Source organism: Streptomyces sp. NPDC042002 (assembly GCF_055588305.1).
Genome location: NZ_JBVJCT010000053.1, coordinates 1 through 45,025 on the forward strand (window position 1 = coordinate 1; position 45,025 = coordinate 45,025).

At 70.5% G+C, this 45,025-nt stretch carries 40 protein-coding genes and 3 pseudogenes; 19 read left to right on the forward strand and 24 right to left on the reverse strand.

Going from position 1 to position 45,025, the window contains the following annotated elements; genetic code table 11:
• Positions 1-560: 560 nt before the first annotated feature.
• The 7 genes from pheT to infC all read right to left on the reverse strand — a co-directional run bounded on the left by pheT (position 561) and on the right by infC (position 8,135).
• On the reverse strand, positions 561-3,065 hold the full coding sequence (gene pheT / locus ACZ6KY_RS39075) for a phenylalanine--tRNA ligase subunit beta (RefSeq protein ID WP_469315016.1): 2,505 nt from the start codon (positions 3,063-3,065) through the stop codon (positions 561-563).
• The gene (gene pheS / locus ACZ6KY_RS39080; RefSeq protein ID WP_469315017.1) at positions 3,065-4,192 is read right to left on the reverse strand and encodes a phenylalanine--tRNA ligase subunit alpha; all 1,128 of its coding nucleotides are present in this window, start codon (positions 4,190-4,192) and stop codon (positions 3,065-3,067) included. Before pheS ends, pheT begins: the two co-directional genes overlap by 1 nt.
• A 182-nt stretch (positions 4,193-4,374) precedes the next feature.
• Positions 4,375-5,547: a sensor histidine kinase gene (locus ACZ6KY_RS39085; protein ID WP_469315018.1), complete on the reverse strand. Its 1,173-nt coding sequence runs from the start codon at positions 5,545-5,547 to the stop codon at positions 4,375-4,377.
• Between the two features lie 53 nt (positions 5,548-5,600).
• Entirely contained in the window at positions 5,601-6,461 is an 861-nt protein-coding gene (locus ACZ6KY_RS39090) for a TrmH family RNA methyltransferase (RefSeq protein WP_469315019.1), read from the reverse strand.
• A 134-nt stretch (positions 6,462-6,595) separates the two neighbouring features.
• Entirely contained in the window at positions 6,596-6,979 is a 384-nt protein-coding gene (rplT, locus tag ACZ6KY_RS39095; protein WP_469315020.1) for a 50S ribosomal protein L20, read from the reverse strand.
• A gap of 93 nt (positions 6,980-7,072) precedes the next feature.
• Positions 7,073-7,267: a 50S ribosomal protein L35 gene (gene rpmI / locus ACZ6KY_RS39100; protein ID WP_006374321.1), complete on the reverse strand. Its 195-nt coding sequence runs from the start codon at positions 7,265-7,267 to the stop codon at positions 7,073-7,075.
• A 106-nt stretch (positions 7,268-7,373) separates the two neighbouring features.
• Positions 7,374-8,135: a translation initiation factor IF-3 gene (gene infC / locus ACZ6KY_RS39105; protein ID WP_469315052.1), complete on the reverse strand. Its 762-nt coding sequence runs from the start codon at positions 8,133-8,135 to the stop codon at positions 7,374-7,376.
• Between the two features lie 437 nt (positions 8,136-8,572).
• On the opposite strand from infC, the gene ACZ6KY_RS39110 reads away from it, so the two are divergent.
• The gene (locus ACZ6KY_RS39110) at positions 8,573-8,929 is read left to right on the forward strand and encodes a DUF1844 domain-containing protein (protein WP_261702877.1); all 357 of its coding nucleotides are present in this window, start codon (positions 8,573-8,575) and stop codon (positions 8,927-8,929) included.
• 54 nt (positions 8,930-8,983) lie between these two features.
• Here the strand turns inward: ACZ6KY_RS39110 and ACZ6KY_RS39115 are convergent, their stop codons facing one another.
• A complete protein-coding gene (locus ACZ6KY_RS39115) occupies positions 8,984-9,715 on the reverse strand; it encodes an SseB family protein (RefSeq protein WP_469315021.1) in 732 nt (243 codons plus the stop codon).
• Positions 9,716-9,864: 149 nt separating this feature from the next.
• Here ACZ6KY_RS39115 and ACZ6KY_RS39120 point away from each other — a divergent pair, with 149 nt between their 5' ends.
• The gene (locus ACZ6KY_RS39120; protein WP_469315022.1) at positions 9,865-10,839 is read left to right on the forward strand and encodes a serine hydrolase; all 975 of its coding nucleotides are present in this window, start codon (positions 9,865-9,867) and stop codon (positions 10,837-10,839) included.
• Between the two features lie 98 nt (positions 10,840-10,937).
• Here ACZ6KY_RS39120 and mycP read toward each other — a convergent pair whose 3' ends face one another.
• The gene (mycP, locus tag ACZ6KY_RS39125) at positions 10,938-12,386 is read right to left on the reverse strand and encodes a type VII secretion-associated serine protease mycosin (protein ID WP_469315023.1); all 1,449 of its coding nucleotides are present in this window, start codon (positions 12,384-12,386) and stop codon (positions 10,938-10,940) included.
• Entirely contained in the window at positions 12,383-13,201 is an 819-nt protein-coding gene (locus ACZ6KY_RS39130; protein WP_469315053.1) for a hypothetical protein, read from the reverse strand. The genes mycP and ACZ6KY_RS39130 overlap by 4 nt, the downstream gene beginning before the upstream one ends.
• Before the next feature lie 697 nt (positions 13,202-13,898).
• Between ACZ6KY_RS39130 and ACZ6KY_RS39135 the strand changes: the two genes are divergently transcribed.
• Both ACZ6KY_RS39135 and ACZ6KY_RS39140 read left to right on the forward strand, forming a co-directional pair.
• On the forward strand, positions 13,899-15,071 hold the full coding sequence (locus tag ACZ6KY_RS39135; protein ID WP_469315024.1) for a hypothetical protein: 1,173 nt from the start codon (positions 13,899-13,901) through the stop codon (positions 15,069-15,071).
• A 437-nt stretch (positions 15,072-15,508) separates the two neighbouring features.
• On the forward strand, positions 15,509-16,711 hold the full coding sequence (locus tag ACZ6KY_RS39140; RefSeq protein ID WP_469315025.1) for an amino acid deaminase/aldolase: 1,203 nt from the start codon (positions 15,509-15,511) through the stop codon (positions 16,709-16,711).
• A 78-nt stretch (positions 16,712-16,789) separates the two neighbouring features.
• Here the strand turns inward: ACZ6KY_RS39140 and ACZ6KY_RS39145 are convergent, their stop codons facing one another.
• The 4 genes from ACZ6KY_RS39145 to ACZ6KY_RS39160 form a co-directional block, all read right to left on the reverse strand.
• Positions 16,790-17,692 carry a DUF2510 domain-containing protein gene (locus ACZ6KY_RS39145; protein WP_469315026.1) on the reverse strand — a complete coding sequence of 301 codons (903 nt, stop codon included), beginning with the start codon at positions 17,690-17,692 and terminating at the stop codon, positions 16,790-16,792.
• 97 nt (positions 17,693-17,789) lie between these two features.
• Entirely contained in the window at positions 17,790-18,581 is a 792-nt protein-coding gene (locus ACZ6KY_RS39150; protein ID WP_469315027.1) for a 3-oxoacyl-ACP reductase, read from the reverse strand.
• A complete protein-coding gene (locus ACZ6KY_RS39155; RefSeq protein WP_469315028.1) occupies positions 18,578-19,993 on the reverse strand; it encodes an aldehyde dehydrogenase family protein in 1,416 nt (471 codons plus the stop codon). Before ACZ6KY_RS39155 ends, ACZ6KY_RS39150 begins: the two co-directional genes overlap by 4 nt.
• Positions 19,994-20,001: 8 nt before the next feature.
• Positions 20,002-21,372, reverse strand: coding sequence for a glutamine synthetase family protein (locus ACZ6KY_RS39160; protein WP_469315029.1), 1,371 nt, complete (start codon positions 21,370-21,372; stop codon positions 20,002-20,004).
• A gap of 77 nt (positions 21,373-21,449) precedes the next feature.
• Between ACZ6KY_RS39160 and ACZ6KY_RS39165 the strand changes: the two genes are divergently transcribed.
• Complete coding sequence (locus ACZ6KY_RS39165) at positions 21,450-22,187, forward strand: FadR/GntR family transcriptional regulator (protein ID WP_469315030.1); 738 nt, start codon at positions 21,450-21,452, stop codon at positions 22,185-22,187.
• 148 nt (positions 22,188-22,335) lie between these two features.
• Entirely contained in the window at positions 22,336-23,016 is a 681-nt protein-coding gene (locus ACZ6KY_RS39170; protein WP_469315031.1) for a gamma-glutamyl-gamma-aminobutyrate hydrolase family protein, read from the forward strand.
• A 183-nt stretch (positions 23,017-23,199) separates the two neighbouring features.
• Here ACZ6KY_RS39170 and ACZ6KY_RS39175 read toward each other — a convergent pair whose 3' ends face one another.
• Positions 23,200-24,126, reverse strand: a complete 927-nt coding sequence (locus tag ACZ6KY_RS39175; RefSeq protein WP_469315032.1) for a LysR family transcriptional regulator — start codon at positions 24,124-24,126, stop codon at positions 23,200-23,202.
• A gap of 96 nt (positions 24,127-24,222) precedes the next feature.
• Between ACZ6KY_RS39175 and ACZ6KY_RS39180 the strand changes: the two genes are divergently transcribed.
• The 5 genes and pseudogenes from ACZ6KY_RS39180 (at position 24,223) to ACZ6KY_RS39200 (ending at position 29,844) form a co-directional block, all read left to right on the forward strand.
• Positions 24,223-25,374, forward strand: a complete 1,152-nt coding sequence (locus ACZ6KY_RS39180) for a TDT family transporter (RefSeq protein WP_469315033.1) — start codon at positions 24,223-24,225, stop codon at positions 25,372-25,374.
• Positions 25,375-26,030: 656 nt separating this feature from the next.
• On the forward strand, positions 26,031-26,909 hold the full coding sequence (locus ACZ6KY_RS39185) for a lysostaphin resistance A-like protein (RefSeq protein ID WP_469315034.1): 879 nt from the start codon (positions 26,031-26,033) through the stop codon (positions 26,907-26,909).
• Between the two features lie 28 nt (positions 26,910-26,937).
• The gene (locus tag ACZ6KY_RS39190; RefSeq protein ID WP_469315035.1) at positions 26,938-28,167 is read left to right on the forward strand and encodes a sensor histidine kinase; all 1,230 of its coding nucleotides are present in this window, start codon (positions 26,938-26,940) and stop codon (positions 28,165-28,167) included.
• A gap of 4 nt (positions 28,168-28,171) precedes the next feature.
• Positions 28,172-28,864 (forward strand): response regulator, encoded by a 693-nt coding sequence (locus tag ACZ6KY_RS39195; protein ID WP_469315036.1) that lies wholly within the window; start codon positions 28,172-28,174, stop codon positions 28,862-28,864.
• A 554-nt stretch (positions 28,865-29,418) separates the two neighbouring features.
• A pseudogene (locus ACZ6KY_RS39200) lies at positions 29,419-29,844 on the forward strand (DUF4291 family protein).
• Positions 29,845-29,967: 123 nt separating this feature from the next.
• Here the strand turns inward: ACZ6KY_RS39200 and ACZ6KY_RS39205 are convergent.
• From ACZ6KY_RS39205 to ACZ6KY_RS39225, 5 genes are all read right to left on the reverse strand, one after another.
• Complete coding sequence (locus ACZ6KY_RS39205; protein WP_469315037.1) at positions 29,968-30,372, reverse strand: Imm50 family immunity protein; 405 nt, start codon at positions 30,370-30,372, stop codon at positions 29,968-29,970.
• Complete coding sequence (locus ACZ6KY_RS39210; protein WP_469315038.1) at positions 30,362-30,859, reverse strand: Imm50 family immunity protein; 498 nt, start codon at positions 30,857-30,859, stop codon at positions 30,362-30,364. The genes ACZ6KY_RS39205 and ACZ6KY_RS39210 overlap by 11 nt, the downstream gene beginning before the upstream one ends.
• A complete protein-coding gene (locus ACZ6KY_RS39215; RefSeq protein ID WP_469315039.1) occupies positions 30,849-35,213 on the reverse strand; it encodes a DUF6531 domain-containing protein in 4,365 nt (1,454 codons plus the stop codon). The genes ACZ6KY_RS39210 and ACZ6KY_RS39215 overlap by 11 nt, the downstream gene beginning before the upstream one ends.
• Before the next feature lie 13 nt (positions 35,214-35,226).
• Positions 35,227-35,538, reverse strand: coding sequence for a hypothetical protein (locus tag ACZ6KY_RS39220; protein ID WP_469315040.1), 312 nt, complete (start codon positions 35,536-35,538; stop codon positions 35,227-35,229).
• 245 nt (positions 35,539-35,783) lie between these two features.
• Complete coding sequence (locus tag ACZ6KY_RS39225) at positions 35,784-36,377, reverse strand: DUF4291 domain-containing protein (RefSeq protein WP_469315041.1); 594 nt, start codon at positions 36,375-36,377, stop codon at positions 35,784-35,786.
• Positions 36,378-36,502: 125 nt separating this feature from the next.
• Between ACZ6KY_RS39225 and ACZ6KY_RS39230 the strand changes: the two genes are divergently transcribed.
• From ACZ6KY_RS39230 to ACZ6KY_RS39245, 4 genes are all read left to right on the forward strand, one after another.
• Positions 36,503-36,841 (forward strand): hypothetical protein, encoded by a 339-nt coding sequence (locus tag ACZ6KY_RS39230; RefSeq protein WP_469315042.1) that lies wholly within the window; start codon positions 36,503-36,505, stop codon positions 36,839-36,841.
• A 285-nt stretch (positions 36,842-37,126) separates the two neighbouring features.
• Positions 37,127-37,786 (forward strand): hypothetical protein, encoded by a 660-nt coding sequence (locus ACZ6KY_RS39235; protein WP_469315043.1) that lies wholly within the window; start codon positions 37,127-37,129, stop codon positions 37,784-37,786.
• A gap of 17 nt (positions 37,787-37,803) precedes the next feature.
• Complete coding sequence (locus ACZ6KY_RS39240) at positions 37,804-38,289, forward strand: hypothetical protein (RefSeq protein ID WP_469315044.1); 486 nt, start codon at positions 37,804-37,806, stop codon at positions 38,287-38,289.
• 176 nt (positions 38,290-38,465) lie between these two features.
• Complete coding sequence (locus ACZ6KY_RS39245) at positions 38,466-39,245, forward strand: hypothetical protein (protein ID WP_469315045.1); 780 nt, start codon at positions 38,466-38,468, stop codon at positions 39,243-39,245.
• Positions 39,246-39,559: 314 nt separating this feature from the next.
• On the opposite strand, the pseudogene ACZ6KY_RS39250 reads toward ACZ6KY_RS39245, so the two are convergent.
• Positions 39,560-39,873: pseudogene (locus ACZ6KY_RS39250) on the reverse strand (integrase core domain-containing protein); the annotation flags it as partial.
• 162 nt (positions 39,874-40,035) lie between these two features.
• Between ACZ6KY_RS39250 and ACZ6KY_RS39255 the strand changes: the two are divergent.
• Together ACZ6KY_RS39255 and ACZ6KY_RS39260 are read left to right on the forward strand one after the other, a co-directional pair.
• The gene (locus tag ACZ6KY_RS39255) at positions 40,036-40,620 is read left to right on the forward strand and encodes a DinB family protein (protein WP_469315046.1); all 585 of its coding nucleotides are present in this window, start codon (positions 40,036-40,038) and stop codon (positions 40,618-40,620) included.
• Positions 40,621-40,666: 46 nt separating this feature from the next.
• A protein-coding gene (locus ACZ6KY_RS39260) for an IS5 family transposase (protein WP_469315047.1) occupies positions 40,667-41,484 on the forward strand; the annotation gives its coding sequence in 2 pieces (ribosomal slippage) (positions 40,667-41,006 and positions 41,006-41,484; 819 coding nt in all).
• Between the two features lie 181 nt (positions 41,485-41,665).
• On the opposite strand, the gene ACZ6KY_RS39265 is transcribed toward ACZ6KY_RS39260, so the two are convergent.
• Positions 41,666-42,310, reverse strand: coding sequence for a TetR/AcrR family transcriptional regulator (locus tag ACZ6KY_RS39265; RefSeq protein WP_469315048.1), 645 nt, complete (start codon positions 42,308-42,310; stop codon positions 41,666-41,668).
• Positions 42,311-42,475: 165 nt separating this feature from the next.
• Here ACZ6KY_RS39265 and ACZ6KY_RS39270 point away from each other — a divergent pair, with 165 nt between their 5' ends.
• Complete coding sequence (locus ACZ6KY_RS39270; RefSeq protein WP_469315049.1) at positions 42,476-43,438, forward strand: zinc-dependent alcohol dehydrogenase family protein; 963 nt, start codon at positions 42,476-42,478, stop codon at positions 43,436-43,438.
• Position 43,439: 1 nt separating this feature from the next.
• On the opposite strand, the pseudogene ACZ6KY_RS39275 reads toward ACZ6KY_RS39270, so the two are convergent.
• Positions 43,440-43,595: pseudogene (locus ACZ6KY_RS39275) on the reverse strand (IS5/IS1182 family transposase); the annotation flags it as partial.
• 494 nt (positions 43,596-44,089) lie between these two features.
• On the opposite strand from ACZ6KY_RS39275, the gene ACZ6KY_RS39280 reads away from it, so the two are divergent.
• Complete coding sequence (locus tag ACZ6KY_RS39280; RefSeq protein ID WP_469315050.1) at positions 44,090-44,374, forward strand: hypothetical protein; 285 nt, start codon at positions 44,090-44,092, stop codon at positions 44,372-44,374.
• Between the two features lie 216 nt (positions 44,375-44,590).
• On the opposite strand, the gene ACZ6KY_RS39285 is transcribed toward ACZ6KY_RS39280, so the two are convergent.
• Positions 44,591-44,884, reverse strand: a complete 294-nt coding sequence (locus ACZ6KY_RS39285; protein WP_469315051.1) for a hypothetical protein — start codon at positions 44,882-44,884, stop codon at positions 44,591-44,593.
• Positions 44,885-45,025 lie beyond the last annotated feature (141 nt).

A 45,025-nucleotide genomic window follows, 5' to 3' on the forward strand; every position in this document is an offset into this window, starting at 1 on the left:
CCCCCCCCCCCCCCCCCCCCCCCCCCCCCCCCCCCCCCCCCCCCCCCCCCCCCCCCCCCCCCCCCCCCCCCCCCCCCCCCCCCCCCCCCCCCCGGACCCGGTGGCCGAGGCCGCCGCGTATGCCGCCTCCGCACCCCTCACGGGTGAACCCGATACGGGGTCTGCGACCGCGCACCGCGCGGGCGAATCCGGCCCTCAGCCGGTCACGCCGACGCCGCGGCCCGAGGACCGCCCTGGCCGGGTTCCGCGAATGCGTCCGGAGTGTCGCCCTGTGGGGAGCCCCGGTCTTGATACGGATCATGCCGATTGGCCCCCCAATGGCACTGACAGCGCAGACGGGCCTCGGAGAGACCGGTCCGATTCTGTCGACCGCCCGACCATGCCGGGACGTCCTCCCGGACATGTCACCCGAATGAGTGAGGTGTCTTCGGACACGCGCATTTATGCAGGCAGGAGCCGGGGGAACCCCTGGAAACGGGAGCGGGGAACCGCGCGCCCGGCCACGAACGATCCGCGGCCACCGAACGGCGCACAGTTCCCCGGCACGACCGGTGGAGTTCCTAGGCTCCGCGCAACACCGCTCCCGTGCGCTCGGCGGCCAGCGCCACCGCCGCGTCGCGTGCCGCGGAGGCCTCGTCGACGGTCAGCGTGCGGTCGGCGGCACGGAACCGCAGCGCGTAGGCGAGGGACTTCTTGTCCTCGCCGAGCTGCTCGCTCTCGTACTCGTCGAACAGCCGGATGGACTCCAGGAGTTCACCCGCGCCCTCGTGCAGCGCCGCCTCGACGTCCGTGTGCGGGACGGTCTTGTCGACGACCAGCGCGACATCCTGCGTGGCGACCGGGAAGGTCGAGATCTTCGGGCCCTTGGGGTGGCCCGAGCTCGCCCGCTCCAGCGCGTCCAGGTCCAGCTCCATCGCGCAGGTGCGCGCGGGCAGGCCGAGCGTCTTCAGGAAACCGGGGTGCAGCTCACCGGCGTACCCGATGACCTGCTCCGCGCCGTCCACGACGACCGCGAGTTCGGCGCAGCGGCCCGGGTGCCACGGCCCGTACTGGCCGGAGCGGACGAGGAGTTCGGTCCCCGACTCGCGGGCCAGGGTGCGCGCGGCCTCGATCGCGTCGGCCCAGTCGGCCGGGCGGCCCTTGCCCCACCAGCCGGCCTGCTCGCGGGCGCCCGCGAGGACGACGGCGGCGTGCCGGGGCTGGACGGGAAGCGCGGCCGTCAGGGACGCGATCTCCTCGTCGGTGGGACGGCGGTCGACGGGCAGCCGCCCGGCGACGCGCAGTTCCTCCCGCGGGTGGAAGACCAGGCCGGTCTCGAAGAGCGCCAGGTCGTGGCTGCCGCGCCCGTCGTTGCGGCGCAGGGCGTGCAGCAGGCCCGGCAGCAGCGTCGTACGGAGCGCGGGCTCCTCGTCGGAGAGCGGGTTGACCAGCTTGACGAGCCTGCGCTTCGGATCGTCGTCGGCCAGGCCGAGCTGGTCGAGGACCTGCTCGCCCATGAACGGGTAGTTCAGCGCCTCGACGTATCCCGCGCCGGCCAGCGCGCGGCCGATCCGGCGGTGCAGCCGCTGCCGGTCGGTCAGGCCGAGGCCCGCCGGGGGCTTGGGCAGCGTGGAGGGCAGGTTCTCGTAGCCCTCCAGCCGGATGACCTCTTCCGCGAGGTCGTTCGGGTCCGTCAGGTCGGGCCGCCAGGACGGCACGGTGACGATCAGCTCGTCCTGCCCGTAGACGTCGCAGCCGACCTGCTGGAGGCGGCGGACGACGGTCTCGCGGCCGTAGTCGACACCGGCCACCTTGTCCGGGTGGTTCGCCGGGATGGTGATGGTGTGCGGCGCGGACGGCGCGATCACCTCGGTGACCCCGGCGTCGGCGGTGCCGCCCGCGAGGAGCACGAGCAGGTCGACGGTCCGCTGGGCCGCAGCGGACGCGGCCTCGGGGTCGACACCGCGCTCGAAGCGCTTGGACGCCTCGGAGGCCAGCTTGTGGCGGCGGGCCGTGCGGGCGATCGAGATCGCGTCGAAGTGCGCGGCCTCGATGACGACCTCGGTGGTGGTGCCCTCGGTGTCGTCGATCTCCGTGTTGGCGCCGCCCATGACACCCGCGAGACCGATGGGGCCGCGGTCGTCGGTGATCACCAGGTCCCCGGCGTCCAGCGTGCGCTTGACGCCGTCGAGGGTGGTGAGCTTCTCGCCCTGCTCGGCCCGGCGCACGCCGATGGTGCCCTGGACGCGGGCACGGTCGTACGCGTGGAGGGGCTGACCGAGTTCCAGCATCACGTAGTTGGTGATGTCGACGGCGAGCGAGACCGGGCGCATGCCCGCCTTCTGGAGGCGGCGCCGCAGCCAGATCGGGGACTGGGCGTCGGGGTCGAGGCCGGTCACCGTACGGGCGGTGAAGCGGTCGCAGCCCATCGGGTCGGAGACCCGCACCGGGTAGCCGAACGCGTTCGGGGCCGGGACGTCGAGCAGCGCGGGGTCGCGCAGCGGCAGGCCGTACGCGATGGCCGCCTCGCGGGCCACGCCGCGCAGGGACAGGGCGTAACCGCGGTCGGGCGTGACGGCGATGTCGAGGACCTCGTCGACGAGCTGGAGCAGCTCGATCGCGTCGGTGCCGGGCTCCATCTCCGGCGGCAGCACGATGATGCCGCCGCTGCCGTCGTCGCCCATGCCCAGCTCGTCGCCGGAGCAGATCATGCCGTGCGAGGTCTTGCCGTACGTCTTGCGCGCGGCGATCGCGAAGTCGCCGGGCAGTACCGCGCCGGGCAGGACCACGACGACCTTGTCACCGACGGCGAAGTTGCGTGCGCCGCAGACGATCTCCTGGGGCTCACCCGTGCCGTTGGCCGTACCCACGTCGACGGTGCAGAAGCGGATGGGCTTCTTGAACTCCGTCAGTTCCTCGATGGTGAGCACCTGGCCGACGACCAGGGGGCCCTTGAGGCCGGCGCCGAGCTGCTCGACGCTCTCGACCTCAAGACCTGCCGAAATGAGCCTGGCCTGGACGTCGCGTCCGGTCTCCGTCGCCGGCAGGTCGACGTACTCCCGCAGCCAAGAAAGCGGGACCCGCATCAGATCTCCATCCCGAACGGCCGGGTGAACCGGACGTCACCCTCGACCATGTCTCGCATGTCTTCTACGTTGTGACGGAACATCAGCATCCGCTCGATGCCGAACCCGAAGGCGAATCCGCTGTACTTCTCCGGGTCGACACCACAGGCGACCAGCACCCGCGGGTTGACCATGCCGCAGCCGCCGAGCTCGATCCAGCCCTCGGAGGAGCAGGTCCGGCAGGGGCGGTCGGGGTTGCCGACGGACTCGCCCTTGCAGACGTAGCAGAGCATGTCCATCTCGGCGGACGGCTCGGTGAAGGGGAAGTAGTTCGGGCGCAGCCGGGTCTTCATGTCCGAGCCGAAGAGCGACTGGACCATGTGGTCCAGGGTGCCCTTGAGGTCGGCCATGGTCAGGCCCTCGTCGACGGCCAGCAGCTCGATCTGGTGGAAGACCGGGGTGTGCGTGGCGTCGAGCTCGTCCGTGCGGTATACGCGGCCGGGGCACACGACGTAGACGGGCGGCTCGCGGTCGAGCAGTGCGCGGGCCTGCACCGGCGAGGTGTGGGTGCGCAGCACGACACCGGACTCGTCGCCGTCAGTGCCCTTGGGGCCCTGGACGAAGAAGGTGTCCTGCATCTGCCGGGCGGGGTGGTCGGGCGTGAAGTTGAGGGCGTCGAAGTTGAACCACTCCGCCTCGACCTCGGGGCCCTCGGCGACCTCGTATCCCATGGACACGAAGACGTCCGAGACCCGCTCCATCATGGTGGTCAGCGGGTGCCGGGCGCCGGCCGGTACGCGGTCGTAGGGCAGTGTGACGTCCACCGCCTCCTCGACCAGTACGCGGGCGTCACGGTCGGCCTCCAGCTCGGTCTGGCGGGCGGCGAGGGCCTTGTTCACGGCGCCGCGGGCCTGGCCGACGAGCTTGCCGGCCGCGGCCTTGGCCTGCGGGGGCAGCGCGCCGATCTCGCGGTTGGCGAGGGCCAGCGGAGAGGTGCCGCCGGTGTGGGCGACCTTGGCCTCCTGGAGCGCGTCGAGGTCACCGGCGGCCGCGAAGGCCGCGAGCGCCTCGTCCCGCATGCGCTCGATCTCTTCCGGTTTCAAGGCCTCGACCTCTACAGGGTCGTACGACTTATTAGGTGCCGACATCTCTTCCCGTGCTTCCGGTTGGCTGGCTGAGGGTCCCCGTCATCGACTCGGAGACGCATCGTCCGCAGATGAGTGGACGCAAAGGTGCCAAAGGCCGAGTCTAACGGGGGTGGGGGCCTGCCCAGGACTGGGCGTCCTCGCGGTGCTCCCGTGCGGATGAGCCCGTGGGGGCCGCTGCGGCGTTACAGGAGATACGCCGGGGTGCCCACGGGCAACGTAAATCGGAACTCCGCTCCCCCGCCGGGGGCGCGGCCGACCGTGATGGTGCCGCCGTGGGCCTCGACGATGCCCTTGACGATGTAGAGCCCGAGGCCGGTGCCACCGCGCTTGCTGCCCCGCCAGAAGCGGGTGAAGACGCGGTTCATGGACTCCTCCGGGATTCCGGTTCCCTCGTCGCTCACGGTGACCGACGTGACGGCGTTCGCCGTGCCCTCGTCGTCCCGCTCACGCGGGGAGGCCGAGGGTGCCACGTCAATGGTGACGGTTCCCTCGCCGTGGCGCACCGCATTTTCGATCAGGTTGCTGAGCACCTGGTCGACCTTGTCTGGGTCGGCCCACAGGGCGGGCAGGGGCTGCTCGATGCGGAGCAGGAAGCGGTCGGCGGGCTGGCCCGAGGCGACGTACGCCTGGATGTGCCGGCCGACCGCGGCGCCGATGTCGACGGGCTGGCGGCGCAGTTCGAGGCGCCCTGAGTCGATGCGGGAGATGTCGAGGAGCTCGGCGATGAGCCGGGTGACGCGGTTGGCGTCGGCGTCGACGGTCTCCAGCATCAGTTTCTTCTGGTCGTCGGTGAAGCGTTCCCACTTGGCGAGCAGGGTCGCCGTGAAGCCCTTGACGGAGGTGAGCGGCGAGCGCAGTTCGTGGGCGACCGTGGCGATCAGCTCGGCGTGGCTGCGCTCGGTGCGGCGCCGGGCCTCGGTGTCGCGCAGGCAGACGACGACCCGGCGGACGGGTCCGGTGGGCCTGGTGCGCACATAGCGGGCGGAGACGAGGACCTCACGGCCGCCGGGGAGCAGCAGGTTCCGCTCGGGCTGGCTGTTGCGGATCGCGAGACCGCCGTACGGGTCGGTCAGCTGCCACCAGCGGCGGCCTTCCAGGTCTTCCAGGGGGAGCGCCGATTCGAGCCGGCGGCCGAGGGCCTCGGCGGCGGGGACCGCGGTGATCCGGGCGGCGGCGGCGTTGAAGCAGATGACCCGGCCGTCCTCGTCGGCGACGACGATCCCGTCGGGCAGGTCGTCGGGGTCTATCCCCAGACCGGGACCGGCTCCGGCGGTGTCATCGTGCCGGGACGCGGGCGTGCCGCGCACGTCTCGTGCTCGCAGCGCGCTCTGGGCACCGCCCGTGCCGACACTCATCCCCGTACCCCACCTCTCGTCTGGCGCAGAGGGCCCCCGAGCCCGTCACCCTACTAGCTGCCGGTGACGGAGCGGCACCCTGTGGAGGCGCGCTGTGCACGGGCGGACGCGTAGAGACATACGGCCGCGGCCGTGGCCAGGTTCAGGCTCTCGGCCTTTCCGTGGATCGGAACGCGCACGACGGCGTCGGCCAGCGCGCGGGTCTCCTCCGGAAGCCCCCAGGCCTCGTTGCCGAACACCCAGGCCGTGGGGCCGCCCATGGTCCCCTTGTCGAGTTCGTCGTCGAGGTCGTCCTCGCCCGCGCCGTCGGCGGCGAGGATGCGGACGCCCGCGTCCTTGAGTCCCGCCACGGCCTGCTCGACGGGCACGCCGACGGCGACGGGCAGATGGAACAGGGATCCGACGGAGGCCCGTACGGCCTTGGGGTTGTAGAGGTCGACGGACGCGTCGGTGAGGACGACGGCGTCGGCGCCCGCGGCGTCGGCGCAGCGCAGCACGGTGCCGGCGTTCCCGGGGTCGCGGACGTGTGCGAGGACGGCGACGAGCTTGGGGCCTGCCTTGAGGATCTCCTCGAACGGGGTGTCGAGGAAGCGGCAGATCCCGACGACACCCTGCGGGGTGACGGTCGTGGAGATGTCGGCGATGACCTGCTCCTCGGCGAGGTGCACACGCGCGCCGGCCTGGCGGGCGTCGCCGATGATGTCGGCGTAGCGCTCCGCGGCGTCCACCGTGGCGAACAGTTCCACGAGGGTGGCGGCGTCGTCGGCGCGGTGCGCGGCGGCCTCCCGGACGGCCTGCGGCCCCTCGGCGAGGAACAGCCGGTCCTTGCCCCGGAAGTTCCGCCTGGCGAGCCGTCGGGCGGCCAGGACACGCGGCGAGCGCGGGGAGATCAGCTCGGGGGCGGCGGGGGGCATGGGGTCACCTTCACGTTGCACGGGGAAGTTGCTGCCGCACGGGGACGCGGAACTTGCTGTCGCACGGAATGCGACGGACCCGCAGGCGAGAACCTGCGGGTCCGGTCACGTCCGGCGATATGCCAGCGTCGGTGTCACGCGGCCTTCGGCGCGTTGACGTCCGACGGCAGCGCCTTCTTCGCGACCTCGACGAGGGCGGCGAACGCGTTGGCGTCGTTGACGGCCAGCTCCGCGAGGATCTTGCGGTCCACCTCGATGTTGGCGGCGTTCAGACCCTGGATGAGGCGGTTGTACGTCATGCCGTTCTGGCGGGCCGCAGCGTTGATGCGCTGGATCCACAGCCGACGGAAGTCGCCCTTGCGCTTCTTGCGGTCGTTGTAGTTGTAGACCAGGGAGTGGGTGACCTGCTCCTTGGCCTTGCGGTACAGGCGCGAACGCTGGCCGCGGTAGCCCTTGGCCGCCTCGAGGATCGCCCGGCGCTTCTTGTGTGCGTTTACTGCCCGCTTGACGCGTGCCACTTTTAACTCCTTGTAGCGGGGCCGTGGTTGGACTCACACGACCCGAAATCGATGGGGTCCCGGATCAGACGTGCGGCGCTGGGCGCCGGTACGTCACTTGCCGAGAAGCTTCTTGATCTTCGCGGCGTCGCCCGGGGCCATCTCGGCGGTGCCGGTGAGACGACGCGTCACGCGGGACGACTTGTGCTCGAGCAGGTGGCGCTTGCCGGCACGCTCACGGAGCACCTTGCCGGAGCCGGTGATCTTGAAGCGCTTGCTGGCACCGCTGTGCGACTTGTTCTTCGGCATAGCGCCGTTCTCTCCTCGTCAGTGGCGTTCCGGTGCCCGGTCGCTGGACCGGGCACGGTGGAACGTCATATGTATCGATTGACATCCCGGGGCGGCAGCCCTGGGATCAGGCCTCGGCTGATGCCTCGGCCGGGGCCTCGACGGACTCGACCTCAGCGGATTCGGCCTCGGTGGACTCGTCTTCGATGAGCTCGTCATCGATGAGCTCGTCATCGGTGACCTCACCGTCGGCGATGTCATCGTCGGCGGCGTTCTGCGAGCGACCCGGGTTGGCCTTCGCTTCCGCCTTGCGAGCCGCCTGAGCCTCACGGGCTTCGGCCATCGCCTCGGTCTTCTTCTTGTGCGGACCGAGAACCATGATCATGTTTCGGCCGTCCTGCTTCGGGTTCGACTCGATGAACCCGAGATCCTCGACGTCCGTGGCGAGACGCTGCAGCAGTCGGTAGCCGAGCTCCGGCCTGGACTGCTCGCGACCACGGAACATGATCGTGATCTTGACCTTGTCGCCCTGCTTGAGGAACCGGACGACGTGACCCTTTTTGGTGTCGTAGTCGTGCGGGTCGATCTTCGGCCGGAGCTTCATTTCCTTGATGACCGTGTGCGCCTGGTTCTTGCGCGCCTCACGGGCCTTCATGGCCGACTCGTACTTGAACTTCCCGTAGTCCATGAGCTTGCAGACGGGCGGGCGAGCGCTCGCCGCCACCTCGACCAGGTCGAGGTCGTACTCCTGAGCAAGCTCAAGGGCCTTGGCAAGCGGAACAATCCCGACCTGCTCGCCGCTGGGACCGACAAGTCGCACTTCGGGAACGCGAATCCGGTCGTTGATGCGGGGCTCGGTGCTGATGGATCCTCCTCGGTAGCACCACACGGCGGTCTGGCGGACAGCCGCGTATGTCTCTGATGACATGTGGACCAACCACCGCAGGGCATGAAAAATGCCCCGGACGGGACACAGGCGGGGCTCCATGAATAACCGGAGCACCGCCGCGGTCAACCGCGGGGCGCGCATTCGGACGACTCCATCGTCCGTACGGAACGATGGCGGCCGCCTGACCGGATGACCCGCCGTCCCTGGAGACAGTCGGGTGGGAGATCGGAGCCTCCACTTGTGGGCCGGGCACAACGTGTCCGGCCGGTCGTTACACAAGGTTAGCAGTTCCGCCGGGTACGCGCTAACCGGCGGCCTCCTCGCCGTCTCCCGCCTGGCGGAACCGCCCGGCGGAAACTCCGGCGGAGAGCGCCCGCAGACCCGGCGGAAGACTCCCGCGGACGGGGGCGCGCGCGCCGGGGCCTATCGTGTGAGGCATGAGTGACACCCCTCCCCAGAACCCCGACTACGACACCATGACCCGCGACATCGCCGAGGTCCCCGCGGTCGAGGTCATCGTGACGGTCGCCGTGAACCTGATGAGCGCCGCCGCCGTGAAGCTCGGTCTCACCGAGGAGGGCGACGCGTACAAGGACCTGGACGAGGCGCGCAAGCTGGTCACCGCGCTCGCCGGGCTGCTCGACGCGAGCGCGACGGAGATCAGTTCCTTCCACGCGGCACCGCTGCGCGACGGCCTGAAGTCGCTCCAACTCGCCTTCCGCGAGGCCTCGCTCGTCCCCGACGAGCCGGGCCAGGGCCCCGGCGAGAAGTACACGGGCCCCGTCTACGGCTGACCCGATCCGTACGTCGTACGGACACGGACCCTGTCCGCGCCCGTACCCGCGTACCTACCCGCGTACGTACAGGGGCTCGCCCGGAGGCGTCGCCTCGGCCGGCAGAAGTGCCAGGTCGAGGCCGCGCACCAGGCGGGCCCTCAGTGTTTCGTCGGCCGCGAGCCGCCGGGCCACCGCGCGGGCGGTCTCGGCGGGGGCGGCCGACGCGTCGAGCACGAGGGCGAGGGTGCCGTCCGCGGGACCGGGGCCGAGATGGGCGCGGACCACCAGGGGCTCGGCGGCGACCGCGGCCCGTACCGCCTCGACCACGGCGGGATCGGCGAGCGGGTCGGCGGTCGTACGTCCCTCGGCGAGCGCCAGCAGCGCGGAACCCGTGAGCTCGTAGGACACGGGTCCGGCCAGGTCCAGCACGATCGTGTCGGCCTTCTCGTGCGCCGCGGCCTCCAGGACCTGATTCAGGCGTGCGGCGACGGGGCGGGCCTCGGGGTCCCAGCGGGCCAGCGAGTCCGTGGACGTGAAGGCGGGCAGGGCCGTGCGGTTCCCGGCCTTGAGCGTGGGCACCGCCATGTCGCTGGTCTTCTCGCGGCGCAGCCCGTTCTCGTCCTCCTCGACCTCGCCGAGAATCGCCACGACGGGCACGAGCAGCCGGGCACCCGTGAGTGCCTCCAGGACCGGCGGTACGGCGGTGCGGTCCGCGGACCACGCGGCGAGCGCAGCGCTCAGCCGGGGGTCGGCGGAACCGTCGTCGTCGGGGAAGCCGGGGTCGGGAATGTTCTTGTTCGCCACGGTCCCCGACCCTATCGGGGGGATGCTGCTGCGCTTGTGCGGCCCCTGAAACCCGGAGTTGACGGAACTCATGAGTTTCTCAGTGTCCCCTGACACACCTCTAACACGCGTCTAACCGCGGACACAGCCCAGCCGTCCAGCATCGCCGAATGGACCGTCACAGAGCACGCGGGCGTCGCGCCCGGCCCTCCCGACGCAAGCCTCTTCTCTACACCGCCGTGGCCTCGGTCGTCCTCGTCGGCGCCACGGCGGCCGGGACGGTGTACATGAAGGCGCAGGCGCACGACGGCCCGGCCGTCGTATCGTCGTCGGCGTCGGCGTCGGCGTCGGCGTCGCCCTCTTCGTCGCCGGCCGTGAGCGAGGAGGCATCGGTGGAACCCGTGGCGGAGCCCTCCGTGGACCGGGACGCGCTGCTGGCGAAGGCACTGAGGTCGGTGACGGTGCCGGAGGGTGCGAAGACATCGGTCGCCGTCCTCGACGTCGACTCCGGTGAGAGCGCCGCCTACGGTGACAGCGCCTTCGACACCGCGAGCATCGTCAAGGTGAACATCCTGGCCACGCTGCTCCTCCAGGCGCAGGACGCGGACCGCCGTCTCACCGCGCGGGAGAGGACGTACGCCACGTCGATGATCGAGAACAGCGACAACGCGGCGGCGACCGCGTTGTGGGCAGCGATCGGCCGGGCCGACGGCCTGGACACCGCGAACAAGCGCTTCGGCCTGAAGGACACGGAGGGCGGCGACGGCGAGTTGTGGGGGCTGACCCAGACCACGGCGAGCGACCAACTGACCTTGCTGAGCCAGGTGTTCGGGGACGACTCGGAACTCAGCAAGACCTCCCGGTCCTACCTCCAGGGACTCATGGCCGAGATCGAGACCGACCAGCGGTGGGGGGTGTCGGCCGCGGCCGACGGTTCCCGATGGGCCCTGAAGAACGGGTGGTTGGCGCGCAGCACGACCGGGCTGTGGGACATCAACAGCATCGGGCGGATCTCGGCCGACGGCCACGACTACCTGGTGGCGACGCTGTCGAACGGGAACTCCACGCAGGCGAAGGGCATTTCACTGGTGGAAGCGGTGTCGAAGGCCGCGTTGTCCGCGTTCCAGGACACGGCTGAGGACTGAGAGCGCCGGCTCAGGGAGTTCGGCGTACCGGGGAGCGCGGGGGCGCGCCGCGAACGGCGTTCGCGTCTCCGCCGTGACCGACCGGACAGGTCAAGGTCCTAGGGCCGGCCGAACGGGTGCGGGTTTCTGCGACCGCGCCACAAAAACACCGCCGCCCCGAGCAGGGCGAGACCCAGGGCACCCGCGAGGGGACCGGCCCAGTCCGCCGAACTGCCGCCGTTGTCCGGGGTGTCGGGGCCCGTGCCGAAGTACTTCTGGCCGTACGCCGCCGACTTGAGGCCCTGCGGTTTGAGCCGGCCGGCCGCCTTGATGGCGGCGGCGGGGTCGATGAAACCGAAGCCGCGGGAGTCGTCGCGGCCCCCGGAGGGAACGCTGCGGGCGGTGTCCTCCAGCAACTGCTTGATCTGGGCCGGGGACAGCCCCGGGTGGGCGGCCTTGATGAGCGCGACCGCGCCGGAGACGAACGCGGACGCCGCGCTGGTGCCCCAGCCCTCGTAGTACCGGTCGTCCGGGTCGGCGATGACGACATCGACGCCCGGAGCGCTGACGGTGGCGTACCAGCGGCGGGTGGAGAAGGCGGCGTGCGTTCCGTAGCGGTCTACGGCGGTCGCCGCGATCACGCCGGGATAGGCGGCGGGGTACGAGATGTGGTCGCCCTTCTCCCCGCCGTTGCCGGCCGAGGCGACGACGACGGCACCCTTCTTCAGCGCGTACTGGACGGCTTCGTCCTCGGCGGGCTCGGGGTGGGCGGACTTGGAGTCGTCGCCGAGCGAGAGGTTGATGACGTCGGCGCCGTGGTCGGCGGCCCAACGGATGCCCTCGGCGAGCGCGTTGCCACGGGTGTTACGGGCCTTGGAGCGCGCCGGGTCCTTGTCTTCGAGGATGACGCGGACGGGCAGGATCTTCGCCTCCGGGGCGATGCCCATGACGCCGTCGGCGTGACCCGCCCCGTGGCCGTGCCCGGCGATGATGCCCGCCATGGCGGTGCCGTGCCGGGCCCAGGCCCGGTCACCGCGGCTCGCGCCGAAACCGACCATGTCCTTGTCGGCGAGCACATTGCCCGCGAGGTCCGGGTGCCGGGAGTCGACGCCGGTGTCGAGAACGGCGACGGTGATGCCCTTGCCCTTGGTCGTACGCCACGCCTGCTGCGTGTGCATCGCGTCGAGGCCCCACTGCTGGGCCCGTATGCCGTCGGCGTGCGCGGCGGTCGAGGGCACCAGGGCGAGGGAGGCGGCGAGGACGGCCGCGAGGGCGCCGGACCTGCGGGAAAGCCGGGGCCCACGACCGGCCAGGGCCGCGCGGAGGCGCCGGGCGAAGTCGGCGGCTGGGGCAGCGGCGGCGAGCGGAGGATCGAGCGCGAGGTCCTCAACGCGACCCGCCGGAACGCCGCCGGGTCGGGCCGCGCTGAGCCGGTCCGGCACCGGGGTCCGGCCGGCCGGGGCGCTCTCCGCGGCCGCGGTCGTCGCTCCGGGCGCGTTGGACATACCGATCGTGCCGGTCTGCTGAATACGGCCGGCCTGGTCGGCGGGGTCGGCGTTGCGGGTCATGACGGCTTCTCCGTGGCCGAGGTGACGGTCTTGCGGAGGCCTCGCTCGACCCGGTCGGCGAGGCCCTGTGCCTCATAGCCGAGGCCCGCCTGGGCCGCGGCCGTGGTCGAGTCCGGCTTCATCGCGTCGGCCGCGGGCTGCGGGGTGGCGACCGCGCGCCCGTCGGCGAACCCGGAGACCGCGTACACGACGACGGGGGCGTCCGTGAGGACCGACTCGGTCCAGGAGGCGCGCTGGGTCTTGCCGAAGCCCTCGGCGGCGGTGCCCTTCGCCGCGTAGGGGCGGGGCAGCAGGTCGGTGCGCCGCTCCAGGCCCTCCTTGCGGAAGCGGGCCTTCAAGGAGGTCATGCCCGCCGCGTCCGCCTTCGCGAACAGCAGGCCGACGGTGGTGACATGGCTCCGGGTCGCGTCCACGTAGGTGGCACGCAGCAGCCGCAGGCAGCCGACGGGAGCGAGGGCCTGGCGCAACAGCGGGTCGAAGGCGTCCTTGCAGCCGGCGTCCGGGGCGACGGCGATCCGTGTCCAGGTGCGGTCGGAGCCGCCGGGGCCCGCTCCGTCGCCGCGCACGGTCGGCGGGAAGAGCCGGTCCACGGGCACGCTGTGCCAGAGTTCTCCGGCCGCCGCGAAGGCGCCGGGCGAACCGGGTCCGTCCGTGTTGTCGCCGGTGAGCCAACTCCCGGTGACCGCACCGCCGATGAGCCCGAGTCCGAGAACGACACAGGCAGCGGCGGCCACGGTACGGGGCCGGGCCCGCCCACGGAGCGGACGCGCCCGCGCGGTGTCACCGTCGTACGTCTCGGGCTCCCCGAACGACACGAAGGGGCGCTCCACACCCGGAGCTCCCTCGGCGGGCGCTGCCGGCGCGGACGCGGGTGCGGCGGCGGGCACAGCGGGCTGCTCGCCCCGCCCGGCCGGCAACCCCCGGCCGGCCTCCGCGAGCCGCTCCCCGAAAACGGGCACCTGCCCCGCCACTCCGGCCCGCGTGGACGCAGCGACCTCGGACGGACGCAGGGACTCGGTGAGACGTGGGGGCTGGGACGGGTACGAGGGGTCGAAGGCACGCGGGGGCTCGGAGGACCGCGAGGACTCGGGGCGCGGAGGTTCGAAGGACCGCGAAGACTCGGTGGAGCGCGGAGGTTCGAAGGCGCCCCGAGGCTCGGACGGGCGCTGCGGCGCGGCGGGGTGCGACAGCCGGGCGGGGCGCTGCCCAGGGCGCTGCGTCCCGCCGGGCCGTGACGGTCCGGCGGCGTGTGGCGCCGCATCGGGGCGCGCCGGCTCGGCGGACGCGGGCGGCGCGTCCGGGAAGCGGGCGGAGGCCGCGGGGGGCGGCGGGGCCGACGACTCCGGCCGCGCCTCGGGGGGCAGCTGGGGGTAGCGCCGGGAGGCGGATGCGGGACCCTGCGGAGCGGCGTCCGGCGCGGAGCGCTCCGAGGCCGCCGACGGCGGGGCCGGGCGCTCCGAGAGGGGTGCCGCGGAGCCGTACGAGACGGTTTCCGACGTCCTGCGCGGTGCGGTGGACGGCGTCACCGGGAGCTGCGCGCCGGACGGTGAGGTATCGGTCGTCGTTCCGGACGCGCCTGCCCCCGCCCCGGCGGACGAGGCGGACCACGGTCTACCGGGCGAGACGGACGCCGGCGCGGCAGGCGAGGCAGATCCCGGAGCACCGGGCGAAACGGACCGCGACGCACTGGACGCGGCTGGCCCGGGCACGCCGGACGAGGCGGACGCGGCCCTGCCGGAGGAGGCAGGCCTCGGCGTGCCCGCCGAGGCAGATCCCGGCGTACCGCGCGAAGCCGACCCCCGCGCACCGGTCGAGGCGGCCCCGGTCGCACCGGACGCGGCAGACCCCGGCGCGGCAGACGCGGAGAACCTCGACGCACCAGGCACGGCTGACCCCGGCACGCCGGACGTCGCCCTGCCGGACGAGGCAGGCCCCGTGGCACCGGGCGCCGCAGATCCCGGCCCACCGCGCGAAGCCGACCCCTCCACGCCGGACGAGGCACTCCCCGGCACACCGGGCGCCGCAGATCCCGGCCTGCCGGGCGAAGCCGACTCCCGCACACCCGTCGGGACTGACCCCCGCGCGGCAGACGCGGAGAACCTCGGCGCACCGGGCACGGCTGACCCCGGCGTGCCGGGCGAGGTGTCCCCCGGCATGCTGGACGTCGGTCTGCCGGAAGGCGCGGGCGTTGACGTATCCGAGGAAGCGGGCCCCTGCTCGGAAGGTGAAGCGGACCTTGAGCCGTTCGTCGTACCCGACGTTTCGTCCGCTTCGGTCGACATGTCGAAGAAGTCGAAGGAACGCGGCGGCGAAGGCACCCCCGAGGCCCGTACGGGTCCTGGCCCGGACGTCGGCGCGGAACCGTCGCCGGAAGATCCGAACCCGCCTCCGACCGAGGACCGTCCGCCCGGCGAACCGGGCCACTCCGGCGTCGACGGCGGCCCGACAGGCTGGGGCGGCACCGACGGAGCCGCCCCCCGGGGCTGGCTCGCGGGGCGCGGCGGGACCGCCGGAGCGCGGTCGGAAGCGGCTTGCCCGGACACGGACGGGGACCCCAGCGTGATCGGCGGGGGATCCTCGGCCGACCAGTCCTCCCCGCCCGACAGGGCCGGCTCGGGCGACCGAAGCGGCTTCGAGGAAGTCGGTCCGTCGAACGAAGTCGTCCGAGCGGACCAGGCCGCCTGAGCCGGAGGAACCGACGGAACCGGGGGAGTCAACGGAACTGGAGGAGTCGCCGGAGCCGGAGGAACCGGCGGAACCCGAGGCGGTGGGGGCTGGGAAACCGGCGGGGTCCCGGCAGATGAAGGGGTGGGGCGCTGGGGATTCGAGGCACGCCGCGCTTCCGTACTCATGCACCCCCCGTTTCCTCGTACCGGGCTGTCGGCCGCCCCAGAACTCGGCGAGCCGTTTCGTATGCGCGCAAGAGGTTCGCCACGGGCACGCATACCCGCACCGGTGGACCGTCACCCCGGGCAGGGCCCGCCGGGGCAAGGTCGTTCCTCCCTGCGTCCGCGTCACTCTACGGGTTGACGCGCGTCCGGAGGGAACCAGTACGAGGCGCCGGGGCATCTGCCCGGAACGTCCCCCTACCCTGCGGTAATCGAGTCTGGCAGTCTTCGCTCATGACTGCCCGTGCCGCCGACAGGGCCCGCTATGACCGGGCCACCGCTCACCTCGACGCCCCCGTCGCGATCGTGGACCTGGATGCCTTCGACGCGAACGCGGACGACCTCGTCCGCCGGGCCGGCGGCAAGCCGATCCGTGTCGCCAGTAAGTCCGTCCGCTGCCGCACCCTCCTGGAACGCGTCCTGGACCGGGACGGCTTCGCGGGGATCATGTCCTTCACCCTCGCCGAGTCGATCTGGCTGGCCAGGTCCGGTTTCGACGACGTCCTGCTCGCCTATCCGTCGGCCGACCGCAAGGGCTACGCCGAGCTGACGGCCGACCCCAAGCTCGCCGCCGCGGTGACCGTCATGGTCGACGACCCGGCGCAGCTCCGTCTCATAGACGAGGCACGCCAGGGTGGCACCGAGGTCGTGCGGGTCTGCCTGGAACTGGACACCTCGCTCAAGCTGTTCGGCGGCCGGGTCCGGGTCGGAGCGCTGCGTTCGCCGCTGCACTCCCCCGCCCAGGTGGCCGACATGGCCCGTGCCATCGGACGCGCCCCCGGGTTCAAACTGGTGGGGATCATGGCGTACGAGGGTCACATCGCCGGCGTCGGCGACTCGATCTCGGGACGGCCGCTGCGCTCGCGTGCCGTACGGCTGATGCAGGCCACCGCCCGCAAGGAGCTCGCCGAGCGGCGCGCGGAGGTCGTCCGGGCGGTCCGGGCCGTGGAGCCGGACCTCGAATTCGTCAACGGCGGCGGCACCGGCAGCGTGCAGCACACGGCCGCCGAGGACGCGGTCACCGAGATCGCGGCCGGGTCGGGGCTCTACGTGCCGAGGCTCTTCGACAACTACACGTCCTTCAGCGGACGCCCGGCCGCGCTGTTCGCCCAGCCCGTCGTGCGCCGGCCGGGCGTGGGTGTGGTGACCGTGCTGGGCGGCGGATACCCCGCCTCCGGGGCCGCGGGCGCGGACCGGCTGCCCGTCCCGTATCTGCCGGAGGGGCTGTCGTACGACCCCCAGGAGGGTCCCGGCGAGGTGCAGACCCCGCTGCTCGGCTCCCCGGCGGACGATCTGCTCATCGGCGACAAGGTGTGGTTCCGGCACGCGAAGGCCGGCGAGCTGTGCGAGCGGTTCGACACGCTCCACCTCGTCGAGGGCGACACGGTCACGGCCACCGTCCCGACCTATCGCGGAGAGGGCCACACCTTCCTCTGATGCTGAGGGACGGCCCGCTCCTCGTGGCCGGGGAGCCGGGTGGCCGGGACGCCGGTCACCCGGACGGGTGGTCACCGTTCACTTGGACGGGCCGATGCTGCTGCCCACACCGCCGCCCGCGTCCTTCTCGCCGACCGACCGGATCCCCTCGGTGATCCGGTCCATGTCGGACAGCGGCGGCCCGTCGGCGCCGGCGTCGAAGGCGAAGCGGACGATGACCAGGGACTGCGAGCCCACACTGGACGGGAAGGCCAGCGACTCGACGTAACCCCCGGGCCCCACACCGGTCTTGACCTTCCAGCGCACGAGGTATCCGGCGCGCCCGGCGACGGCGACCGAGCCGGACTTCACCAGTCGGTGGGAGGTGACGCCCCGGAAGGGGCGACTGCCGACGGCGTCGTGGCCGTACGTGCTGTCGGCGGCGTCCTTGATGTCCCCCTCGGCGAGGGCCCTCGGGGACGTGACGTCGGTGGCCGTGGCCGTGCGTGAGACGACCCGGCCGTGCCGGCACAGGCCGGGGTCGCCCGGACAGTCGTAGGTGCCCGGGGTCGTCAGCACCGTGTCGTGGTCGACGACGTACTGCGGCCGTGCCCAGCCGTCGAGGACCGGAAAGGTGATGCCGTCGAGTTCGTCCGTGACGACGGACGGGTCGCCGGCCGATGACGGGGACGGACCGTCGGTCTCCGTGGGAGACGCGGCGGCCGGCGTGGTCTGTGTCGCGGCCTCGCCGCCGCTGTCGTCGTGGCGCAGCAGCACGGCGCCCGTGACGATCGCGGCGACGAGGACGACGGCGGCCGTCCCGAGCGCGACGGCCCTGGCCCGGCCGGAGCCGCCACCGCTGGGCGACCGGTCCTGTATGAGGGGCTGTTGGGAGACCTCGGGCTGACGCCGGTGGTCGGTCCACGCGGCCCCGTCCCACCAGCGCTCGACGAGCGGGTACGACGGGTCGCGGTACCAGCCGGGCGGAGGCGTCATGCTCATCCCGGCACTCTAGGACGTGCCGGGACGAGCGGTACACGGGGTCCGCGAGGTCGGACACGACCGGGCCTCCCGCCCGCGGACCGTACCCGTGGCCGGCCTACAGGGGCGTCACGTACGCGCCCGAAATGCCGCCGTCCACCAGGAAGTCGGTGGCGTTCACGAAGGAGGAGTCGTCGCTGGCGAGGAACGCGACGGCCGCCGCGATCTCGTCCGGCTCGGCGAACCGCCCCAGCGGGATGTGCACCAGCCGGCGCGCGGCCCGCTCGGGGTCCTTCGCGAACAGCTCTTGCAGAAGCGGGGTGTTGACCGGGCCGGGGCACAGGGCGTTGACCCGGATGCCCTCCCGGGCGAACTGGACGCCCAGTTCACGGGACATGGCCAGTACACCGCCCTTGGAGGCCGTGTACGAGATCTGGGAGGTCGCCGCGCCCATCCGGGCCACGAAGGAGGCCGTGTTGATGATGGAGCCCCTGCCCTGGCGGCGCATGTAGGGGATGGCGGACTTGCAGCACAGGTAGACGGAGGTGAGGTTGACCTCCTGGACGCGCTTCCATGCCTCCAGGCCCGTGTCCAGGATGGAGTCGTCGTCCGGCGGCGAGATGCCCGCGTTGTTGAAGGCGATGTCGACCGAGCCGTAGGTGTCGTACGCCGTCCTGAAGAGCGTCTCGACCTGCTCGGGGTCGGTCACGTCGACCTTGACGAAGGTCCCGTCGACCTCCTCGGCCACGGCCTTGCCGTGCTGCTCGTCGATGTCGCCGCAGACGACGTGGGCGCCCTCGGAGGCGAGCCGGCGCGCGGTGGCGAGGCCGATGCCGCTGGCGGCGCCGGTGATCACGGCGGTGCGGCCGACCAGGCGGCGGCAGATGGTCTCAGGGGTGTCTGAAGTCACTGTGCGGGACCCTCCGTGCTGATGAAGACGTTCTTGGTCTCGGTGAAGGCGGTGAGGGCGTCCGGGCCGAGTTCGCGGCCGATTCCCGACTGCTTGAAGCCGCCGAAGGGGGTCCAATAGCGGACGCTGGAGTGGGAGTTGACGGACAGGTTGCCGGCCCGGACGGCCTGGGAGACGCGCAGGGCGCGGCCGACGTCGCAGGTCCAGATGGAGCCGGACAGGCCGTAGTCGGTGGCGTTGGCGAGCCGGATCGCGTCGGCCTCGTCCTCGAAGGGCAGCACGACGGCGACGGGGCCGAACACCTCCTCGACGGCCACGCGCGCGTCGGGCTCGACGCCGGTGAGGACGGTGGGCGCGAACCAGAAGCCGGGGCCCTCGGGGGCCTTGCCCCGGATACCGGGCCCGTCGGCGTCGACGTAGGCCCGTACGCGCTCCAGTTGGGCCCTGGAGATCAGCGGGCCCATCTGGGTCCGCTCGTCGGACGGGTCGCCGACGACGACCGACTCGACGGCCGGGGCGAGGAGTTCGAGGAAGCGGTCGTGGACGGACCGCTGGACGAGGATGCGGGTGCGGGCGCAGCAGTCCTGGCCGGAGTTGTCGAGGAAGGACATCGGGGCGGCTGCCGCGGCGGCCTCGATGTCGGCGTCGGCGAAGACGATGTTGGGGCTCTTGCCGCCGAGTTCGAGGGTGACGCGCTTGAGGAGGGCGGAGCCCTTCGCCAGCACCTGTTTGCCCACGGCCGTCGACCCGGTGAAGACGATCTTCGCGACGCCGGGGTGTTCGACGAGTGCGGCCCCCGCGACGGGACCCGCGCCGGGCAGCACCTGGAAGAGGTGTTCGGGCAGGCCCGCCTCCAGGGCGAGTTCGGCCAGCCGCAGTGCCGTCAGCGGGGTCGTCTCGGCGGGTTTGAGGATGACGGCGTTGCCCGCGGCGAGCGCCGGTGCGGTGCCCCAGGCGGCGATGGGCAGCGGGAAGTTCCAGGGGGCGATGACCCCGACGACGCCGAGCGGTTCGAGGAGGGTGATGTCGAGGCCGCCCGCGACCGGGATCTGGCGGCCGGTCAGCCGTTCCACTCCCCCGGCCGCGTAGTCGAGCAGATCACGGACGTTGCCCGCCTCCCAGCGGGCGTTGCCGAGGGTGTGGCCGGCCTCGCGGACCTCCAGACGGGCCAGCTCCTCGATGTGGCCGTCGACGACGGCCGCGAAGCGGCGCAGCAGCCGGGCACGGTCGCCCGGCGCGAGGGCGGCCCAGCGGACCTGCGCCTTCGCGGCCCGTACGACGGCGTCCCCCACGTCCTGGGCGGTGGCTGCCGGGACGGTGGCGACGACCTCCTCGGTGGCGGGGTTCAGTACCTGGAGTTCGTGGTCGTACGGGGGTGAGGTGTACAGGTGCGAGGTGTACGGGTGCGACAAGGGGGTCCTCACAGGCGTTCGAAGGAGCGGCGCAGCTCCCAGTCGGTCACCGCGGCGTCGAAGGCCTCCAGCTCGACGCGCGCCATGTTGCGGTAGTGCTCGACCACCTCGTCGCCGAAGGCGGCTCGGGCGATGGCACTGTTCTCCCAGAGCTCGGCGGCCTCGCGCAGCGTGGTGGGGACGTGCGCGTACGCGGAGGTGTAGGCGTTGCCGGAGCACGCCTCGGGCAGTTCCAGCTTCTGCTCGATGCCGTACAGGCCGGCCGCGACGAGGCCGGCGACGGCCAGGTGCGGGTTGACGTCACCGCCGGGCAGCCGGTTCTCGAAGCGCGTCGAGCGGCCGTGGCCGACCACGCGGAGCGAGCAGGTGCGGTTGTCGTACCCCCAGGCCACGGCGGTGGGCGCGAAGGAGCCGGGCTGGAAGCGCTTGTACGAGTTGATGTTGGGCGCGTAGAGGAGCGAGAAGTCGCGCAGGGCGGCCAGTTGTCCGGCGAGGAAGTGACGCATGACCTCCGACATGCCGCCCGGGTCCTGGGCGGAGCCGGCCATCACGTTGGTGCCGTCGGCGTCGGCGAGCGAGAGGTGGATGTGGCAGGAGTTGCCCTCGCGCTCGTTGTACTTCGCCATGAAGGTGAGCGAGACGCCCTCCTGGGAGGCGATCTCCTTGGCACCGGTCTTGTAGACGGCGTGCTGGTCGCAGGTGACCAGGGCCTCGTCGTACTTGAAGGCGATCTCGTGCTGGCCGGGGTTGCACTCGCCCTTGGCGGACTCGACGGTGAGGCCCGCGGCCTGCATCTCGTTGCGGATGCGGCGCAGCAGGGGCTCGACGCGTCCGGTCCCGAGGACCGAGTAGTCGATGTTGTACTGGTTGGCCGGGGTGAGTCCGCGGTAGCCGGTGTCCCAGGCCTGCTCGTAGGTGTCCTTGAAGACGATGAACTCCAGCTCGGTGCCGACCTGGGCGGTGTAACCGAGCTGGGCGAGGCGTTCGAGCTGGCGGCGCAGGATCTGGCGGGGCGCGGCCACCACCGGGGAGCCGTCGTTCCAGGCGAGGTCGGCGATGAGCAGGGCGGTGCCCTCGTTCCAGGGGATGCGCCGCAGGGTGCCGAGGTCGGGGTGCATGGCGAAGTCGCCGTAGCCCCGGTCCCAGGAGGACATGGCGTATCCGTCGACGGTGTTCATGTCGGTGTCGACGGCGAGGAGGTAGTTGCAGCCCTCCGTACCGTGTTCCAGGACCTCGTCGAGGAAGAAGCGCGCGGCGAACCGCTTGCCCTGGAGCCGCCCCTGCATGTCGGGGAAGGCCAGGACGACCGTGTCGATGTCACCGGCCTCGACGAGACGGCGCAGTTCTTCGACGGAGAGCGGGGGTGTGCGGTCTGCCACCGGAAAAGCCTCCTTGGGTCAGCCGAGAGCCATAAGGTATTGCGGAGAACCATTGCTTGGGAAGGGGGCGCGACGGGATGACGAGGGAGGAACCCGACCGTGGGGCGGACGACCGGCTGACGCCGGTGCTCCGGCCGGTGCGGGCGGGCAACGGTTTCGAGGAGGCGCTGGAGCAGATCCTCCAGATCGTCCGGCTCGGCCTGGTGCCGGGTGGTGAACGGCTGCCCGCGGAGCGGGAGTTGGCGGAGCGGCTCGGCATCAGCCGGGTGACGCTGCGCGAGGTCCTCAAGGTGCTCCAGGACCAGGGCCTGGTCGAGTCGCGGCGCGGCCGGTACGGCGGCACCTTCGTGCTGGCGCGCACCGCCACCCCCGGTGAGCACGAGCTGCGCCGCCGGGTCGCAGCGGTCGACATCGAGGACGTGCTGCGTTTCCGCGAGGTCCTGGAGGTGGGTGCGGCCGGGCTGTGCGCGTCGCACGGGCTCGACGCGGAGCAGGCCGGCCGGCTGCGCGAGGCGCTCACCCGGACGAACGACGCCCCGCTGGCCGACTACCGGCGCCTGGACACCATGCTCCACCTCACCCTCGCGGAACTGTGCGGCTCCCCCTCGCTCACCGCGCGGTACGCGGCCGTCCGCGCCTCCGTCAACGACCTGCTCGACTGCATCCCGCTCCTCGTCCGCAATCTGGAGCACTCGCAGCGCCAGCACACCGCCCTCGTCGAGGCGGTCCTCGACGGGGACGCGGACGGCGCGCGGGAGATGATGCGCGAGCACTGCGCGGGCACGGCGGCGCTCCTGCGGGGATTCCTGGCGTGAGCGGGTTGTGACGCGAGGGGCACTTGCGTCTCCCTGTGTTTCCCTCCCCCGCCTCGCAAAGGTATGAGACCTTTCCATTGAAGTTCCCATCGCCGTTCCACTGACGTCCCCTGGGCGCCGTGGCGACCTGGATCCGAGGGAGAAGCGCGTGGGCAGGCCGCTGGTCGGTGTGAGTACGTATCTGGAGGCCGGGGCGCGCTGGGGCGTGTGGGAGCTGGAGGCCGCGCTGCTGCCGGCCGGCTATCCGCGGCTCGTGCAGCGGGCGGGCGGACTCGCCGTGATGCTGCCGCCGGACGATCCGGCCGTGGCCGTCGAGACCGTCGCCCGGCTCGACGCGGTGGTCGTCGCGGGCGGCCCCGATGTCGACCCCGCCCGCTACGGCGCCGAGCGCTCCCCGCGTACGGGCCCGCCCGCTCCCGAGCGCGACGCCTGGGAACTCGCCCTGATCCGCGCAGCGTTGGACTCCGGCACGCCGCTCCTGGGCATCTGCCGGGGCCACCAGCTCCTGAACGTGGCCCTGGGCGGCACGCTCGTCCAGCATCTCGACGGGCATGTGAAGGACACCGGGGTCGTCGGACACCACGAGGTGACCCCCGTACCGGGGACGCGGTACGCCGGTCTCGTTCCGGAGCCGTGCGCTGTGCCGACGTACCACCATCAGGCGGTGGACCGCCTCGGCAAGGGCCTCGCGGTCTCCGCGCACGCGGCGGACGGCACCGTGGAGGCGATCGAACTCCCGGGCCCCGCCTGGGTACTGGGGGTCCAGTGGCACCCGGAGATGGGCGACGACGTGCGGGTTGTACGGGGCCTGGTAGCGGCGGCGTCCTGACCCCGTCCCGCACCGGGGCCCTGAAATCATCCCCTCCGGCGCTCAGGAACGGGGGCCTGAATTCAGCCCCTCCGGCGTTTGAGGAGCGGGGGTCCGGGGGCAGCGCCCCTGGGTACGGGTCGGGTAGGGGCGGAGGGGTCGAACAGGGCCCGTGCGGTCGGGCGGCCCCGCGTCACCGTGCGGTCAGGCAGCCCCCCGCGTCAGGGAGAGCAGGTCGCGGGCCGGGCCTGTGGGGCGGTGTCCGGTCGGCCAGACGGCCCGCAACGCGCGGGTGAGCCGGACGTCGGCGAGCGGGATGCTCACCAGCCGGTGGGCGGACAGTTCCTCGCCGAGGGCGAGTTCGCTCAGGACGGCGGGCCCGGCGCCGCTGACGGCGGAAGCCTTGACCGCCGTCGTCGAGGACAGCTCGATCAACGGGCGGGCGAGCCCGCCGAGCGCGGTGTCGAGGACCTGACGCGTGCCGGATCCCTCCTCCCGCAGGATGAGCGGCGTCGCGGCCAGCTCCGCCGCGGCGAGGGGCGCGCGGCGACGCGCCCAGGGATGCCCGGGCGCCGTCACCACGATCAGCCGGTCGTGCGCGATGACGGTCGCGTCGAGCCCGGACGGCACCGAGAGCCCCTCGACGAAGCCGAGGTCCGCCTCGCCGGAGAGGAGCCGCTCCGCGACACCGGCGGAGTTCCCGGCGAGCAGTGACACGGCCGTGTCGGGGCGCTGCGCGCGCAGGGCGATCAGCCAGCCGGGCAGCAGATACTCGGCGATCGTCATGCTCGCGGCCACCCTCAGCCGAGAGTCGCGCCGGTCCCGCAGCGCCTGCGCCCCGGCGTCGAACGCCTCGGCCGCGTCCACCACCCGTCGCGCCCAGTCCGTGACGAGCGCCCCCTCGCGGGTGAGCCGGGATCCGCGCGGCGAACGGTCGACGAGCGCCACCCCGAGCAGCCGCTCCATGGAACGGATACGGCTGCTGGCCGCCGGCTGGGTGATCCCCAGCTCGCGTGCGGCGCGGCCGAGACTGCCGAGGCGCGCCACCGCCAGCAGCAGTTCCAGCGCGCCCAGATCGGGCACCCGGTGCGCGATCCCGACGCCGGGCCGGCCCTCAGCACCGCTGCTCATGTCCGGTCCTCAGCGCCGCTGCTCATAAAGCCAGCTTATGCCCTCATAGGCGCGCACTCCCTGGTGGGGAGCCGGCGCGAGCGCGACCGTGGTGCCATGGTCACCGCAGCCCAGCCCCTGTCCGCCCATGAGGCGGGAACCGTCCCCGACACGAAGACCCCCCGTGTCCCGGGGAACCGCGCCGTCGCCGCGGTCCGGCATCTCGGCCCGAACTGGTACGCCTCCGTGATGGGCACCGCGATCGTGGCCACGGCCGGAGCCGGACTGCCCGGGAACGTGCCGGGCCTGCGCACCGCCTGCACGATCGTCTGGGCCCTCTCCCTCACCCTGCTGGTGTCGCTGCTCGCCGCCCGCGCGCTGCACTGGACGCACCACCGCGACCAGGCCCGCGCCCATCTCCTCGACCCGGCCATGGCCCCCTTCTACGGCTGCCTCTCGATGGCCCTGCTCGCCGTGGGCGCCGGCACCCTGCTGGTCGGCCGGGACTGGATCGGGATGCAGGCGGCGGTCGCCGTGGACACCGTCCTGTTCGTCACCGGGACACTGATCGGACTCGCCGCCGCGGTGACCGTCCCGTACCTCATGGTCGTACGGCATCGCATCGAGCCCGGACAGGCGTCACCCGTGTGGCTGCTGCCGATCGTCGCCCCCATGGTGTCGGCCGCGCTCGGCCCGCTCCTCGTTCCCCACCTGCCGGCCGGACAGCCCCGGGAGACGCTGCTCCTCGCCTGTGTCGCGATGTTCGGCATGAGCCTGCTGACCACCCTCGTGATGCTGCCGATGATCTTCGCCCGGCTCGTCACCGCGGGCCCGCTGCCGCTCGCGCTCACCCCGACGCTCTTCCTGGTGCTCGGCCCGCTGGGCCAGTCGACGACCGCGGTGGGCAAGTTCGCGGACGCGGCGCCCGGTGTGGTGCCCGCCCCGTACGACCAGGGCTTCGCGCTCCTCGCGGTCCTCTACGGCGTCCCCGTGCTGGGTTTCGCGCTGCTGTGGCTCGCGCTGGCCGTCGCGATGGCCGTACGGGCCCGCCGCCAGGGCATGGGCTTCGCGATGACCTGGTGGGCGTTCACCTTCCCGGTGGGGACCTGCGTGACCGGCGCGGAGAGCCTGGCCCGGCACACCGGCCTGGCCGCCTTCGACACGCTCGCCGTCGCCCTGTACGCCCTGCTGCTGGCCGCCTGGTCGGCGGCCGCCGTCCGCACCACCCACGGCCTGCTCAACGGCAAGCTGCTCGCGGCGCCTCGGTGAGAACACCTTCCACCGGGACCAGACCGTGCTCGCGCCGACTTCGATCGAGGAATGACAAGTCGCTGGGGCTTCGGCCGTTCACTCAATGCCGATCAATGTGGCATACGCAGAGTCCACGATCACCGTCTACCCAGCGTGCTCACCGGAGATCGGCCTGGCCGCCGGCTGAGAGGGGCGTTCCCCCACCGGGTAGAAACGGGACAGGATGATGTGGATCATGCAGCACCGCCGCCTGACGCGAGACTACGAAGCCCTGCCACAGAGATCGCGGACAGTGATCCGCTGTGCGACGGCCAGCGAAATGTCCCGTGAGCTGACCGGGTCCAGGAACCGCTCAATCGTTGTGCGGGTAGCTCGGGACAGGGGCGGTGCCTGCCCATCGGCAGGTACCGCCCGACGAAATCCCCTTCATCGCGCTTCAGTTGCACCCGCCTCATGCAGGATGCGCTACCGGATCCGCTCCATGGCGCGGAACGGTCCGCCAGATCGATCACGACTCGATACCCGTCCTGGACAGGCAGGCAGACAGGGGCGGCGCATCCCCTTTGAGAGCTACAGGGACTGTCCATGTGGGGGTGACTCGCGGAAGTCGGCGCGTCCCTAGCGTGGTTGTCAGGTCGCCACCGGTGCGACCACCACCACAGGGGGAGGCCACGATGGACACGACGTCCACCGCACCGCACGACACAGGCTCCGGCCCGGACGAGGAGGGCGACGGCTGGGGCGGCCGTCTCGGCCGGATCGTTCGATCTCCACTCGGCTGGATGCTGACGGGCATGGTCGCTGTCGGTCTCGTCTCGGGCCTGACCGCGACGGGCCCCGGCCCGGTGCCGGCGCTGGGAGCGGCTGCCGCGGTGGCCGTGTACTGGGCGGTCATGCGCTTCGTCGCACGACGTTCCACGCCGGAGATAGCCCGGCGCGGGGCCGCCCGGGAGGCATTGCTCGGCGGCGCGATCGGTCTGGGCTTCATCCTCGTGTCCGCACTCCTGATCACGGCTTTCGGGGGCTACTCCTTCTCCTGGGCGGGCAACGGCTTCGTGTCGGTCGTGTGGTCCGCGGTCATGGTGCAGATCGGCGCCTCGGTCACCGAGGAGCTGTTGTTCCGCGGTCTCGCCCTGCAGGCTCTGGAGCAGTTGTGGGGCAGCCGGGCCGCCGTCGCGATCACCGCGTTGTTCTTCGGCGTCGCCCACCTGGGGGCTCCGGGGGCCAGTGGGCGGAGCGTGGTGGCGATCGCTCTGGAGGCCGGTGTCATGCTCGGTGCCGCGTTCCTGTGGCGGCGTAGCATCTGGTTCGTCGTGGGACTGCACTTCGCCTGGAACACTGTCGAGCAACTGCTCGGCGTCCCGGTCTCCGGACACACCCCCGAGGCTCTGTACACCGTCGACGTCCATGGTTCCACCCTGCTCACCGGCGACGGCTTCGGCCTGGAGACGTCGATCGTGCCCATCGTCCTCGGTGTGCTGATCACCGTCCCGATGGCCGTCCTCGCCCACCGGAACGGCCGGCTGCTGCCCCGGCGGCGGGCCCGGCACTGAGACAGGCCGACTGGAGGAAACGGAAGTGATGTCCCGTCAGGCGCTCTGGAGTCCCCCGCCCCTTCGGGCATTACGTGACTGGTGGAGCGGACGGGACGCCTCCGTCAAGGACGGCGTCCTTGCTCTGGTGCTCACCCTGCTGGCCTTCGTGCCGACCCTGTCGAACATCGGAGGGCAGATCGGCGATCTGCCCGAGCGGCCGGCGAACGCGCTGGGCGTCGGGCTGACCCTGGCTCAGGCCCTGCCGCTGGCAGCGCGCCGCCGGTGGCCCGCGACCTGTCTGGCCGTCATCGCGGGCGCGTTCGCCGTGCACCAGTCGCTGGGCTTCGCGACGACGTTCGGGAGTGTGGGGCTGTATCTCGCCCTGTACTCCGCCGGGGCCCACCAGGTCGGCCTGCGCCGCGCTGTGAGGGTCGCGGCGAGTGCGGCCTACGTCGTACTGGCCGTCGTCCTGCACCACCTCGGCTCACCACAGGAGATCCCGGACTATCTCGCGTTCTATCTGACTCTGGCCGCGATCTGGCTGGTGGGGAGTGCCGTACGCATGCGGCGAGGGGAAGAGGTGGAGCGGCGGCGGCTGGCCGCCGAGGTGGCCACGGCCGCCGAGCGGGCCCGGATCGCCCGCGAACTGCACGACGTGGTCACCCACCACGTGACGGCCATGGTGGTCCAGTCCGACGCGGCGCAGTTCCTTCTCACGTCCGCGCCGGAACGGGCCGGGGAGGGACTGGCGGCCGTCAGTGACACCGGCCGCCGGGCTCTGACGGAGCTGCGGTACCTGCTCGGTGTGCTGGAGGCGACCGGTGAGTCCGCGGTCGCCGACCCGGCGCGTGCGGACCGTGCCCCGACCCTGGGACGGGTGGTCGACCTGGTCGAACAGGCCCGCAGGTCGGGTCAGTCGGTCGAGTTCAGCGAGCAGGGCGAGCGGCGGGCGCGGTCCGTGGACGTGGAGCTGGCCGCCTACCGCGTGGTGCAGGAGGCGCTCACCAACACGATGAAGCACGCGTCCGGGCAGCCGGCACACGTCCTGGTCCGGCACCGCGAGGAGCACGTCGAGATCAAGGTGACGACCGGCGCACCCGCCGCCGCCCCGGCGACCGTACCGGTCCCGCGGAAGCCTGGCCCGACGGGCGGACGGGGCTTGGCCGGGCTGCGTGCACGGGTGCGGATGCTCGATGGTGAACTGGAGGCCGGACCCCGGCCCGAGGGCGGGTTCGAGGTCCGCGCGACGATTCCGTCCCAGCCCGTTCAGGAGTGACCCCGTGAGCGATGCGCCGCAGCCCATCCGAGTCCTCGTCTGCGACGACCAGGCACTGGTGCGGACCGGCTACGTCACCATCTTCTCCGCGCAGCCCGACCTCGACGTCGTCGGGGAGGCCGAGAACGGGCACGCGGCGGTGGAGGCCGCACGGCGGCTGCGGCCCGACGTGGTGGTGATGGACATCCGGATGCCTCTGCTCGACGGTATCCAGGCGACCCGCCAACTGGCCGGTCCCGATGCCCAGTTCCCGCCGAAGGTGCTGGTCGTCACCACGTTCAACGTCGATGCCTACGTCTACGACGCGCTGCGGGCCGGAGCCAGCGGCTTCCTCCTCAAGGACGCTCCTCCCGCGGAGCTGGTGAACGGGATCCGTACGGTCGCCCGGGGCGAGGCCCTGCTGGCGCCCGCCGTCACCCGCGACCTCATAGGTCACTTCGCCGGACACCTGCGGCCGGCCGACACCTCCCGGAAGGCCAGAGAGGACCTCGTAGGCGCGCTGACCCCTCGCGAGCTCGACGTGCTCCGGCAGATCGCCGAGGGGCTGTCGAACGCGGAGATCGCCACGGCGCTGTTCATCACCCCCGAGACGGTCAAGACCTACGTTTCGCGGATCCTGGCCAAACTCGGCCTGCGCGACCGGGTCCAGGCGGTCGTCCTCGCCTACCGGGTCGGGCTGATCCCAGCGGCCGACTGACTGGGGGCCGACCCTGCTGCGCCCGGCCCGGGACATGCCTCAGATGCCCTCTGTCAGCACCCGGCCGGACAGATTCGAACATTGCAGGTCAGCGGCGAAGGCGGGCTCTGTCCCCGTAGATACGCACGATGCAGCCTCTGAAGCACGTCAGCGGCGCGCCCCCGTCCGAAGGATGCAGGGTCAGTCCCAGAGCCATCAGCGGACGTACGGCCTCCGCGTTCCTACGCCCGTCGGGGTCAGGTCCTTGTACAGCCGCCCACGCCTCGAACAGTGTCCTGACGGCCTCCCAGCCCGGCCCGGGCACGAAATGGCACAAGAACGTCGGCTGGTCGACCCCATACTCACGAAGCTCACCGACCCGAACGTCTCTGCGCATGAGCCACCATGTCCTCACTCTGCCCCCCGTTCTTCGCCGCGGAAGCACGCTAATGCTGTTCGTTCGCGTGCGAGCTATGCGAATCAGTCGCTCCGCATCGGCACAGGACGGTTGGGCCGTCGCCGCACAAGTCTGTAAACGCGGCTTGACATGGATCAAGCCGAGCTTTCTGTGGATGATGTATCGCTGCGGCTGGGGCACGAAGGAGGGCCAGGAGACTGTTCTGGCCGTCGAGATCAGCCGTGCCGGCTTCGAGTGGGCGTTGCGGAACGCGTGCCTGTCGCACCGCGTGCGCTCGCTGCACGAAACCAGGCCACCTGGAAGCGGGAGTTGAAGCGGGCGCCCGCGCGCGTGCAGTGGGACCCCGAGCGGGACCTGCGTCTGCCGGCCCTTGCCGTACCGCTCGCTCCAGCTCGGCCTCGCGGGGGAGGCCGCGGCCCGGTACGCCGACGAGTGGATCATCAAGATCAGCGACGTGACGCCGCTCGCCCGCGAAATACACTCCCTGGTCCGGGCCGATGGACTCGGCCGGGCCGCCACGCTGTTGCCCGAGGAGCGGCCGTACCCGCCGGCCTTGGACCAGTTGCGGCGTCTGACGGCCTGAGGGCTCTGCTGGAGGCTCATGCGGCAGGATTCCCCTCTGCCCCCGGTCCCGGCCGCCGTCAGAGCCGCAGGTCTGCTCCCCATGGGCTGTGCGCCGGGCCGCCGTGGCCGAATGCGCTCAGGTTCAGATGCTGCCCGAGGCGAGATACACGCGGGCCCTGGCCAATCGAGCCGTGGAAGCACGGAAGGCGATTCCCGACTCGGCCGATCCGAGGACGACCTCGAAGACTCCCTCACGGGCGGTCATACCGATGTTTCCGGCGGCAGCGGCATTCCAGCCAGTGACCCGGAGCCCTTCCACTCCTTCGAAGACGAGGTGGAACTCGAAGGCGTTGAACCCCTTCTCATGCCATTCCGCGGGGGCGTTCACCGGCAGGATCCGCGTGTCGAACCCCAGGGTCACCGAGGTCCCGCGTTCGTCGATGTGCACGTAGAAGGGATCGCATGAGCCGGCCGGAGGCGGGGTGCGGTCGTACAGGTCCCCCAAGTATTCGGGGGACGCGAGGAGACGCGACCAGTCAGCGCTCATAGAACGTCCTGTCCTCGGTACCGGGAAGAGAACTGTGCCGTCGGGCGTCGATCTTGCTCATGAACAGATGGACCCCGTCATCGGATCCGCTCTCCATGATCCTGAACGCGCTCACGTGGGCGACGCGCACGGAATCGCTGCAGGTGAAGTTCAGCGACAGTCCTCCGCCCCTGGCAGTCACGCGCATACGTCGCTCTGTCCCCCACGGAACCGTCTCGACGCTGCCGAAGACCGGCGGTGTCCAATCGGTGAGGGAGATTCCCTCCACTGCCGTGAACTGGAATTGGCACTGCACCGTGTCCAGGCCCGCGTCGATCCATTCCCGAGGAGCTGTTTCGGGAAAGGACGGCAGGTCGACCCGTAGTGTCACCGCGGGACCCCGCCGATTCAGGTTGATCGATCGGATCCGAATACCGATCAGGTCCGGAACGCGGCCATAGAGTGACCGCAGCGGCTCCGGATCAACGAGAAATCTCTCAACGGTCATAGTAGTAATGCTCCTCGCAGCCCGGGACCTGCCCGTTGCGCGTGTCCTCGAACGGCCTCACATGGACATGCGAGGGCTGGTAGCCGGGTTCTCCTGGTTTCTGATGGCCGAACCAGTGGTCCTGGAAAACTATAAGGTCCTCCCCGTTCGGATGCTCATAGACCTCCTCCGTGTAGTAGACGGGCTGGTGGTCCTCGCCCATCAACTGCTTGGCGCCCTGCCATTCCGGCGTCGTGGCTGGGACGAAGTTGTCGACTTCGAGGGGTACGGCTCCTTCGGGAATTCCGGCGTCCCGCAACGCACGGGCCTTCTGCTCGTCGAATGTGCGCCCGACAGGCTCGCCGCATTCCGGCGCGAGACCCATGGGGTCGATCCACGTGTGCGGGTTGTGGACGTACGTGACCGGGTTGGGCGCGGGGGCCAACCCGAGGGGATCGGGGCTGAGGTAGCGGGCCGTCTCCGGGTCGTAGGTTCGGAAGTAGTTGTGGTGGAGGCCCGTTTCGGGGTCGTAGTACTGGCCGGGGAAGCGGAGCGGCGTGTAGGCCGTCGCGTCGGTGTTCCAGGTTGTGGTTCCCCAGAGTGTCGCGCGGGCGCGCCAGGCTATGTCCCCTGTTTCGTCGACGAGTTCGGTCGGGGTGCCGACGATGTCGGTGACGATGGCGAAGAAGCGTTGGTCGACAACGCTCTGCGGAGAGTCGGCGTCGACGATTCGCTCCGTCTGGGCCAAGGGGCGGCGGCCGTTGTGGTCCCAGGTGATGACGACCGGATGCTGCCGGCCTCCGGTCTGGGTGGTCTGCTCGCAGAGAGTGTGTCCGTCCCAGGTGAAAACGGTCTCCTCAAGGACACTCTCGCCGTCGGCAGCGAGGCGTTGTTTGGCGATGCGTCGCCCCAGCGGGTCGTACTGGTAGCACCAGCGGGTGCCGTCAGGGGTGACGACGGAGGTCAGACGATCCTCTGCGTCCCAGGTGTAACGCCAGGTGTCCGGCCTGTGGGACAGGCGGGTCTTCTGACGCAGCACGATGCGGCCCGCGGCATCGTGCTCGTAGCGGATATTGCCGGCGCGGGTGATGCGGGTGCCTGTATAGACGCGCTGCCCCGTGGCGTCATGATGGGGATGAGTCGCGGGCCAATCCGCGAACGTCTGGTTTCCGGCGTCGTCGTAGGCGTAGCGCTCTGTCCAGTTCTCGGCGCGGACAGCGGTGACGCGGCCCGCAGCGTCGAGGTCGATGCGTCGGGTGCGGTCGGGGTCCTCGATCTGGGTCAGGGCGCCGTCCGGGCGGTACGAGAAGGCGCGGTGCTGGATCACGCCCGCGTCCGTGGCCAGGCTCTGCTCGGTGAGCCGACCCACCGCGTCGAACGTCTGCGCCAGAGCGAGTGTCTCGCCGAAGCGGTAAGCGGTCTCACGGCCGAGTTCGTCACGCACGAAACCGATCGCGTGCCCGGAGACGGTGAGCGCGGCGGGGCGCCCGGTCACGTCAAAGGTCCACGTGCTGGTGGCGCCTGCGGGTGTGGTGCGGTGCGTGCGGCGGCCCAAGGCGTCGTACGCGTGATGCAGGGTACGGCCGTTCACTGTCTCCGACAGGCGTTTGCCGCGTTCGTCGAGTTCCAGCGAGAGCGTGGTACCCGGTGCGGTGGCGTTGACGAGGCGGCCGGAAGGCGCGTAGGCGAACGTGGTGACCTGACCTTCGACGTCCTTGCGGATCATCTGGCCCAGTGGGTTGCGTTCGTAGCGCACCGTCTGCCCGAGCGCGTTGGTTCGGCTCAGGAGGCGGCCAGCGGAATCGCGGGTGTAGCTCTGGGTGCGATCGTCGAAATCGACCTCGGAGACGAGACGGCCCGCGGAATCATAGTGATAATTCCATTCGAAGCCAGTCGAGTTGAGCACGCGGGCGAGGCGCAGCTCGCTGTCGTGGACGAATTCGTGGCGGACTCCGTCGGGGCCGGTGCGCGCGGCGACGAGGTCGAAATGCGTGTACTCGAACGAGGTGACCGCGCCAACGGGATCGGTGTGCCTGATGCAGTTGCCTTCGCCGTCGTACGCCCACGTTTCGACGGCACCGTCCGGCAGGATACGCCGGAGAGGTCGCCCTTCGACCGTCCAATCCAGCCGTGTGGTCGTGCCGGTCGCGTCTTTCACGGTGACCACACGGCCGAAGGAGTTCCGTTCGTAGCGTGTGATCGCGCCGGAGGGATCTGTGACCGCCAGAAGGAGTCCAGCCGCGTCGCAACGCATGCGTGTGGCCGCACCGAGTGCGTCGGTGAGCGCGGTCAAGCGCCCGTGATCATCGTACGAGAAGCACGTGACAGCGCCGGACGCGTCCGTCACGGCAGTACGGTTGCCCCGCTCGTCGTACTCCTGCCGCCATACCGCGCCACCCGGCACGACCACGGCCACCGGACATCCCGAGTCGTTGTATTCGGTGGTCGTTTCCTGACCGTCGGGACGTGTGATCGATACGAGACGTCCGCCCTCGTCGTGGGCGTATCGGACGGTGTGGCCGAGCGGGTCGGTGACAGCGGTCAGCCGGTACCCGGCGTCCCATTCCTGCGTGGTGACGTGACCGAGAGGATCAGTCTCGCGGACGAGGCGGAGGGCCTGGTTGTGTTCGTACACACGGGTGTGGCCGAGGGAGTCGGTGACGCGGGTCGTGCGGGTCGTGGTGTCGTAGGCGAGAGTGGAGGCGAGGGCGTTCGCGGTCCCGCCGGTGGCGGTGACGCGGCCCTGGTGGTCGTACTCGTACCAGTAGGTGGTGTGGTTGCGGTCGGTCCAGGAGGTGATGCGTCCCTCGATGTCGTAGGTGTAACGCATCGCCAGGCCGGAGGAATTGGTCTCCGTGGACAGACGGCCCAGCTCGTCGTAGGCGAACTCGAGCAGGGTCGTGCCGGGCCGGTCCGGGTGGGCGTGGTCGATCAGCCGCAGGCCGGTGATACGGGAGTGGTCGTGGTCGAGCGCGATGCGGTAGCCGCCGGAGTGGACCACCGCTCGGGGGATGTCACCCTCTTCGTACTCGATGGTAATCCGGTTGCCGTTGCGGTCCTGGATGTACTGCAAGGGCAGGTCGACGGCGGTGTCGCCAGCTGCCGGGACGGGGCTGTGAAAGACGTGGGCCAAGCCGGTGTCGGGGTCCGTGATGCGGATGCCGCCGTCGGTCTCGGTGTCCCAGGACAGGGTCAGACGCGAGCCGGGTATGTCCGGGCGGACAGGCTCGTCGGCCCCGCTGCCCGGGAGGGGGAAGCACAGGCGGGCGCCGTCGGCGGTCGCGTAGACGAGGCCGGTCTCGTCGGCCTGGACGCGCTGGTCGAGGGTGGAGGCCCAGGAGGGGCCGAACCAACCGCCCCAACGGTACGAGGACATGTGCGTGCGCTGCAGAATCAGCGGGAGGACGCCGGGCAGGCGTACGTCGGTGCGGGGCAGGGACATGTCGCCGGTGGCCACGTCGATCGGGTCCCGCACGAATTTCTTGACCGTATTGCGGATCGACGCAGGCAGCTTGTCGAAGCCAGGGTTCAGCCTGAGGCGATCGAACGCCGCGCAGTTCAGTTTCATGCCCTTGGCCAGCTCGGCCAGCTGGGCCGGCTTCAACGCCTTCAACCCCTTGCCCAGCGCCTTGCCGAGCACGCCGAAGCCGATGCCCATCAGCGCGCCCTCGGTCAGGATCCCGGCCAGTTTGTCCGGATCCTCGAAGGCTCCCGGATCCTTCAGCAGGGTGTCGAACGCGGAGAACTTCGCGCCCTCGGCCGCCATCTTCCCCACCTCGGCGACCCCGCGGATCTCCTTGAGCGTCTTCAGCGCCCGCTCCACGCCCCGGATGACTTCCAGCACGCCGCGCACCACCGAGCCGAGCGCGGTGCCCTCCTCCTCGATCCGTCCGACCAGTGCCACCACCTTCAATGCCCGCTCACCGGCCATCAGCGTGGACGCCACCTCGGAAGCACCAGCCGTCAGGATCGACAGCGCAAGGCCCGCGATCTCGAATTCGGCGATCTCCGCCAGCATCACACCGATCTCGGAGAGCAGCTCGTGCGCCTTGTCCGCGAAGTCGTCCAGCGCCTTCGCGCCCTCCCGCAACGAGTGCGCCATCTCGCCGGCACTCTTACGGGCACTCTTCGACCGCTTGTGGAAAGCCTGGGCTGTCTTCCCTTCCCACGTCACGCCCGACAACGCACGCTCGGCGGCCAAGGTCGCGTCGTCCAGCCCCTTGGCCAGATGACGCCACTTCTTCGCGATCTCCCGCACCCCGTCCGGATCAACCGCCGGATCCGAGATCCCGAGAAACTCAAGACCACTGGCGATGCTGTCGCCGAACATGTGGTTGAACTTGTTGACGTAGTGCAGCGGGTTCAGATCCACCATGGCAGCGCGCCCCTCAGCCCTTCTTCGCTCGGGTCCGCGCCGCCAGCAGCAGGTCCAACAGATCGAAGGTGTCCGACACTTCACCGATCAGCTTTGCCTCCACCTCCCACTCCTCCTCCAACTGCCCCGTCAGCTTGGACAGAGTGGTCATGCCCCTCTCTATCTCACCCTTCGCACCCAGCAACGACCCCAACGCCCCCAGCGCCTTCAGATCGTGCTGCTGCTCCTTGAAGTCCGCGAGCGGCTTCGCCGTGTGATGCCCCACTGTCCGCAGCCCCGACGCCGCCTTGTGCATCGACGCGGCTTCCTTCGCCAGATCGGACATGGGACCCCCGTAACTTTCCAACGTTCAGCGGCACTTCTCGGTGCTGCACTCTGTGCACATGCCAACCTCACGACACTAGAGAGACGGATTACGGGGGAGGTAGAAACCGGATCAAGAACAAGCAAAAATCGGAGACCGACAAAGGTCTGTCAGCGCGCCTTGACATGGATCGTCATGCCGCGTTCACAGACCTGTGCTGCCATGTGACCCATGGGTGATGCCGGCGGTTGTGCCCGGACTGCCGGTCAGGGGCGCAGGTGGGCCAGCCGTTCTTCACCGGCGGGGTATCCCTGCTCCTGGGGGAGCAGCCGGGTAGCTGAGTCCAGTTCGCCGTCCCTGACGAGTGCGTGGATCTCGTGGGCGAGCGGGGTCACGTCGCTGATCGACACGATCCACTCATCCGCGTAACGCGTCGATGCCTCACCTGAGAGCCCCAGTTGCAGCGAGCGGTGTGGCAGGGGACGCAGGTGCAGATCGCGTTCGGGATCCCACTGGACACGGGCCGGTGCGCGCTTGAGGTCACGCTGCCAGGTGCCGCGGTCGGGATGCAGTCCGCGGACGTAACTCGACAGGCAGGCATGGCGCAGCGCCCAGTCGAAGCCGTCGCGGGTGATCTCGACGGCGAGGACGGTCTCCTGGCCCTCCTTCGTGCCCCAGCCGGAGCGGTACATCATCCACATGAAACTGGGTTTGATCCACGTCATGCGGCCAGGCTTCCACGCGGCCGGAAAACGGCCGTCTCGGATGGCGGGCAGTCCGATCTCAGGGGAGTACGCCTGGTAGACGGTGATCGTGGACGCCGTGTGGAGCGCGCGGATCATGCGGAGCGGTTCTTCCATGGAGTACAGCGTGGGCTCGGCCAGGTCAGGTGACCACCGATTTTCGACCCGTTGCTCAATGCGACGGACCACGCCCGCCGCAGGCGGCAGGCAGTTGCCGACGCGAGTCAAGTAGCGTCCGGCGCATGGAGCGACATCTCAGCGACGCCGTACTCGATGGACTGACGCGTCGAGCGCGGTCGTTCGTCACCGCGCACGGCATCAGGATCGACGTGCCGCCGGTCGGCCGGCTTGCGGAGCAGTGGCTCGCGCTCGGCGTCCCGTCGGTGGAGACCGACCGTGTGGAGGAGTATCAGGAGCGCTGGGGAGGTCTCGTGCTACCTCCGGCTCCGCACTACGACGGTGGACCCAGGTATCTGGACTCCGATCTTCCAGAGGGTTCGCCGGACGAGGGGGGCTGTACCCGGCAGGGACCCACCGGTGTGCAACCCCTACTCGTTCATGATCGGACCGGGCGGGGATGACGGACACCTGGTGGAGAGGCAACGATTCCTTGGTCGCCCTGTACGAGGGAGAGGCCGAGTCCCTCTCCGCCCCCTCGTGCCGCACCGTGTTGATTTACTCCGGCCTGGATGAGTGGGGGCTCTATGGAGGCGTACGGAGTCCTGGACACCGCCACACGAAAGGGTCTGTGAACGCTGCTTGACATGAATCATCAAGCAGCGTTCAGACCGCATGAGCCTGTGGCTGGGCAGTGGGCCGGGGTTATTTTCAGGGCTGGCCTGTCGAGGTTGGATCATGGTCCGGTGATGAAGTGGACGAAGGAGACGCCCCCGGTCGGGCGGTCCGAGCATGAGTCGGAGCTCTCGGACTACCAGCGGGCGATGCGTGACCGGCTTCTCGCGGCTCCTGTGGTGCCCGCGCCCGCACCCTGGCGGCCCGTCTTCGCCTACGAGTACGGCGTTCCTGTCGGCGGACTGCTCGGGATCGGCTTCGCGACGAACCCCGATACGGGCCACGATCTGGTGATGGTTGTCTCGCACGACGGGCACGGTCTCTTCGACGCCGTCACCGGCGAGAAGATCGCCAGGGACCGCGACCCCGCTCCCGAGCACAGCACCCCCGACGCAGTCGCCGACCTGTCCTGCCCCGGACTGGGGCCGATCACCGGAAGCCGCGTACGCATCGCCGGGCTCTTCGGCGGCGGGCTGCACACCACCACCGAAGACGGCTGGACTCTGGAAGTCGTCACCCCGGCCTGGCCGAACGATCGGGTCCTGCTGTCAGTCGACGGCGGGCTCCCCCACGCGGGTCCGCACGGAGAGGAGTGGTGGCACATCTTCCACTCGAACTACTCCACATTCCGATCAGCCGGCTTCTCCCCCTCCGGCCGGACGATCGCCGTGGCGACGAGCAGTGACCTCTCTCTGTGGACCCGCAACACGGACGATGGTCACGCCGACGGCTGAGACATGACCGAGTTCGGGTGGAAGAGCAGCAGGAGGCGGAGTTGAGCGTCACAGGTGTGCGGATCGTCGGCGCGGTGCCTGAACAGGAGGCACGGCGTTTGCTGAGCGCTTCGGTTCAGAACTCGGCGCCGGCACCGGTGCATTGTGACGTGCCCGGGGAATTGGCTTGGTGGCGAAGCAAGGCGCAGACGTCCATGTCCACTCCGGCGACGAGCCATCCCGGCGGTTGGAGCGCCGACGAGGACGCCCTCCGGCTCGGCGCGTTCAGTGTTGTCGATGTAACCGACAACGCCAACTACCCCAATTCGGGCGGGCCGGTGGCGCCACGCGACGACGCACCGGCCCTCACTTCACGTGTCTTTCGAGGACTCTTCGTGGGCTGGTCGTACAGGAAGGTCGCTTCCTTCGATGTCAGAGACCGCTCCCGGTCTGCACTTCTTCTTGCCCTGGGTCTGGCGGGCCTGCCTTTCGGTCCTGGTCAGCGCGGTGCGCATGCCAACTGACCTGCATTCAGAGGGGCGTTGATGGTCGTTGTCCGTCGTCCTCGGAGGGCCCAGAGCGGGCCCAGCTCGTGGCCTTGCGAGTCGGGCGACGCTTACGAATCACGCGATGCAAGACCAGACAAGCGGGCATGGAAAACGTAAGGCGTGACGCGTCACAAGCGGCGTACGGTGACGAAATGAACGCGCCCGCGACCGGCCGGGAGGGCTTCACCTACCTCGCCCCGCTCTTCGACGCAGCCGCCGTCTACCGAGTGGACAATCACTTCCTGTTGTTGCCCGACGCGGCAGAGCACAGCAGTCTGGCAAAGGACGACGAGCCCTTGGGACCGCGGGGTGCCGCCAAGTTCGTCCAGTCTTCCTTCTCGGCCGGCCTCACTCATGTCGAGGCTTTCACGCAGCTCGTCACCGTCGCGCAGCAGGTTGACCTGCACAGCCCTTGGACCTTGCTGCGCGGGGCCCTTGAGAACTTCGCCACCGCAGCATGGCTCCTGGCGGGCAAGAACCGCGATGAGCGTCGCCACCGGGTGCTCTCCCTGTGGGCTGAAGACTTCCGCAACCGCGCCCAGCACGAGAGAGACACAAACTACGTCCCGAGGCCGGGTGGCAAGACCGGAACGGAGCGCCGGGAAGAGGTCAAGCAACTGGCCCTGGCCCTCGGCCTGCCCAGCCTGACGAAGCCAGAGGCCACGAGCATCATTTACGAGGCCGCCGCAGGCGCCGGGCTTGAACCTACCCCAACCCAAGCACTGTGGCGTGTGGCCTCCGGCTTTGCCCACGGCCGCTTCTGGCCCAGTCTCCGAGCCGCGAAAATCCGCAGCGCGATGCCCACCTCGAACGGTGGTGTCCTTGTGAACTTCGGCATCGATGACGATCTGCTGGAAGAAATGGCGGAGGCATGCCGAAAGCTGCTTGAACACACAGCCAGCCGGTACAAAGCGCGCAGCAGCGCTCTATGACACTGCTGCGCACTGAGACGTTCCTCAACTCACCTGTGCTGGTGGACACCTGCACAGGGTGCTGTGCGCCACCGCTGATCATGAGCGGGGCTGTCGTCGGATGGCGTCGTCTGTCGACGTCGGCCACCCTCGGACGGCCCATGGGCGGCCCGGTGCGGAAGCAGCTACTGGGTAGTGGGGCATGTGCCACTACCCAGTAGCCCGGATCGACCCGTCGCCTGTCGGGTTTCACCGGCACCGCGATGAAGGCCGGTGCACTGCATTGTTCCTTCGGACGATGAACGGGCCTGGTGCAGGTTTCGGTGACAGGTCGGTCACGCGGTCTGGAGGGCCGGTGTGATCATGACGGTTTCGCATTCGACGGGGGTCAGCCTGCCGAGTGCGGCTTGTCGGCGGCGTCGGCGGCAAGTCCTCTCGATCCAGGTCACGATCGTGATCCGCAGGTCCTGGTGGGTGACCCATGAACGGCGGTCGAGGACGTCCTTCCGCAGCAGGCTGGAGAAGGACTCCATGCCGCGTTGTCGCCTGCCGCCCCGACCCTTCCCACCGAAACAGCCATTTCGTGGCCGTCGAGCGCCCGAACGAATTTCCGTGACCGGAACTGCGACCCGCGATCGATGTACAGAATGCAGCCGGCAATGTGTCTAAGAGGTTGTCTCACGTGGCAGGTTCCGCGAGCTTCTTGAGTAGCTCAGGGCAGTGGCCATGGCCAGGCTTCGGCTCTGCCGGTCGTTGCGGTCCACGTACGGGATCTTGAGGCCACGAGTAACCCATGGCAGGCTCATGCCGCATGATCGATGAATTCGCGAAGGACAGCCTGCACGGGAGACTGCGGCGGGACCGCGAGGCGCTGCTCTGGAAACTCGACGGCCTGTCCGAATACGACGCCCGCCGACCTTTGACAGTGACCGGGACCAACCTCCTGGGCCTGGTCAAACACGTGGCCAGCGTCGAGGCCAGGTACTTCGGCGAGGTCTTCGACCGGCCGTCCCCGGAACCGCTGCCCCGGTGGCGGGACCACGACGGCAGCGATCTGTGGGCGGCTGAGGGCGAGGCGCGCGATCAGATCATCGAGTCCTACCGGCGCACGTGGGAACACTCAGACGCGACGATCGACGAGCTTGCCCTCGATGCCCCCGGCCACGTGCCGTGGTGGCCGGAGCCTTATACCAACACGAACCTGTTCGCCATCCTGGTGCACGTCCTCGGCGAGACAAACCGGCATGCGGGGCACGCCGACATCCTGCGCGAAGGCGTCGACGGCCGAACCGGGATGCGCCCCGAACACGAGATGCAGATCGATGAGGACGCCCGCACCGCCTACTGCGCGAAGATCGAGCGGGCCGCCAGATCGGCCTCATCAGTCAAGGCGTAGAGGGCTGTCCCACGTGACTTGATGTTCGAGCGGCATGATGCCTGCCGTGAGTGCTGATCTGTCGAAGCGTCTGGTTCCTGATGAACTCTGGGAGCTGGTCGCCCCGTTGCTGCCGTCGTTCGCGGCTCGACCGCAAGGTGGCGGGACCGCTCCGCGTGACGAGCGGGCCGTGTTCACCGCAGTGGTGTACGTGCTGACCAGCGGCTGTGCCTGGCGGCATCTGCCGCCGACGTTCGGCACGTCCTCCACCACCGCGCATCGCCGCTTCACGGTATGGACCGAGGTCGGCCTGTGGCGTCGGCTGCATCGGGCGGTGCTGGACGAACTCGGGGTCCGGGGCGAGGTGGACTGGACCTCGGGGATCGTCGACGCGGCCTCCGTTCGCGTCAAAAGGGGGGATCGCTGACGGGGCCGAACCCGGTCGATCGCGGCAAGAAGGGCAGCAAGCTGCACGTGCTGTCCGACGCCCAGGGCATCCCGCTCGCCGTCGCCGTGTCAGGTGCGAACATGCACGACAGTCTCGCCCTCAAGCCGCTCATCCGCGGCATACCCACCGTCCGGTCCCGCCGGGGACCACGGCGGCGCCGGCCCGTCAAACTCCGCGCGGACAAGGCGTACTTCTCCGCCGAACACCTCAGCTGGCTACGCGAGCGTGGGCTCGTCGCGCGCATCGCGCGGCCAGGCATCGAGTCCGGCGAACGCCTTGGTCGGCACCGCTGGAAGATCGAGCGGTCGATCGCTTGGCTCTTCGGCTACCGCCGCCTGACCATCCGATACGAACGAAAGGGCTCGCACTTCCTCGCCTTCCTCGGCCTGGCCGCTGCCCTGACCTGCTATAAGAAGCTCGCGAAACCTGCCACGTGAGACGCCCTCTAAGCCGGACGACAACATTGTTCAGGGCGTTCACCGCGAGGCGGGACTTCATCCGTGCGTCGATGGAGCAGCCGACGATCCTCTTGATGACGACGTCCTTGATCGCGCACAGGTGCAGCTCTCCTTCGCCGGTGGCGTGTTCGGTGAGGTCGGCGAGCCACCGGTGGCGGGTTTACGGCGTGCTGGGCGACCGCGCGAGCTGTAGGCGTGGTGCTGGCGGCAGAGGCGTAGGGGCTCCCGTCTCTGGTGCGGCGCGGAACGCCTCGATCGCGTAGGCGGCAAAGCGGCGGGAGGCTGTGACCCGGGCGGCACGCGGCGCGTCTTGGACGCCCCGGTGGGCCATGAGCATGAGGATCAGGTCGTCGACGACGAAGCCGGGGCGGAGCCGGCCGGTCTCCTGGGCACGGCGGGCCAGTTCGGCGACCGCGTGCAGGGTCCGCTCCCGGTCAGCGGCGAAGTCCATGGCCTCGGGGAAGGCCGTCGTGAAGGCGTCGGCGAATCCCCGGCTGTGCGCGTGGAGTTCGCAGATCCGCTCGACCAGGCTCCGGAATCCGTGCCACGCGTCCGTGTCCGTGAGGGCGTCGTGGACGGCGGCGTGGCAGGCTCGCCGCTGCTCGGCGAAGGTCTCTGCGATCAGCGCCTGCTTGGTCGGGAAGTGCCGGTACAGGGTGGCGGGGCCGACGCCTGCATGCCGGGCGACCTCGCGCATGGGCGCGCTCAGGCCCTCCTCGCCGAACACCGCGCGGGCGGCGTCCAGGATGCGGGCCCGGTTGTCGCGGGCGTCGGAGCGCAGAGTCTGAGGCAAGTGGCCGGTCATCGTTTCTCACTTTAGCCAAACGGACGGGGGCGTCCGTTACGGTCCGATGGCGGTGCTGCCTCCCCGTCCCGGCACTCTGCCGGTGATGCCCCGGCTGTGGGGCCGGCTCGCCGCCCACGGCCGCAGCAGTTGCGACCCGTTCATCCACCGACCCGAGGAGCAGAGATGAAAGCCGTCGTGATCAGGACGTTCGGAAATCCCGACGGCCTGGAGGTCGTCGACTTGCCCGTGCCCGTTCCTGCCCCGGGGCAGGTGCGGCTCACCACGGAGGCCATCGGGGTAGGCGGTGTGGACGCTGTGATCCGCCGGGGAACGCTCGCCGCCTACGGCTTCCGCGAGGGCCATCTCCTCGGCAGCGAGGTCGCGGGAAGCGTCACCGCGGTGGGAGAGGGCGTGGACGCCTCGTGGATCGGGCGGCGAGTGTGGGCGTTCACCGGCCTGTCCGGTGGGTATGCCGAGCAGGCCGTTGCCTCGGTCGAGGACGTCTTTCCGCTGCCCGACGGCCTGACCGGCGCAGACGCGGTGACTCTCGGCGGCTCCGGCGTGGTCGCCCACTTCGCCCTGGACCGGGCCCGTTTCACGCCCGGTGAGACGGTGCTCGTGCGCGGTGCGGCGGGCAGCATCGGAATCGCGGCCGTCCAGCTCGCAGCCAGGGGCGGCGCGGGCGCGGTGGCGGTCACCACCTCATCGGCGGAGCGTGGCACCCGCCTGCGGGACCTGGGCGCGACCCACGTCCTCCACCGCTCCGGCGAGGGCGGCCCGGACGCACCGGCGGGCTTCGACGTGGTGATCGATGTCGTGGGCGGTCCCCAGCTTCCCCTTTTCCTGGACAAGTTGAACTCCAACGGGCGGTATGTGGCTGTCGGTGTGGTCGGTGGGCAGCCGCCGGCGGACTTCGGCATGCGGCTGATGGACGCCTTCCGCAGGTCGCTGTCGTTCGCCACCTTCAGCTCCGACACCGTGCCCGGCCCCAGCAGGCAGGACGTGAGGTCGTCCCAGTTCGCCGATGCTGCGCGCGGGGACCTACGCACGGTCGTGCACGAGGTGCTGCCGCTGGACCAGGCGGTGCTGGCCCACCGCGAGATGGACGCGGGGAAGGTGTTCGGCAGGGTTGTGCTGGCCCCCTGAGTCCGCACCGCAGGTGGGCCAGGGCGAGCAGGGCCTGTCGGCCGCAGGTCAGCCGGCGCCACCGCGTCCCGCGCTCCCGGCGCCGAGCGGCGAGTAGGCCGGACAGGTAGCGCAGGGCCGCGCTGAACAGATCGATCCCCGACGGGTCGACAAACACGTGAAGCTCCGGGCGGACAGGTCGATCTTGGCGGACAACTCGCCTACCAGGAGCTTCGTCTTTTCCTGGCCACCGCGCCCACGCCAACTCGCCTGCCGACCCGCCAGGTTGAAAAGGCTCGCTGACGGGGCCGAACACCGAACGTACCCCGACACGGTGGACCCCGGAATTGGACAGACACCACGAAGCCCTGTGCACAGGCTTCGCCACCTCGCGAGAAAGGTCTGTGAACGCTGCCTGACATGGATCGTCATGCCGCGTTCACAGCCTCTTCCGTGCTGTGGGCAGCCACCGGCCGAGGCTGCTCTGCTCCACGTCGATGCCGTCTCGTGGCAGACATGCGCAGGGCTGTGTGTCCGGGCCGGCGGCCGCCGTTCGGATCACCCGAGGCGGCCCTTCAGGTGATTGCCGGACGCCTCATGAGCCAGGCAGCCGCCGCAGGGGTACGACGTCTCAGCAGAGGACCAACCCAGAACGCCGTGAGGAGCTTGCCGATGTACGCAACAGTCCGGCGGTACGAAGGGGTGACCGATTCGGCCGAGGCGGCACGCCTCGTGAACGAGGGGTTCGTGGCGCTCATGCGCCAGGTCTCCGGCTTCGTGGCCTACTACTGGATCGATGCCGGGGACGGAGTGATGGTCTCGACCAGCGTCTTCCAGGACCAGGCCGGTGCCGAGGAATCGATCTCGAGGGCTGCGGACTTCGTGCGGGACAACCTTGCGTCACTGCTCCCCAGCCCTCCCCAGGTCATGGCCGGCGAGGTGGTGGCTTCCGTATGACAGCGTTCGGGCCAGCCACGTGAAATGGCCTCCAGGACCGTACCGGCCCGCAGTGCCCGCATGGTCGCCCTTCACAGCGTTGATCCCGCGAGGTGCGTCGGCCGCAAAGAGGACTGTGAACACGGCTTGACGGGGATCATCAAGCAGCGTTCACAGCCTCATGACGGTCTCTTGCCCCTTGTCCGGTGATGGAGGCAACCGGGCTGGGACGCGATGTCAGCCGTCGAACTGGGCCCACTCCACCGCGACGTCGGCCAGCGGGGCGGGAGCGCTGTGGTGGGTGGCGCCGACCCAAATGCTGGAGTTGTCGTCACCTTCGTCCGAGATGTGCGGGACAAGCCCTGGGGCGACGTGGAAACGCGTGGGGGCCCACGGCCAGAAGGGGCGCGGCGGCACGGGGTGAAGTCCTTCGGCGAACCGGTCCACCTGCTGTGCGGTATGTCGGCCGGACAGCGCCCACACAGTCGGCGCCCATCGCGGCCCGACCACCACGCCGATGGTGTCCGTCAAAGCGGAACAAGCTCACCTCGGAGCCCTGCCGGCGCACGCATACGGTCCCGGGGGGGGGGGGGGGGGGGGGGGGGGGGGGGGGGGGGGGGGGGGGGGGGGGGGGGGGGGGGGGGGGGGGGGGGGGGGGGGGGGGGGGGGGGG

Excerpts from the sequence above, each read along its gene's own strand:
- pheT (WP_469315016.1), bottom strand. The coding sequence starts at position 3,065 with ATGCGGGTCCCGCTTTCTTGGCTGCGGGAGTACGTCGACCTGCCGGCG.
- pheS (WP_469315017.1), bottom strand. The coding sequence starts at position 4,192 with ATGTCGGCACCTAATAAGTCGTACGACCCTGTAGAGGTCGAGGCCTTG.
- ACZ6KY_RS39085 (WP_469315018.1), bottom strand. The coding sequence starts at position 5,547 with ATGAGTGTCGGCACGGGCGGTGCCCAGAGCGCGCTGCGAGCACGAGAC.
- ACZ6KY_RS39090 (WP_469315019.1), bottom strand. The coding sequence starts at position 6,461 with ATGCCCCCCGCCGCCCCCGAGCTGATCTCCCCGCGCTCGCCGCGTGTC.
- rpmI (WP_006374321.1), bottom strand. The coding sequence starts at position 7,267 with ATGCCGAAGAACAAGTCGCACAGCGGTGCCAGCAAGCGCTTCAAGATC.
- ACZ6KY_RS39110 (WP_261702877.1), top strand. The coding sequence starts at position 8,573 with ATGAGTGACACCCCTCCCCAGAACCCCGACTACGACACCATGACCCGC.
- ACZ6KY_RS39120 (WP_469315022.1), top strand. The coding sequence starts at position 9,865 with ATGGACCGTCACAGAGCACGCGGGCGTCGCGCCCGGCCCTCCCGACGC.
- mycP (WP_469315023.1), bottom strand. The coding sequence starts at position 12,386 with ATGACCCGCAACGCCGACCCCGCCGACCAGGCCGGCCGTATTCAGCAG.
- ACZ6KY_RS39140 (WP_469315025.1), top strand. The coding sequence starts at position 15,509 with ATGACTGCCCGTGCCGCCGACAGGGCCCGCTATGACCGGGCCACCGCT.
- ACZ6KY_RS39145 (WP_469315026.1), bottom strand. The coding sequence starts at position 17,692 with ATGAGCATGACGCCTCCGCCCGGCTGGTACCGCGACCCGTCGTACCCG.
- ACZ6KY_RS39165 (WP_469315030.1), top strand. The coding sequence starts at position 21,450 with ATGACGAGGGAGGAACCCGACCGTGGGGCGGACGACCGGCTGACGCCG.
- ACZ6KY_RS39175 (WP_469315032.1), bottom strand. The coding sequence starts at position 24,126 with ATGAGCAGCGGTGCTGAGGGCCGGCCCGGCGTCGGGATCGCGCACCGG.
- ACZ6KY_RS39180 (WP_469315033.1), top strand. The coding sequence starts at position 24,223 with ATGGTCACCGCAGCCCAGCCCCTGTCCGCCCATGAGGCGGGAACCGTC.
- ACZ6KY_RS39185 (WP_469315034.1), top strand. The coding sequence starts at position 26,031 with ATGGACACGACGTCCACCGCACCGCACGACACAGGCTCCGGCCCGGAC.
- ACZ6KY_RS39190 (WP_469315035.1), top strand. The coding sequence starts at position 26,938 with ATGTCCCGTCAGGCGCTCTGGAGTCCCCCGCCCCTTCGGGCATTACGT.
- ACZ6KY_RS39205 (WP_469315037.1), bottom strand. The coding sequence starts at position 30,372 with ATGAGCGCTGACTGGTCGCGTCTCCTCGCGTCCCCCGAATACTTGGGG.
- ACZ6KY_RS39210 (WP_469315038.1), bottom strand. The coding sequence starts at position 30,859 with ATGACCGTTGAGAGATTTCTCGTTGATCCGGAGCCGCTGCGGTCACTC.
- ACZ6KY_RS39215 (WP_469315039.1), bottom strand. The coding sequence starts at position 35,213 with ATGGTGGATCTGAACCCGCTGCACTACGTCAACAAGTTCAACCACATG.
- ACZ6KY_RS39220 (WP_469315040.1), bottom strand. The coding sequence starts at position 35,538 with ATGTCCGATCTGGCGAAGGAAGCCGCGTCGATGCACAAGGCGGCGTCG.
- ACZ6KY_RS39225 (WP_469315041.1), bottom strand. The coding sequence starts at position 36,377 with ATGGAAGAACCGCTCCGCATGATCCGCGCGCTCCACACGGCGTCCACG.
- ACZ6KY_RS39230 (WP_469315042.1), top strand. The coding sequence starts at position 36,503 with ATGGAGCGACATCTCAGCGACGCCGTACTCGATGGACTGACGCGTCGA.
- ACZ6KY_RS39235 (WP_469315043.1), top strand. The coding sequence starts at position 37,127 with ATGAAGTGGACGAAGGAGACGCCCCCGGTCGGGCGGTCCGAGCATGAG.
- ACZ6KY_RS39245 (WP_469315045.1), top strand. The coding sequence starts at position 38,466 with ATGAACGCGCCCGCGACCGGCCGGGAGGGCTTCACCTACCTCGCCCCG.
- ACZ6KY_RS39255 (WP_469315046.1), top strand. The coding sequence starts at position 40,036 with ATGATCGATGAATTCGCGAAGGACAGCCTGCACGGGAGACTGCGGCGG.
- ACZ6KY_RS39265 (WP_469315048.1), bottom strand. The coding sequence starts at position 42,310 with ATGACCGGCCACTTGCCTCAGACTCTGCGCTCCGACGCCCGCGACAAC.
- ACZ6KY_RS39270 (WP_469315049.1), top strand. The coding sequence starts at position 42,476 with ATGAAAGCCGTCGTGATCAGGACGTTCGGAAATCCCGACGGCCTGGAG.
- ACZ6KY_RS39280 (WP_469315050.1), top strand. The coding sequence starts at position 44,090 with ATGTACGCAACAGTCCGGCGGTACGAAGGGGTGACCGATTCGGCCGAG.